Below are 57,671 nucleotides of genomic sequence, written 5' to 3' on the forward strand. Positions count from 1 at the left end.
AGCACGCCCATGACCGCGGCGATGTAGATGATGCCGATGAGCCCGAGGACGAGGCCGAAGGTCGCGTTCATCTGGCTGGTCTCACCGAGCACGCGGGTGGCGTAGACCGTGCCGATGACCTGGAGCAGCTGCCACAGCACCGCGAGCGCCAGGGCGCCGGGCACGGCGGCGCGCAGACCGTGCTGGCGTGCGGAGGCGAGCCGGAAGACGAAGGTCAGCACGGCGCCGACGCCGAGCACGGTGGCCAGCCGGATCAACCACGTGATCGTGCCGTCGAGGCGCGGGCCGAAGACCTCGGTCTGGCTGCCGAGGGCCGAGACCACCGACACCGCGAGCACCGAGAGCCCGGCGGTGATGAGCAGCAGCAGGCTCTTGAGCCGCAGCAGCAGCGGGTTGGGGCGGGAGTTGCGCGGCACCGACCAGGCGATGTTCATGGCGTTCTGCAGCGCCTGGCCCAGGCCGAGCGAGCCGTAGAGCGCCGCGACGCCACCGACGACGACCGCGGTCGTCGAGCCCTGGAGCCCCTCGGGCCGGCCCAGCTGCTCCCCGATGATCGGGAACTGGCTCAGCGCCGAGTCGAGCACCTGGGTCTGCAGCTCGGGGTTGCCCTGGAGCAGGAAGCCAAGGATCGAGGAGGCCAGCAGCAGCAGCGGGAAGATCGCGATGAAGGCGTAGTAGGTGATGATCGCGGCCAGGTAGTTGCCCTGGTCGTCGAAGTGCTTGTAGACGATCGCCAGCGGGATCCCCACCGGCGGGAAGCGTCGCTGGAACCGGTCGGCTCCGTCCACGGCTCGTCCCACGGCGCTCACGCTATGCGATCGGGGCGCCGGCTAGGCGATCAGCGCGGTGATCAGGACGACCGCGGGCACGGAGGCCAGCGTGCTCACGAAGATCGCGTCGCGCGCCAGCAGCTCCGCGCGCCCGTAGCGGCTGGCGATGACGAAGACGTTCTGCGCCGTGGGCAGCGCGGAGAGCACCGTGACCGCGAGCAGCGCGTCGGCCTCCAGGCCCAGCGCCCAGCGGCCCACGGCGTAGGCCGCGAGCGGCTGCGCGACGAGCTTGAGCCCCACGGCCAGGCCCAGCTCGGAGGCCGGCACGCCCCGCCCCGGCAGCGGCCCGAGCCGCAGCGCCACGCCGTAGGCGATGAGCATCGCCGGCACCGCCATGCCCCCGACCAGGTCGAGCGGGTCGTGCACCGCGGCCGGCAGCCGTACGCCGCTCAGCGCCAGGGCGACCCCGGCGGCCGAGGCGATCGTGAGCGGGTTGGTGGCCGGGCGCGAGAGCACCTTGCGCAGGCTCAGCCGCGTCGGCGCGACCGCCACGTCGAGCAGGGTGAGGGCCAGCGGCTGGAGCACCAGCAGCTGCATGAGCAGGATCGGGGCGACCAGGGCGACGTCGCCCAGCACGTAGGCCGCGATCGGCACCCCGAGGTTGCCGGCGTTGACGTAGCCCGCCGTCATCGCCCCGATCGTCGCGCCGCCCAGGTCGAGCGGGCCGCGCAGCCGGCTGAGGCCGAGGTGCAGCAGCACCACGACCAGCACCGCCGCGGCGCTGGCGACCAGGGTCGTGGAGAAGACCTCGGCGGGGTCGCTGTCCTCGAGCACGGTGAGCAGCAGCGCCGGGCTGGCGACGTAGAAGGCCAGCGTCGACAGCGTGCGCTGGCCCGCCAGGTCGATGACCCGCAGGTGGGCCAGCAGGATCCCCAGCGCGATGAGCACGCCGATCGTCGCGAACCCCGAGAACACCCCTGCCACGCCGCGACCCTAGGCCCGTGACCACCGCCACCCGCGCGGCGGGGCGGACGCGGCGGGCCGACGCCCACCGGCTGGCGGCGGCCCGCTCAGTACGACTTCGGCAGCCCCAGGGAGTGCATCGAGACGAAGTTGAGGATCATCTCGCGGCTCACGGGGGCGATCCGGCCGACGCGGGTGGCGACGAGGAGGCCGGCCATGCCGTACTCCTGGCTGGCGCCGTTGCCGCCGTGGGTCTGCACGGCGCGGTCGACGACGTCGCAGGCGGCCTCGGCGGCGGCGTACTTGGCCATGTTGGCGGCCTCGCCCGCGGCCATCTCGTCGCCGGCGTCGAAGAGCGCGGCGGCCTTCTGGTTCATCAGCCGGGCCAGCTCGATCTCGATGTGGCTCTGCGCGAGCGGGTGCGCGATGGCCTGGTGGGCGCCGATCGGCACGTCGAAGACCACGCGCTCCTTGGCGTAGGCGGTGGCCTTCTCCAGGGCGAAGCGGGCCAGGCCGAGGGAGAAGGCGGCGGCCATGATCCGCTCGGGGTTGAGCCCGGCGAAGAGCTGCGCGAGACCGCCGTTCTCGTCGCCCACGAGCGCGTCGGCGGGCAGCTCGACGTCGTCGATGAACACCTGGAACTGGTTCTCCGGGGAGACGATCTCCATCGGGATCGCCCGGGCCTCGAAGCCCTCGGCGTCGGTCGGCACGACGAAGAGGCACGGCTTGAGCCGGCCGGTGCGGGCGTCCTCGGTGCGGGCCACGACCAGCACGTTCTGCGCCTCGTCGATGCCCGAGATCCAGATCTTGCGGCCGTTGAGCACCCAGCCGTCGCCGTCGCGGCGCGCGGTGGTGGTGATGTTGTGGGTGTTGGTGCCGGCGTCGGGCTCGGTGATGGCGAAGGCCATGGTGCCGGTGCCGTCGCACAGCCCGGGCAGCCAGCGCTGCTTCTGCTCCTCGGTGCCGTAGCGGCTGATGATCGTGCCGCAGATCGCAGGGCTGACCACCATGAGCAGCAGCGGGCAGCCCTGGGCGGCGAGCTCCTCGCAGACCGCGGCGATGTCGCCGATGCCGCCGCCCCCGCCGCCGTACTGCTCGGGGATGTTGATGCCGAGGTAGCCGTTCTTGCCGATCTCGAGCCACAGGTCGGTGGTCTTGCCGCCGGAGCGGGCCTTCTCGGTGAAGTACTCCCGCCCGTACTTCGCGGCGAGCCGGGCGACCTGGGTGCGCAGCTCGCGGCGCTCCTCGGTCTCGGTGAAAGCGGTGGTGGTGGGCTGGACCTGCGTGGTCATGCGACCTCTCCTTCGACGACGGCGAGAACCTCTCCGGCGGCGACCTGCGCGCCGGGCTGGACGGTGATCCGGGCGAGCGTGCCGTCGGCGGGCGCGCTCACGGTGTGCTGCATCTTCATGGCCTCGAGCACCAGCACGGGCTGGCCCGCGACGACGGCCTGCCCCTCCTCGACGGCGACGCTGACGACCGTGCCGGGCATGGGGGCCAGCAGGGAGCCGGCCGCGACCTGCTCGGCGGGGTCGACGAACCGCGGCACCCGCACCAGCCGGCCGTGACCTCCCGGCCCGTCGACGTCGACGACCTCGCGACCGCTCGGCCCCGACACCGCCACGGCGTACGACGAGCGCAGCCCGTCGCGCTCCAGGACCACCTCGGTCGGCCCGGCCGCGACGACGGTGCAGCCCTCGACGGTGTAGCCGTCGCGCCCGCCCCACCACTCCACGACGACCGGCTCGCCGGCGTGGTCGAGCTCGGTGCGCTGCGGCTGGCTCACGACGCTGCGCCAGGCCACCGGGATGCGGCCCTGCACCCGCCGGGCGGCGCGGGCGTGCTCGGCCAGCGCCAGCGCGGCGGCGACGGGCGCCCCCGGGTCGGCGGCGGGGGCGAGCACCGGGTGAACGGCGAGGAAGGCCGTGCTGAGGTCGCCCGCCACGAAGTCGGGCGAGCGCAGCACCTGCACGAGCAGGTCGCGGTTGGTCACCACGCCGTGCACCCGGGTGCGGGCCAGGGTGTCGGCCAGCCGGCGCACGGCCTGCTCGCGGGTGGGCGCCCAGGCGATCACCTTGGCCAGCATCGCGTCGTAGTGGGTGGAGACCTCGCTGCCGCCGGCGAAGCCGGCGTCGAGGCGCACGCCGGGGCGGTTGAGCAGGTCGAAGCGGGCGTCGACGCCGGGCACCTCGAGCACGCTCAGCGGTCCGCTCTGCGGCTGGTAGTCGGCGGCGGGGTCCTCGGCGTAGAGGCGCACCTCGACGGCGTGGCCGTAGGTCTCGCCGATGGCGCGGGGGTCGGGCACGCCGCCCTCGGCCACGGTGAGCTGGAGGTCGACCAGGTCGACGCCGTGGACCAGCTCGGTGACCGGGTGCTCGACCTGGAGGCGGGTGTTCATCTCCAGGAAGAAGAAGCGCTCCGTGGCGGGGTCGTAGAGGAACTCCACGGTGCCGGCGCCGCGGTAGTCGATCGCGGCGGCGGCCGCCCGGGCGGCCTCGTGCAGGGCGGCGCGCACGGCGTCGGGCAGGCCCGGCGCCGGCGACTCCTCGACCACCTTCTGGTGGCGCCGCTGCACCGAGCAGTCGCGCTCGCCGAGCACGAGGACGCCGTCGCGGTGGCCCACGACCTGCACCTCGACGTGGCGGCCGCGCTCGACGTAGGGCTCCACGAAGACCGTGCCGTCGCCGAAGGCCGACTGCGCCTCGGCCCGGGCCCGCTCGACCTCGCCGGGCAGGTCGGCCAGGTCGCGCACGACCCGCATGCCGCGCCCGCCGCCGCCCGCGGAGGCCTTGACCAGCAGCGGCAGGTCGGCCTCGGAGGCGTCGTCGACGGAGTGGTTGCGCAGCACCGGCACCCCGGCGGCCTCCATCAGCCGCTTCGACTCGATCTTGGAGCCCATCTGCTCGATGGAGGAGGGGTCGGGGCCGACCCAGGTGAGGCCGGCGTCGAGGACGGCGCGGGCGAAGTCGGCGCTCTCGGAGAGGAAGCCGTAGCCGGGGTGCACGGCGTCGGCGCCGCTGGCGCGCGCGGCCTCCAGCAGCAGGTCGACGCGCAGGTACGTCTCCGCGGGCGCGGCGCCCGGCAGCCGCACGGCGACGTCGGCCTCCCCGACGTAGGGCAGCGCCGCGTCGGCGTCGGAGTGCACCGCGACCGTCGAGACGCCCAGGCGGCGGCAGGTGGCGAAGACGCGGCTGGCGATCTCGGCGCGGTTGGCGACGAGGAGACGGGAGATCACGGGAGGCCTCTCGGGGACGGTGCTGCGGGCACGGCGGTCGGCACGGGGCGGGTCACGGGCGCCTCACATCCGGAAGACGCCGAAGCGGTCGGTGCCGCGGAAGGCGCTGCTGTCGATGACCGAGAGGCAGATGCCCAGCACCGTGCGGGTGTCGCGGGGGTCGATGACGCCGTCGTCGTAGAGCATCCCGGAGAGGAAGTAGGGCAGCGACTGCTCCTCGATCTGGGCCTCCACCACCTGCTTGACGCCGGCGAAGCCCTCGGCGTCGAAGGTCTGCCCGCGCGACTCCGCCGACTGGCGGGCCACGATCTCCATGACGCCGGCGAGCTGGGCGGGGCCCATCACCGCCGACTTGGCCGAGGGCCAGGTGAAGAGGAAGCGGGGGTCGTAGGCGCGACCGTTCATGCCGTAGTTGCCGGCGCCGTAGGAGGCGCCCATGATCACCGTCAGGTGCGGCACGGTGGAGTTGGAGATGGCGTTGATCATCATCGCGCCGTGCTTGATGATGCCGCCCTGCTCGTACTCCTTGCCGACCATGTAGCCGGTGGTGTTGTGCAGGAAGAGCAGCGGGGTGTCGGTCTGGTTGGCCAGCTGCACGAACTGCGTGGCCTTCTGGGCCTCCTCGCTGAAGAGCACGCCCTGGGCGTTGGCGAGGATGCCGACCGGGTGGCCGTGGATGCTGGCCCAGCCGGTGACCAACGACGTGCCGTAGAGCGGCTTGAACTCGTCGAAGGCCACGCCGTTGGTCGCGCCGACGCCGTCGACGACGCGCGCGATCACCTCGCGGGGGTCGAAGGGCTCCTTGAGGTCGCTGGGGACCAGGTCGAGCAGACCGTCGGGGTCGTGGTCGGGCTCGGCGTACGCCGGGTCCGCGGCGGCCCCGGCGCCGCCGGCCTTGCGCCAGTTCAGCCGGGCCACGATGCGCCGGCCGATGCGGATCGCGTCGCGCTCGTCCTCGGCGAGGTAGTCGGCCAGGCCGGAGGTGCGCGCGTGCATCTCCGCGCCGCCCAGCGACTCGTCGTCGGACTCCTCGCCGGTGGCCATCTTCACCAGTGGCGGGCCGCCCAGGAAGACCTTGGCCTGCTCGCGCACCATCACGGTGTAGTCGCTCATGCCGGGCACGTAGGCGCCGCCGGCGGTGGAGTTGCCGAAGACCAGCGCCACTGTGGGCAGCTTCATCGCCGAGCTGCGGGTGATGTCGCGGAAGGTCTTGCCGCCCGGGATGAAGATCTCCTTCTGGGTCGGCAGGTCGGCGCCGCCGGACTCCACGAGGGCGATCGTGGGCAGGCCGTTCTCCTCGGCGATCTGGTGGGCCCGGAAGGCCTTCTTGACCGTCCAGGGGTTGCTGGCGCCGCCCTTCACCGTGGGGTCGTTGGCGGTGATCATGCACTCGACGCCCTCGACCACCCCGATGCCGGTGACCATGCTGGCGCCGACGGCGAAGTCGGAGCCCCAGCCCGCCAGCGGGCTGAGCTCGAGGAAGGCCGAGCCCTCGTCGACCAGCAGCTCGATGCGCTCGCGGGGCAGCAGCTTGCCGCGGGCGTGGTGGCGTGCGACGTACTTCTCCCCGCCGCCGGCGACGGCCTTCGCGTGCTCGGCGGCCAGGGCGTCGAGCTTGGCCAGCATGGCCTCGCGGTGGGTGGGCCGGGCGTCGGACGGCGTGGCGGCGGTGTCGGTGCTCGCACCGGTGCTCGCGTCGGTGCCCACCCCGGGGGCCGCGCTCATCGGGCGTAGCCCAGCAGCTTGGCGGCCAGGTCGGTGAGCACCTCGGTGGCACCACCGCCGATGGGCAGGATGCGGGCGTCGCGGTAGTGGCGCTCGACCTCGCTGCCGTGCATGTAGCCCGCGCCGCCGTGGAGCTGGACGGCCTCGTGGCACACCGCGGTGGCGGCGTCGCAGGCGGTCTGCTTGGCCAGGCAGGCCTCGGCGATGACGCTCTCGCCGGCGACGTGGCGGCGCACGACCTCGTGGGTGTAGGCGCGGGCCACCTCGACCTGGCGGTGCATCTCGACGAGCTTGTGGCGCACGACCTGGTTGGCCACCAGCGGCTTGCCGAAGGTCTCGCGCTCGCGGCACCACGCGGCGGTGAGGGCCAGCGAGCGGGCGGCGATGCCGTAGGCGTGCACGGCCAGGGCGATCCGCTCGACCACGAACTGCTCGGCGATGAGGTAGAAGCCGGCGTTCTCCTCCCCCACCAGGTGCGAGACCGGCACGCGCACGTCGACGTAGGACAGCTCGGCGGTGTCGGAGCAGTGCCAGCCCATCTTGGCCAGCGAGCGGTCGACGGTGAGGCCGGGCGTGCCCTTCTCGACCACGAGCAGGCTGAGGCCGGCGTGGCCCTCGCCGCCGGTGCGCACCGCGGTGGTGACGAAGTCGCCGCGCACCGCGGAGGTGATGAAGGTCTTGGCGCCGTTGACGACATAGTGGTCGCCGTCGCGGCGCGCGGTGGTGCGGATGCCGGCGACGTCGGAGCCGCCGCCGGGCTCGGTGACGCCGAGGGAGCCGATGAGCTCGCCGGCCAGGGTGGGCCGCACGAAGCGGTCGACCAGGTCGGGCGAGCCGTGGGCGGCGATGTGGGGCAGCGCGATGCCGCCGGTGAACAGCGCCGACATCAGCCCGCTGGAGGCGCCGGCGGCGAACATCGCCTCCTGCAGCGCCACCGAGTGCTCCAGGTCGCCGCCCTGACCGCCGACCTCCTCGGCGAAGGAGACGCCGAGCAGGCCCTGCCGGGCCGCGGCGCGGTGCAGCGCGCGCGGCACCTCGCCGGCGTCCTCCCAGGCCTGCAGGTGGGGCGCCACCTCGCGGCGCACGAACTCCGCCGCGGTCTCGCGCAGCGCCTGCAGCTCCTCGGCGCGCGTCGCGCCCCGGTCGGTCGCGGGGTCGGTCGCGGGCTCGGTGGCGGGGTCGGTGGCGGGGTCGGTCAGCGTGGTCACAGCAGTCCCTCCTGGACGTGGACGGAGCGGGAGCGGACCCACTCCCCGAGGCCCTTGGCCTGCGGGTCGAAGCGGGTGGAGGCGGCGACGCCGCGGCCGAGCAGGCCGTGGATGACGACGTTGACGGCGCCGAGGTGGGGCAGCAGGTGGATCTCGACGGCGTCGGGCGGCAGGTCGGCGGCCTCCGGCACCAGCTCGCGGACCTTGCGCGGGCTCATCACCTTGGCCAGCCAGGTCACGCGGGCGTCGTAGCGCGGGGAGCCGTCGCGGGCGACCCACAGCCCGATGTTGGCGTCGCCGCCCTTGTCGCCCGAGCGGGCGTGCACGAAGCTGCCCAGCGGCATCCGACGGTTGAGGGTGTCGGCCGGGGCGGGGTAGGGCGAGGGGCGCCGGCCCGCGTCGTGGTCGGCCTCGGAGAAGTCGACCGGGTCGGGCACGACCTCGCGGCGGCCGTCGGCGTGCACGACCGTGTGGGCGACCGCGGCGCGCTCGACGTACGCCGGTCGGTAGACGCCGTAGGGGGTGGGCTGCGGCGGGGGGCCGGTCAGGGTGAAGCCGGCGTACGACGCGAGCGCCAGCTCGACCGCGGGGCCGGTGAACGCCTTGGCGCACGGGCCTGCCTCGGGGTCCATGACGGTGCAGCGCAGCAGCACCGAGGCGGCCTCCTCGGTCGGGGCGTCGGGCTGCGGCTGGGCGAGCTGCGACCAGGTCACGCTCTGCGCGCTCAGCCGCGGCTCGAGCTGCGCGCGCACCCAGGCGGCCTTGGCCTCGGTGTCGAGGCCGGTGAGCACCAGCTCGATGCTGTTGCGCCAGCCGCCGAGCTCGTTGACGCAGACCTTGAGCCGCTCGGGCGGGGCCTGGCCGGTGACCCCGGAGACCGCGACCCGGTCGGGGCCGACCTGCTCGAGACGCACGGAGTCGAGGTGGGTGGTGACGTCGGGTCCGAGGTAGCGGGTCGACTGGATCTCGTAGACCAGCTGGGCGGTGACGGTGTCGCAGGTGACCGCGCCGCCGGTGCCGTCGGGCTTGGTGATCACCGAGCCGCCGTCGGCGGCGAGCTCGGCGACGGGGAAGCCGAGCGGCACCGCGGGGTCCATGCCCGCCTCGAGCAGGGCGCGGAAGCCGCTGAAGTTGCCGCCGGTGGCCTGCGTGCCGCACTCGAGCACGTGACCGGCGACCACGGCACCGGCGAGCGCGTCGTGGTCGGTCGGGGCCCAGCCGAAGTGGGCGACCGCGGGGCCGACCACGAGGGAGGCGTCGGTGACACGGCCGGTGACCACGACGTCGGCGCCCTCGCGCAGGGCGGCGGCGATGCCGAAGCCGCCGAGGTAGGCGTTGGCGGTGAGCGCGTCGTGCCAGCCGTGCTCGCGGGCCACCGCCCGCAGGTCGTCGCCCTCGACGTGGGCGACCGCGGGGTCCAGGCCCAGGCCGCGCGCGACCTCGCGGACCTTCTCGGCCAGGCCGGCGGGGTTGAGGCCGCCGGCGTTGGCGACGATCCGCACCCCGCGCTCCAGGGCGAGGCCCAGGCTCTCCTCGAGCTGGCGCACGAAGGTGCGCGCGTAGCCCAGCGCCGGGTCCTTCATCGTGTCCTTGCCGAGGATGAGCATGGTCAGCTCGGCGAGGTAGTCGCCGGTGAGCACGTCGAGGTGGCGGCCCCGGGTGGTGCCCTCGACCATCTCGCGCATCGCGCTGAGGCGGTCGCCGTAGAAGCCGGAGCAGTTGCCGACCAGCAGGGTGCCGGGCGTGCCGGGGGCCGCAGTGGTGGCGGGGGTGGCGCCGGGGGCCGAGTCGGAGGTCATCGCTTCTCGCGTCCCTCGCCCGCGGGGCCGGCGAAGGCCTGGGCGATGTCGAGCCAGTGGTCGGCCTCGGCGCCCTCGGCGACCAGGGCGGTGTCGCCGCGGTGCACCCGCTGGGTGACGAGCAGGCAGAAGTCGAGGGCCGGCCCGGTGACCCGCTGCGCGGCGTCGTCGGGGCCCCAGGCCCAGGTCTCGCCCGAGGGCGAGGTCAGCTCGACGCGCACCTCCTCGGTGGGAGCGGGCTCTCCGTGCACGGAGTGGGCGAAGCCGCGGGTGCGCACGCCGAGGTGGGCGACGTGGCGGATCCGGTCGCTGGGCGGCGGGGTGGTGCCGAGCGCCTCGTGGACGTCCTGGGCGTGGGCCCAGGTCTCCATGAAGCGCGCCGTGCCCATCGAGGTCGGCGACATCGGCGGGCCGAACCACGGCATCCGCTGCCCTGCCGGCACCGCGCGCAGCGCCTCGGCCAGCGCGGCGCGGGCGGCGTCCCACCGCGCGAGCAGCTCGGCCGGCGGGAGGGCGGCCAGGGCGAGGGCGGCCTCGTCGACGAAGCGGTCGGGGTCGCCGAGCGCGCCGGTGACGACCTCGTCCCACGCCGCCTTCCCCTCGGGGGTGCCGGCACGGGCCGAGAGGGCGGCGACCTCGTCGGTCCACAGCAGGTGGCCGACCTGGGTCGCCACGCTCCAGCCGGGCGCCGGGGTGGGCGTGGCCCAGCCGGCGGCGTCGAGGTCGGCCACCGTCGCGCGCAGCAGGTCGCCCTCGACGCGCAGGTCCGCGAGGAGCGCGTCGAGGAGGCCGCCGGCGGGCTGGGCGGGCGGCGGAGCCACCGCACCGGCCGACGAGGCGGGCGGGCTGTCCGGGGTGCTGGTCATCGGGGCTCCTGCGGGTCGGCTGGCGGGCCGGGCGGGCCGGGCGTGGGGTCGGCGGAGCGCCCGGCGGCGGCCCCGCGGGGCGGCGTACGGGCCAGGGTGGCGTCGAGGGTCAGCGACCACTGGTCGAGGATGCGGGCGCGGCGGCGGGTGTCGTCGGTGATGGTGTCGGCGAGGCCGAGCCCGCGCACGAGGTCGAGGGTGGCCTGCACGAGCTCGCGGGTGCCGGGCTGCTCCTCGTCGGCGTCGAGCAGCTCGACGGTGAGGCGGTGGGCGTCGCGGCCCACCCGCTGCTCCAGCGGTGCGACGGCGGCGAGGAGGGTGGCGTCGGTGCGGGCCGCCACCCACAGCTCGAGGGCCGCGGTGAAGACCGGCGAGGTGAAGTGGTCGCCGAGCATGGCCAGCACGGCGCGGGTGCGGCGGCGCCCCGTGGGCAGCGCGGCCGCGGCCGCCGCGAGCTCGGCGCCGCGCACCTCGGTGAGGTGCTCGACGGCGGCGACCACGAGCGCGTTCTTGGAGGGGAAGTGGTGCAGCTGGGCGCCTCGGCTGACCCCGGCCCGCTCGGAGACCAGCGTGGTCGTGGTGCCGGCGAAGCCGCGCTCGACGAGCAGCTCGACCGTGGCCTCGAGCAGCCGCGCCCGCATGGCGCGGGTGCGCTCCTCCTGCGGCACGCGCGTCGAGGTGGTCTGGGTCACGCCACCACCCTGCCTGCGGACCCAACAAACAGTCAAGCCTGACTTTTTCTGCGGTCCGCCCGTCTTACTGACCGTTGCGACCACTACCCGACAGTCAGGACGGTCGGGTGGTGGTCGCAACGGTCGGTAACACGAGGGCGTGCGGCCTCAGTCGAGCCGCGCCACCAGGGGCAGCCGCGAGCGGGCGGTGAGGCCGACCACCGCGGCGGTGAGCAGCGGCAGGCCGAGCACGACGCCGGTGACCAAGAGCCACGGCACGTCGAGGTAGGTCGCCGGACCGCCGGTGGTCCCGCTGCTCCCGGGCCCGGTGAGCGGGTAGGTGATGGCGACGCCGGGGATCGCCCCCACCAGCGCTCCCAGCACCGCGCCCACGAGCCCCACCACGAGGGCGTACGCCGCGGCGATCGCGCGGCGGGTGCGCGGGCTGGCCCCCACCGCCGACAGCGTGGCCAGGTCGGGCCGGGCGTCGGAGAGGGCCAGGAACGTCGCCGTCAGGGTGCCGCCGAGCATGAGCACCGCTCCCAGCGCGGCCAGGATGAGCTGCACGACCACCGTCTCCTCGTCGGCGACGTAGCCGCGCTCGACGTCGAGGGAGGCCTGTCCGGGCAGGGCGGTCAGCGCCTCGCCGACGCTGCGCTCGGCGGCCTCGGTGATCGGGGCGTCGACGACGAGGCCCGTGACCCGGGTGCGACCACCGAGGCGGTCGGCCACGGCGGGTGCGACGACCGCGTCGACCGGGGAGTAGTCGCCGTCGACCTGGACGTAGGTGCCGGCCACCTCGAGCCGCTGGCGGTCCACGACCCGCCCGCGCCCGGAGTACTCGGCGGTCCTGAGGACCACCCGGGCGCCGTCGACGGCCTCCGAGGCGAAGGCCACGACCCCGCCGGAGGCGAGCACCCGCGAGGCGCGGTCGGCCTCGGTGGCGTCGATGCCCGGGAGGCCGGGCGGGAGGCGGTCGGCGACCAGGGTGGCACTGGCGAAGGGGCCGCCGACCGAGACGAGGAGCGGGTCGCTGTCACCCGGCTGCGCGACCTCGAGCTGGCGGAAGCCGCGCCCCTCCACCGGCAGGACCAGCGCCTGCACCGTCGAGACGTCCTCCTCCGGGACGGTCCGGGCGACCGCGTCGCGGTAGGCCGGCCAGTCGACGCCGCCCCCGTAGGCGGTGACGAGCCCGTAGCCGTCGGCGAGGCTCGGCTGGTAGGTCTCCTGGTTCTGGTGCTCGTCGCTGCTCACCGCGATCCCGAGCGCGACCACGCCGGCGACGGTCGCGGCCACGGCCGCGACGGCCGGCACCGTGCGGGTGCGGTGACGTGCGGCGTCGCGCGCCGCGAAGCGCAGCGGCAGGGGCAGCCGGCCCGCCAGGCGCGACACGGCGAGCACGACCACCGGCACGAGCAGGATCATGGCCAGCACCGAGACGATCGCCGAGGCGGCGATGGCGATCTCGCCGCCGCCGGAGGCGCCGTACGCCGCTCCCGCGACGCCGACCCCGAGCAGCACCAGGCCCAGCAGCGGGGAGCGCCGCGAGGCGCGCGTGTCGCCGCGACGCCCGGCCAGCACGGCCACGACGTCCTGGCGCGAGGCGATCCAGGCCGGCACCGCGGCGGCGAGCAGTGCGCTGAGGGTGCCGAAGGCCGCGATGCCCGCCAGGTGCAGCCAGGTGACGTCGAAGGGGCCGAAGCGGGTGGTGGAGAAGCCCTGGAGCACCGGGGTGAGCGCCACCGCCGCCAGCAGCCCGAGGGCGAGGCCGAGCACCGCGCCCAGCGATCCGAGCACCACGCCGGTGGCCAGCACGACCCGGCGCGCCTGCCCGGGCACGCCGCCGGCGGCGGCGATGAGGGCGAGGGTGCGCGACTGCCGGCGGGCGCCGACGGCGAAGGCCGGTCCGGCGAGCAGCACCACCTCGATGAGCACCATCACCACGACCAGCGCGAGCACGGTGACGGTGGCCTCGTCGACGCCCTCGTCGAAGCCCTGGATCTCGGGGGGCAGGGCCGACTCCGGCGGAGGGTCGGTGACGACGGCGCGCGACAGGACGGTGGCGCCGAGGGCGTTGAGGGCGCGCACCTGCTCCCAGGTGACCGCGGCTCCGCCGATGAGCAGCGTGCTGCCGGCGCCCTGCCCCTCGACGGCGGCCGGTCGCGCCCACGCCATGGGGAAGCCTCGGCCCTGGGCCGACTCCACGATCCCCACGACCTCCAGGCGGGTGCCCCCGGCGAGCTCGAGCTCCTCGCCCACACCGGGGCCACGCTCGGCGAGGTCGGCGTTGACGACGGCCTCGCCGTCGGTGCGGGGCAGCCGGCCCGAGACGGGCTCCACGAGCCCGCGGGTGAGCGGGTCGAGCAGGTCGGTGCCGGTGAGCTCGACGTAGGTCTGCCCGTCGTCGGTCGCGGCCCGCGTGGACTCGGTCTCCAGCTCCACCGCCGGCAGGTCGCTCACCCCGAGCACCCGCTCGACGTCGGTGAGCGTCGCCCGGCCGGGCTCGCGCCTCGGCCCCACGGCGCTCACGCCGGTGTCGGGGTCGGCGTCCTGCACCGCCTCGCGGGACCCCGGCGCCAGCGAGACCCGTGCCTCGGCGGTGCCGAGGCGCCGCTCGAGGCCCTCGACCCCGGAGACGCTCTGGGTGGAGTAGAGCGTGTCGGCCGCGGCCACCCCCATCACGGGCAGCGCGATCATGACGAGCACGAGCAGGCTGCGCCCCTTGGCCCGGCGGGCGTCACGCCAGGCCAGGCGCAGCGGCAGCCGCCAGCCCGCGAGGGGCCCCCTCACCGGTGCGCGCCCTGGTCGAGCAGGGCGTCGACGGGCGTGGCGCCGGAGTCGTCGACGACGACGCCGTCGCGCAGGAAGACCACCCGGTCGGCCCAGGCCGCGTGGCGGGCCTCGTGGGTGACCATCACACCGGCGGCGCCGGCGTCGCAGCGGGCGCGCAGCAGGCGCAGCACGTCCTCGCCCGACTCGGTGTCGAGGGCGCCGGTCGGCTCGTCGGCCAGGATCAGCCGCCGCTCGCCGACCACGGCGCGGGCGATGGCCACGCGCTGCTGCTGGCCTCCCGACATCAGGTCGGGGAAGCGGTCGGCGAGCTCGCCGATGCCGACCTCCTCCAGCGCGGTGCGCGCGGCCGCGCGGGCGGCGCGGGTGCGCACGCCGTCGAGCTCGAGCGGCAGGGCGACGTTCTCGACGGCGGTGAGAGCCGGGACGAGGTTGAAGTCCTGGAAGACGTAGCCGATCGAGGTGCGGCGCATGCGGGCGCGCTCCTTGGCCCCCATCGCCCCGAGGTCGGAGCCCTCGACGCGCACGGCGCCGTCGGTGGGGGTGTCGAGACCGCCGGAGAGGGTCAGCAGGGTCGACTTGCCGGAGCCCGAGGGCCCCATCACCGCGACCAGCTCGCCGGCGTGGGCCGCGAAGGACACCGCCCGCAGCGCGTGGACCTGCAGGTCGCCCTCGCCGTGCACGCGTGAGACGCGGTCGAGCTCGAGCACGGCGCTCATCGCACGGCCACCCGTCCACGGGCTCCGCGCGTGGCGCGCGGGCAGGCCGCCAGCCGGCGGGCGCTCTGCGCCAGCCACCGGTCCTCGGCACGGCGCAGCACCACGGCCTGCTCGGCCAGGAGCACGCCGGGCCGGGGCACCGCGGGCGCGGCGGCGGTGGGGGCACCCGGTCGGGTCGACCGGGACGACGAGGCGCTCATCGCAGGGCCTCGCCCTCGACGCGGGCGTCGGCCGACCGGTCGGCGGCCGACGGCTCGGGGCGCTCGAGCGCGGCGCGGCGCAGCCGGGCCTCGCAGTGGTCGAGCCAGCGGATCTCGGCCTCGGAGGCGAAGACCAGGGAGTCGAGCACGAGGCTCCAGGCGAGGTCGGCGCGCGGCGCCTCGCCCTGACGACCACCGGGGCCGGCCTGACCGGCCTGGCGCTTGAGTCGGGTGTAGTCCTGCAGCGCGCGCATCGTGGCGCTGCGCTGCTGCTGGATCACCGCGCCGACGTCGACGCCGGGCACGGTGACCGCGAGGGCGAGCTTGATGGCCAGCTCGTCGCGCGGGGGCTGGGTGCGCGCCACGGGGGTGGTGAACCACGCCGCCACCTCCTCGCGCCCCGCCGGGGTCAGGCGCCACCGCTCGTGGCCCTCCGCGTCGGCGCCGGCGGCCTCGACCAGTCCGTCGCGCTCCAGGCGCGTCAGCGTGGTGTAGACCTGCCCGACGTTGAGCGGCCAGGTCGACCCGGTGCGCTGCTCGAACTCCGTGCGGAGCTGGTTGCCGTACATCGGCTCCTGCTCCAGCAGCGCCAGCAGCGCCTGCTTGACCGACATGGGGACCTCCTCGTGGTGGGCGCACCCGCGCCCTACTCGGTATGTATACCACGTATGCATACCGGGTATCCAGCACCGCGGCGCAGGCCCGGAAACACCCGACGGCCGCCCCGCAGGTGCGGGACGGCCGTCGGGTGGTGCTGGGTGCTGCTCAGCGGTGCGGGTGGGTCACGGCGTGGCCGTGGTGACCTCCAGCAGCGTGGTGATCCCGGTGTCGCCGTAGAGCACGCGACCGAGGTAGCGGGCGTCGGCGTCGAGACCGGTCCAGGCCAGGGAGTACGTCGACTCCTCGCCCGCGGTGACCTCGAGCGGGTCCGGGGTCGCGGTGAGCGAGCCCTGGGCCGCGGTGCCGAGGTCGTAGACGTCCATCCGGAAGTCCATCGGCGAGCCCTGCGGGCCGGAGGCGAAGCCGTCCACGAAGACCGCGACGGCCGGGGAGTCCGGAGCCTCGATGGTCACCGACTCGTCGGCCGAGCCGGTCGCCGAGACGACCTGGGCGCCGACGGCGGCCGAGCACTCGGCGTTGGTCGGGATGACGGTCAGGTCGAGGTCGGCGAGGTCGTCGGCGGCGTCGACGTCGATGCGCAGCAGGGGGCTGCCCTCGGTGACGGGCACGCAGTAGGCCGCCGAGTCGTTGACGGCCACGGAGTCCTCGACCGAGTCGGCCTGGGCCAGACCCTGGGTGGTGAGGTCGATCGTGCCCGTCGTGCCGCTGGTCACGGTGACGTCGACGTCACTGTCGGCGCCCTCGCCGGTGACGACGGCCGGGGCGTCGAGCGCGACCGGCTTGAGAGCGACCGGCATGCGGGCCGAGGTGGTGCCGGTGAGCTTGACGAAGCCCTTGGCCCAGCGGTCGAGCTCCACGCCGTCCTTGGCGGTGAAGGTGATGACCAGCTTGCGCTTGACGCCGGCCTTGCCCGCGCTGAAGGACTTCTTGCTGACCTTCGTGGTGAAGCCCGGCACGCTGGCCGAGACCTTCCAGGTGCCCTTGCCCTGCGTGGTGACGGTGCGGGTGAAGGTCGTGCTCTGGACCACCGCGTGGTCGGCCATCGAGGGGATGTTGACGGCCTTGGCCTCGACCGGCTTCACGCCGGTGTCGAAGCCCTGGTCGGCGATGAGGCCGTACCACTGCCGCGAGGTCGAGGTGACGAAGAGACCCGGGCGGAACATCGAGGCCGGGGTGACCTGGCCGGCGCCCTGGGCGAAGGCGTCGCGCGAGGCCTTGTCGCCCGCGGTGCGGGTGCTGGTGGCGGTGGTCATCATCGCCGACTGGACCATCTGGGGGGTCCAGGTCGGGTTCTCGGCCATCAGCAGCGCGCCGAGACCGGCGATGTGCGGCGCGGCCATCGACGTGCCGGAGTAGAGGTCGAAGTCGCGGTCGCTGTTCGACGGCGGGGCGACCGCGGCGAGCACGCTCTGGCCGGGGGCGGAGATGTCGGGCTTGAGGATGTCGCTCTCGTTGGCGTTGGCCGGGCCCCGCGAGGAGAAGCCGGAGACCTGGGGCAGCGCCGCCGAGGGCAGGTCGGTCTGGTTGCCGGGCAGCAGGGCCGCGGTCGGCGCGTCGGTGTCGAGGTAGGCCTCGATCGCCGGCAGGTCGGCGCTCTGCAGGTGCACGGTCGGCACGGGGTGCAGGTCGGCGTCGAGGCTGCTCTCGGCCGGGTTGACCAGGATCATGCCGACGCCGCCGGCGCGGGCGACCTCCGTCGACTTCTCGACGCGGCCGTAGGTGCCGCGCAGGCAGACCACGACGGCGCCGTCGACGGCGGCCTCGTCGAGGCTGTCGGGGGCGCACAGCCCGGCCTCGGCGGCGTCGCCGCCGGCGACCCCGGCCTCGGCCGCGTCGACCAGCGGGGTCTGCTCCGGGACGCCGGTGCCGTCGATCATGGCGCCGAGGTAGCGGGTGCCGTCACCGAGCTCGACGGTGCCGTCGAAGTTGCGGTACGTCGACGCCGCCACGGTGGTCAGCCAGGGGCTGTTGTGGGCGACGGTCGACTCGGTCGGGCCGCTGTTGCCGGCCGAGGCGGCGACGAAGACGCCCGCGTCGGCCGCACCGGCGAAGGCGATCTCGACCGGGTCGACGACGGTGTCGGTCGCGCCGGAGATCGAGAAGTTGATGACGTCGACGCCGTCGCGCACGGCGTCGTCGATCGCGGAGAGGATCGCGTCGGTGTAGCAGCCGCCGGTGTCGGGGTCGGTGTCCTCCCAGCAGACCTTGTAGGAGGCGATCGAGGCGCCGGGCACCATGCCGGTGACCTCGCCGAACTCGATGCCGTCGACGCTCACGTCGTCGACGACGTTGCCGGCCGCGGTGCTCGCGGTGTGGCTGCCGTGGCCGCCGCCGTCGCGCGGGGAGATGAACTCGCCCTCGGCGACCTCCTCGGGGGGCACGGTGTCGACGAAGGTGTCGGGGTAGTAGCGCGCGCCGATGATCTTGGTCGAGCAGTCGCTGAGGTCCCAGTCGTCGCCGGTGCCGGTCTCGCAGGCGCCGCGGAAGGTGCCGCCGTCGGCCTTCTTCATGGTGGTGTTGCCCAGCGGGTCCATCCGCGCGGCCCAGGGGCCGGTCGGGGCGCTGCTGAGCTCCTCGCCGGAGAAGGAGGGGTTCTCGGGCCAGATGCCGGTGTCGAGGTCGCCGACGACGATGCCGGAGCCGGCGTTCGCCTGGGTGCCGTGCTTGGCCCAGACGCCGCTCTTGCCGTACATGCCGAGGGTCTGCGCGGTGTTCTGCGGGACCGCGTCGGGGGTGCGGGCCTCGACCGGCACCAGGGCGTAGACGTCCTTGGCCGCGGCCAGGGCGGTGGCCTGCTCGCCGGTGAGCTGGGCGGCGAAGCCGTTGGTGGCGGTGGTGTAGCTGCGCGTCACGGTGGCGTCGACCGCGGCCGCGACCTGGCGCTGCTGCTTCTCCAGGAAGGTGCGGTAGGCCGTCGCCGCGCCGGAGCGCGGGTCGAAGCTGCGGCCGGCGGCCGGCTTCGTGGGCGCGAGGCCCTGGATGCCACCGGTGTAGGCCGCGGCGCTGGGCTGCTGCATGAGGACGATGTAGCGACCGGCCTCGTAGGCGTCCACGGCGGCCCGGTCGAGCTTCTTGATGCCGCCGGCGCTGTCGGCGGCCTGGGCGGGTGCGACGGTCGAGACCGTCGCCACCAGCCCTACCGCGATCGCGCTCGCGGACACGACGCCCAGTGCACGCTGGCGCGCACTGCGACGGGCGTGAAGATTCGTCACGAAAACTCCCTCACTCCGAGACGACCACGTGCCGACACCCGATGTTCCGGCAAATGACGCGGCCAGAAGACACCTGAATCCATCCGACCGGGTGATGTCAACGGCCCCGGCGCCATGGATTCGAACCGTGTCTCATCCGAGACCTTGCGTGGCCCGGGTCACTCCGGTGCCTGTGCGGGGCTGGTGGGGCGGTGCCGCGGGCCGCGGGTTTCGCCAGCCGGCCGGTGAAACCCGCACCTGTCGGCCCACGCGTCGGCCGACAGGTGCGGGTCCGGGCCGACCGGTGGGGCTGCCGTGGCTGGTGGGGATGCAGGCCCGGGCCGACCCCACGCGACGGCGTGGCTGCCCGGCCCGGGCCGACGGGGTCCGGGGCGTCCGCGGGTTTCGCCAGCCGGCCGGTGAAACCCGCACCTGTCGGCCCACGCCTCGGCCGGTAGGCGCGGGTCCGGGCCGACCGGTGGGGCGGAGGTGGCGGGTGGGACGACGGGGGTACGCCGGAGCCGGTGGCGGTCGGTGGGGGGTGCTGCGCCAGACTCGGGGCCATGCCGACCACCCTGATCACCGGCGCCTCCTCCGGGCTCGGCGCGGAGATGGCCCGCCAGCTCGCCGCCCGCGGGCACGACCTCGCCCTGTGCGCCCGGCGCACCGACCGCCTGGAGCAGCTGCGCGAGGAGGTGCTGGCCGCCCACCCCGGGCGGCGGGTCGAGCTGCGCGCCCTCGACGTCACCGACCACGAGGCCGTGCCGGCCGTCGTGGAGGACTTCCGCGCCACCTTCGGTCACCTCGACCGGGTGGTGGTCAACGCGGGGCTCGGCAAGGGCGCCGCGCTCGGCACCGGTCGCGCCGACGTCAACCGCGAGACCGCGATGACCAACTTCGTCGGCGCGCTGAGCCAGGTGGAGGCGGCCATGGCCGTCTTCCGCGCCCAGGAGGCCGGCCACCTGGTCGTGGTCTCCTCGATGTCGGCCATGCGGGCGCTGCCGAGGTCGATGACCACCTACGCCGCCACCAAGGTCGGCGCGGCGTACCTCGCCGAGGGCGTGCGCCACGAGCTGCACGGCACACCGCTGGCCCGCACGGTCAAGGTCACCGTGCTCTACCCCGGCTACATCGCCTCGGAGATGAACGACCAGGTCGCCTCGTCGACCCCGCTCATGGCCTCGACCGAGAAGGGCGTGCGGGCGATGGTGGCCGCCATCGAGAAGCAGGTCGACTCCGCGTGCGTGCCGCCGCTGCCGTGGGCCCCGCTGTCGCTGGTGATGAAGCACGCGCCGCTCGGCGTGCTCAAGCGCCTGGTCTGACCGGGCCCTCCCCGGCACCCCGTCGGCGTCCGAGGAGCTCGACCAGCAGCCCCCAGCCGCCGGTGCACCACAGCGCCCAGGCGACCAGCGGCGGCTGGAAGAACAGCCGGGCCAGCCGCGCACCGTCGGTCTCGAGGCCGAAGGCGTCGGCACCGGTCAGCCACTGGCTCACGTTGCCCGGGAAGACCGCGACGAGGAAGGCCGCGACGACCAGGCCGACCTGCGCCCGTCGCCGCCCGCGCGCCAGCAGCAGCGCCGCGCCCAGGGCCAGCTCGACCACCCCGGAGACCAGCACCACCGCCTCGCGGGCCGGCAGCCACGGCGGCACCTGGGCGAGGAACGCCTCGACGTCGACGAGGTGGGCCACGCCGGCGACCAGGAGGAAGCCACCGAGCACGACCCGGGCCACGTGACGCACCCACGCGCCCGTCACGGGACGCTCACCGGGCGCTCACCGGGCGCTCACCGGGCGTCACCGGGCGTCACCGGTAGGTGAGCGTGTCGCCGGAGACGTGCGGGTGCTCGTTGAAGGTGAGCAGGCGCGGCCCGGTCGAGCCGACCACCACGCGGGTCACCCCCGTGTTGACGCACACGGTGTTGAAGCGGCTCCAGGCCCGGGCCAGCCGCGCCTCGTCGGTCTCCTCGGGGTCGACCAGCGCGGCGCAGGCCGCGGCGATCGCGCCGCCGGAGGTCACGACCAGCGTCGTGCCGCCGCTCCCGGTCGCCGCGGCGGCGGCGGTCAGCGCGCCGCGCACCCGGCCCAGGAACTCCCCCCACGACTCCGGGTACGCCGCCCCGTCGGCGCCCGGCTCGCCCGCGGTCCAGCGCCGCGTCGCCTCCACGAAGGCGGTCTGGAAGGCGCGCCGGTCGCTCCACGCGTCGTCGCCCAGCAGGTCGGGGTGGGCGCCCACGACGCCGAGGTGGTCGAACTCGTCCCAGCCGGCGTCGACCGTGACCCCGGGGGTCTCGGGTGTCCCGGTGTCACCGCTCCCCCGGCCGGCGCCGTCGACGAGCGCCTCGAGGGTCTCGCGGTGCCGGCGCATCGACCCGCGCACCAGCGCCGTGGGGCGCGCGCCGGCGGCGGCCAGCGAGGCCCCCAGCAGGCGGCCCTGCTCCCACCCCGTGGGCGAGAGGACGTCGTAGTCGTCGGCGCCGAAGCTGGCCTGGCCGTGCCGCACCAGCAGCAGCAGACCCATCAGGCCCCGGCCCCGGAGTCGGACCCGGCCCCGGAGTCGGCCTCGCCGACCAGCCGGCGGCAGCGGGCCTCCAGGTAGGGGACGACCTGGCCCAGCACGGCGTACGACTCGTTGGTGGTCTGGCCGGTGGCGTAGCGGTACCAGATCTGCTGGGCGATCACCGCGAGGCGGAAGAGGCCGAAGACCTCGTAGAAGGTCCAGTCGCGCCCGCTGAGGGTGCGGCCGGTGCGCTCGCAGTAGCGGCGGGCCAGCTCCTCGCGGGTCCACATGCCCGGCGTGGTGGTGGGCTGGCGGCGGAAGAGCTGGAAGAGCTCGTCGTCGTCGGCCTGCACCCAGTAGGCCGAGGTGCAGCTGAGGTCCATCATCGGGCAGCCGACGGTGGCCAGCTCCCAGTCGAGCACGCCGGCGACCTCGAGGTCGGGGCCGAGCACGAGGTTGTCGAAGCGGTAGTCGTTGTGGATGAGCACCCGCCCGGCGTCGGGGGGCTGGTGGGCGTCGAGCCAGCCGGTGACGTCGGACCAGTCGCCGGTCTCCTCGGTGCGCGCGTCGGCCAGGCGGCGGGTCCAGCCGGAGACCTGGCGGGCGACGTAGCCCTCGCCACGGCTGAGCGCGGCCAGCTCGGGCACGGCGTCGACGTCGACGGAGTGCAGGTCGACGAGTACGTCGAGCGCGCGGCGGCACAGCGCGTCGGCGGTCTCGGGGGCCACCGGGCGGAGCTGCTCGGGGAAGTCCTGGCGCAGGATCGTGCCCTCGAGGCGCTCCATGACGTAGAACTCCGAGCCGATGACCGACTCGTCGTCGCAGTGGCCGACCTGGGGCGCGATGTAGGGGAAGACCGGCGCGAGAGCGGCCTGGATGCAGTGCTCGCGACCCATGTCGTGGGCGCCCTTGGCCTTGCGGCCCACCGGGGGCCGCCGCAGGATCAGGTCGGGTCCCTCGGCCATGGCCAGCAGGTAGGTCAGGTTGGAGGCGCCGCCGCGGAACTGGCGCACCTCCGTGATCGGCCCGCGCCCCAGCCAGCGCTCGACGGCCGCGGTGTCGAAGGCGTCCTCCTCGCGCAGGGCCTTGGCGGGGTTGCCGTCCGGGGCGGGCCCGTCGGTGGGGGTGCTCACGGTGCGTTCCTCTCGAGCTTGGCCGCCTGGGCGCGCATGACCTGGTCGTAGGCGGCGCGGTCGTGCTGCTTGAGCGCCCACGCGTCGCGGGCGGGCTGGTCGGGCACGATCAGCTCGGCGCCGGCGTCGAGGCCCTCGAGCACGGCCGCGGCGATGTCGGCGGCGGTGATCGGGGAGCGCTCCACCAGCCGCGCCATCGTGGCGCCCAGCGCGGCGTCGGCACCCTGCAGGGAGTCCATCAGGTTGGTGCGGAAGTACGACGGGCAGACCGCGTGGGCGCTGACCCCGTGGCCGGCCAGCTCGTGGCCGGTGGTCTCGGTGAGCGCCACGACCGCGGCCTTCACCGCGTTGTAGGACGCCATCCCGGCCGGGTGGACCAGGCCCGCCAGCGAGGCGACGTTGACGATCGCCCCCGACCCCTGCCGCTTGAGCAGCGGCACGAAGGCGCGGGTGCCGCGCACGGCGCCGAAGAGGTTGATCTCGAAGATCCAGTGCCACTCCTCAAGGGTGGCCACGTCGAGCCGGCCGCCACCGGCCACGCCGGCGTTGTTGACCAGCACGTCGAGCCCGCCCCAGCGCCGCTCGACCTCGGCCACCGCGGCGGCCCAGTCGTCGTCGGAGGTGATGTCAAGGGCGAGGCCGCCGTCGGGGGCGCGCAGGTCGGTGCGCAGCACCTCGTCGCCGCGGGCCTCGAAGGCCTCGCTGAGCGCCTCGCCGAGCCCCGAGGCGGCGCCGGTGACGAGCACGCGCAGCGGGGCGCCGGCCCGCTCGGCCGCAGGGGCGCTCACCGGCGCGCGCCGTACTGGCCGAGCTCGAGGCGGGCGACCACGCCGCGGTGCACCTCGTCGGGGCCGTCGGCCAGGCGCAGGGCGCGGGCCGAGGTCCAGGCCGCGGCGAGCGGGTGGTCGTCGGAGAGACCGCCGCCGCCGTGCAGCTGCATGGCCATGTCGATGACCTGCTGGGCCATGGTGGGCACGGCGACCTTGATCTGGGAGACCTCGGAGAGGGCGTTGAGCGGGCCGCCGACGTCGAGCTTCCAGGCCGCGTCGAGCACCAGCAAGCGGGCGCTGTTGATGGCGATGCGGGCGTCGGCGATGCGCTCGCGGTTGCCGCCGAGGTTGGCCAGCGGCTTGCCGAAGGCCTCGCGCTCGAGGCCGCGGCGGCACGCCAGCTCCAGCGCCAGCTCGGCCAGGCCGATGAGGCGCATGCAGTGGTGCACGCGGCCGGGGCCCAGGCGGCCCTGGGCGATGCCGAAGGCCTCGCCGGGGCCGCTGAGGATGTTGGAGACCGGGACCCGCACGTCGGTGAAGGAGACCTCGCCGTGGCCGAGCGGCTCGTCCTGGATGCCCATCGTGGAGAGCAGCCGCTCGATCCTGACGCCGGGGGTGTCGCGCGGCACCAGCACCATGGAGTGACGGTGGTGGCGGTCGGCGTCGGGGTCGGTGAGACCCATGAAGACGAAGATCCGGCAGTCGGGGTGGCCGACGCCGGTCGACCACCACTTGCGCCCGTTGATGACGACCTCGTCGCCGTCGACGACCGCTGTGGCGGCCATGTTGGTGGCGTCGGAGGAGGCCACGCCGGGCTCGGTCATGGTGAAGGCCGACCGGATCCGGCCGTCGAGCAGCGGGTCGAGCCACTCGTCGCGCTGGGCCTGGGTGCCGTAGCGCAGCAGCACCTCCATGTTGCCGGTGTCGGGGGCGTTGCAGTTGAGCACCAGCGGCGCGATGGCGCTGCGGCCGGTGAGCTCGGCGATCGGGGCGTAGTCGACGTTGGTGAGGCCCTCGCCGCCGTCGGTGCCGAAGCGCGCGGCGTACTCCCCCGCGTGCTCCTTGGGCAGGAAGAGGTTCCACAGGCCCTGCGCGCGAGCCTTGGCCTTGAGCTCCTCGAGCACCGGCTGCGGCTCCCACGGGCTCGGCCCGCTGCGGTCGGCGCGGCGGCGGGCGAGCTCGGCGTGGTACTCCGCCTCGACCGGCGCCACCTCCTCGGCGATGAAGGCCGCCACCCGGGCGGTCAGGTCGGCCGCGCGCGGCGAGGGGGAGAAGTCCATGCCTCGCACCCTAGAGGCAGCCGGGTGACGGGCGTCTCACGGGCGCGCGGGCGGCTGCGGGTCGCCGGCGCGGTGGCGCCCCCCGGGGGCGGGGCCGGCTCGTGGGGCTGCGAGGCGGGACGTCATGCGGGACGTCATGCGGGACGTGGAGGCGCATCCACACAGCGCATGACGTCCCCCGGCGAGAGCGGCGCGCGGCGTCAGGCGGTGACGGTCAGCACGACGCGGGCGCGCTCGACGGGGTCGAGCCAGCGGCGGCGGGTGCGCAGCAGGCGCCACGACGACCACGCCAGGAACGGTACGGCGCACAGCACCGGCAGCGCCCACCCCTCGGCGCGGCTGAGCCCGGAGAAGACCAGGCCGGTCACGGTGGTGCTCACCGCGAGGCGGGTGGAGTAGCCGACCATGCCCAGCGGCGGGGCGGGGGTCGCGCGGGCCGAGCGCAGGTCGACCGCGTGGGGGTGGGCCAGCGACCAGCGCATCGCGGCCGCGACCACCTGCACGGTGACCACCGCCAGCGTGGCCGTGATCGCGGCGAGCTCGGCCGCGCTCGGCACCCCGGCGCGCACCGCGGCGATCGCGGTGGTCAGCAGCGAAGCCGCGAGCAGGAACTCCGCCAGCACCCACGCGCGCGCGTCGAAGACCGTGGCCGGGTCGACCGGCAGGCTCTCGCGCCAGCGACCGCCGCGGCCGTCGAGGCACCACGCGTTGACCCCGAAGAGCAGCGCTCCGCCGGAGGCGACCAGGCCGGGGAGCACCGTCATGGTGTCCCAGCGCAGCCCGCCCAGCAGGGCGACCAGGCCGGGGCCCACGGCGAGCACCAGCAGACCGCGTCGCATCGGTACCGCGCGCCACACCGAGGCCCGGTCGGTGCGCACGAGCGCGGTGAGCGGCCAGCGGGCCAGCGGGCGGGCCTCGTGGTGCGCGGTCTCGCTGCCCTGCTCGTCGCGCGGGTGGCGGCGCGCCGCCAGGTGGGCCGGCACGGCGCCGAGGGCGACCGCGAGCAGGGTCGCCACGAGCAGGCCGGCCACGGTGAGGCCCCACCGCGAGCCGGGGCCGCCCACGAGGCCGCCCAGCACCGGCACGGTCGGGCCGCGGTCGAGGGCCGGCACCAGCCGGCCGGTGGCCTGCAGGGCCAGCCCCGCGGCGAGCACCCCGAGGCCGAGCAGGCGCACGGCCAGCACACCGCCGCGCAGGCGGCGCAGGCCCTCCAGGCTCCACGCGACGACCTGCGCGAGCGCCGTGGCCAGGGCCAGCCACAGCAGCATGCCGACCTGCGCGGCGGCGAGGTCGGCGCCGCCGCGGCCCGGGCCCACGGCGTAGGCGGTGCTGCCCAGCAGCGTCCAGGCCTGCAGCAGCCAGGCGATGTTGAGGGGTGCGAGGACCAGCGCCCCGAGGTGGTCGGTCGTGGGGCTGACCGGGTGCACCGCGGCCGGGTCGCGCGCCAGCAGCTCGCGCCCGCCCCCGGAGACGACCGCCGAGACCAGCGCCAGCAGCAGGAAGCCCGCCATCGCGGTGGGCAGCAGCAGGAGCACGTCGAGGCTGCGGCCCTCCCCCGAGCCCGCGCCGGGGGTCCACGCCGGCACGACCGCGGCCGCCGCGGTGAGCGCGACGAAGGCGGCGGCGAGCGCGACGAGGACCCTGCGGCTGCGCACGGTGCCGGCGCGGAAGGCGACCAGGTGGCCGGTGTCGACCACGGCGTGCCACGCGTCGGCGGGTGCGGCGCGCCAGCGGGCGGCGGCCCCGGGACGACGCGGCGGGCCGGAGCCGGGCCAGCGCTCAGTCGAGGAGGCCGCGGTAGGCACGGGCGCCGTCCTCCCCCACCATGTCGGCGGCCGGGAGGGTGGCGACCTGGGCACCGCCCCGCAGCACGGTCACGGTCGAGCAGGCCTCGATGGCCAGCTCGCGCAGGTGGGTGGAGACCAGGACGCAGGCGCCACGGGCGCGGGCGTCGGCGACGACCTCGAGGGTCGCCTCCACGCCGATCGGGTCGACGCCGTCGAAGGGCTCGTCGAGCAGCAGCACGTCGGGCTCGTGCAGCGCGGCCAGCACCACCGAGAGCCGGCGGCCCATGCCGTGGGAGAAGCCGGCCGTCACCCGGTGGGCGACGTCGCCGAGCTCGAAGCGCTCGAGCAGGTCGCGGGCGCGCTGCTCCCAGCCCACCGGGCGGGTGCGCCACGCGCGGTCGAGGCGGCGCAGCCGCGCGGAGAGCTGCACGTGCTCCCACGGCGTCGCGCGGGGCACGAGCCCGCCCACGTCGGGGCAGTAGCCCACCGACTGCTTGACCCGCAGCGGCTCGCGCCGCACGTCGTGGCCCGCGACGCGGGCGGTGCCCGACGTGGGCGGCACGACGCCGGCGAGCACGCGCATCGTCGTCGACTTGCCCGCGCCGTTGCGGCCCAGGAGGGCGGTGGCCTGGCCGGCGTACGCCACCAGGTCGACGCCCGCGACCGCCTCCACCTCGCCGAAGCGCACGTGGAGGGCGCGCACGTCGACGGCGGGCCGGGGGGAGGTCACGCCACCATCCTGGCCGCGCGGGCGCTGCCCCAGGAGGCCTCCGCGGGCAAATGACCCGGACCGACCAGGGGGTCGGCCGTTCGGAGGACCCGCGGTCTCCGCCGATCGGTCAGGACGCACCGCGGCGGCGGACCCGTCGAGGGCCCGCCGCCGCGGTGTCGTGCTGGTCCGGTGGGCCCGGTAGCCCTCGCGGGCCCGGTGTCAGGCCGGGAAGGACTCGCCCTTCTCCGCCATGGAGCGGAGGTGGGCGGTGGGGGCGAAGCGGTCGCCGTAGCGCTCGGCCAGCTGGTCGGCGCGCTTGACGAAGGCGGCCAGGCCGATCTCTCCGTCGGCGGCCTGGTAGCCGGTCATGTACTGCGCGGCGCCACCGGTCATGGGCGGGAAGCCGATGCCCATGATGGAGCCGATGTTGGCGGCCGCGGCGGAGGTGATGACGCCCTCCTCGAAGCACTTGGCCGTCTCGAGGGCCTCGGCGAAGAGCATCCGCTCCTTCATGTCCTCGAAGGGGATCTGCTCCTCCGCCACCGGGAACTCCTCGGCGAGGCCGGCCCAGAGGCCCTGGCGCTTGCCGTCGGCGTACTCGTAGAAGCCCTTGCCCTTGAGGCGCGAGGGGCGCTCGAGCTCGAGCATGCGCTGCACCACGGCGGTGCCGGGGTGGATGGCGTACGGCGTGCCGTCGCGCTCGGCGGCCTCGCGGGTGGCCTTCTCGATCTTGGCCATGAGCTCCATGTTGAGCTCGTCGGTCAGCTGCAGCGTGCCCACGGGGTAGCCCGCCTGCGTCGCGGCGCGCTCCAGGGAGATCGGGTGGGCGCCCTCGGCGAGCATGGCCAGGCCCTCGTTGACGAAGAAGCCGATGACGCGCGAGGTGTAGAACCCGCGGCTGTCGTTGACCACGATCGGGGTCTTGCGGATCTGCTGCACGACGTCGTAGGCCTTGGCCAGCGCCTCGTCGGAGGTCTCGGCGCCGCGGATGATCTCCACCAGCGGCATCTTGTCGACGGGGCTGAAGAAGTGCAGGCCGATGAAGTCCTTCGGGCGGTCGACGCCCTCGGCGAGCTCGGTGATCGGCAGGGTCGAGGTGTTGGAGCACAGCAGCGCGTCGTCGTTGACGTAGGGCGCCACCTCGGCGAAGACCTTGGCCTTGAGCGAGGGGTCCTCGAAGACGGCCTCGATGACCAGGTCGCAGCCGGCCAGGGCGGCGGCGTCGCCGGTGGCGGTGATGCGGCCGAGCAGCTCGGCCTTCTTCTCCTCGGTGGACTTGCCGCGCGAGATGGCCTTGTCGAGCAGGCCCTCGGAGTAGGCCTTGCCCTTGGCGGCGTTCTCGTCGGAGACGTCCTTGAGCACGACCTCCATGCCGGCGCGGGCGCAGGAGTAGGCGATGCCGGCGCCCATCATGCCGGCGCCGAGCACGCCGACCTTGGTGGCCTTGAAGGGCTCGATGCCCTGCGGGCGCATGGAGCCGGACTTGATGGCCTGCAGGTCGAAGAAGAACGCCTGGATCATGTTCTTCGAGCCCTGCTCGGTGATGAGCTTGACCAGGTAGCGCGACTCGATGCGCGAGGCGGTGTCGAAGTCGCGCATGGCGCCCTCGACGGCGGCCGAGAGGATCGCGCGGGCGGCGGGGTAGACCGCGCCCTTGGTCTGCTTGCGCAGCAGTGCCGGGAAGGCGGGCAGGAAGCCGGCCAGGGCCGGGCCCTTGGGGTTGCCGCCGGGCATCTTGTAGCCGGGGGCGTCCCACGGGTTGGTGGTCGCCTCGGGGTGGGCCTTGATCCACGCCTTGGCCGCGGGCAGGAGCTCCTCGCGGGTGGCGACCAGCTCGTCGACCAGGCCCTTCTCCTTGGCCTGGGCCGGCTTGAACTGCGTGCCGGTGAGCAGCACCTCCATCAGCCCCGCCTGGAGGCCGAGCAGCCGCACGATGCGGGTCACGCCGCCGCCGCCGGGCAGCAGGCCCAGCGACGACTCGGGCAGGCCGAGGGCGATCTTGTCGTCGTCGACGACGATGCGGTGGTTGGTGGCCAGGCAGATCTCGAAGCCGCCGCCGAGCGCGGCGCCGTTGATGGCCGAGACGACCGGCACGGGCAGCTTCTCCAGGCGGCGCAGCGGCTCCTTGACGCCCTCGGCCATCGCGAAGACGCTCGCGGCGTCGTCGGGGGTCGCGGTGACCATGCCCTTGAGGTCGCCGCCGGCGAAGAACGTCTTCTTCGCGCTGGCGATCACGACGCCGGTGACGCTCGAGGCGTCGGCGGCCAGCTCGTCCTCGATGCGGTCCACGACGGCCTTCATCGAGGAGGTGTAGAGGGCGTTCATGGTGTTGGCCGACTGGTGCGGGTCGTCGAGGGTGAGGGTGACGATGCCGTCGGCGTCCTTGTCGTAGCGGACGGCGGTCTGCTCGGTGGTGGTGGTGCTCATGCGTGTGTGGGTCCTGTCTGGGTCTGTGACGGGCGTCGGCGCGTACGCCGGGAGGGGGCTGGTAGGTCCGCGCGGGTGCGCGGGGCTCAGACCAGCTCGACGATCGTGGCGATGCCCATGCCGCCGCCGACGCAGAGCGTGGCGAGGCCGCGGCGCTGGTCGCGGCGGGCGAGCTCGTCGATGAGGGTGCCGAGGATCATCGCGCCGGTGGCCCCGAGCGGGTGGCCCATGGCGATGGCGCCGCCGTTGACGTTGGTGATCTCGTCGGTGATGCCCATGTCGCGCATGAAGCGCATCGCGACGGCCGCGAAGGCCTCGTTGATCTCGAAGAGGTCGATGTCGCCGACCTCGAGGCCGGCCTTGGCCAGCGCCTTGCGGGCGGCCGGGGCGGGGCCGGTGAGCATGATCGTCGGGTCGGCGCCCGAGACGGCCATCGACACGATCCGGGCGCGCGGGGTCAGACCGAGGTCGACGCCGACCTGCTCGGTGCCGATGGCCATGAGCGCGGCGCCGTCGACGATGCCCGAGGAGTTGCCGGCGTGGTGGACGTGGTCGATCTTCTCGACCCAGTGGTACTTCTCCAGCGCGACGTCGTCGAAGCCCGCGTCGCGACCCATCTGGGCGAAGCTGGGCCGGAGGCCGGCCAGGCCCTCGACCGAGGTGTCGGGGCGGATCAGCTCGTCGTGGTCGAGCACCGTGAGGCCGTTGATGTCCTTGACCGGCACGACCGAGTCGGTGAAATAGCCGTTGGCCCACGCCTTGGCGGCGCGGTGGTTGGACTCGGCGGCGAAGGCGTCGACGTCCTCGCGGCTCCAGCCCTCGATGGTGGCGATGAGGTCGGCGCCGATGCCCTGGGGCACGAAGCCGGTGGCGAGCGCGGTGGCGGGGTCCTGGGCCCAGGCGCCGCCGTCGGAGCCCATCGGCGCGTTGCTCATCGACTCCACGCCACCGGCGAGGATGAGGTCCTCCATGCCGCCGCGGATGCGACCGGCGGCCTGGTTGACGGCCTCGAGGCCCGAGGCGCAGAAGCGGTTGAGCTGCACGCCGGCGACCGTGTCGGGGTAGCCCGCCTTCAGCGCGGCGGTCTTGGCGATGTCGCCGCCCTGCTCGCCGACGGGGGTGACCACGCCGAGCACCACGTCGTCGACGCGGTGGGGGTCGAGGCCGGGGTTGCGCACCTTCAGCTCGTCGAGCAGCCCGACCACGAGGTCGACCGGCTTCACCTCGTGCAGCGATCCGGCGGCCTTGCCCTTGCCGCGCGGTGTGCGGATGTGGTCGTACACGAATGCTTCTGCCATGACCGTCCTCGGTGCTCGATGTCTGTGCGTCGATTGTGACACTATTGCTGTCACTGTCGTCAAGGGATCGCGGCACCGCCCGCGCCCCCGTGCGTGTGTCGGCCACCACACCGGCAGGATGTCCTGCCTGACCGGCAGGTCGCCGCCCCCCGCGTCAGCGGCGGGCGGGCGCCACGGCAGCATCACGACAGGCATCACGACGGGCATCACGACACGCAGCACGGCAAGCAGCAGCAGGAGGGAGGACGAGGATGGACGAGAACGGCGCCGGGGCCACCAAGGACCTGATGACCCTCGACGAGCTGACCCAGCGCGCCGGGATCAGCGTGCGCAACGTGCGCTTCTACACCACCAAGGGCCTCGTGCCGCCCCCGATCCGTCGCGGCCGCTCCGGCTACTACACCCCCGACCACGTCGCGCGCCTCGAGCTGGTCGCCGAGCTGCAGAGCCACGGCTTCACGCTCTCGGCCATCGAGCGCTACGTCGCCGCGATCCCCGCCGACGCCACCCCCGAGGACATCGCGCTGCACCGCACGATGCTGGCGCCGTGGCAGGCCGACGTGCCCGAGGAGATGAGCGTCGCCGAGCTCGCCACCCGCGCAGGGCGCGAGCTGGGCGAGGACGACCTCTCCACGCTGGCCGCCCTCGGCATCGCCGTGCCGACGCGCCGCGGGCGCTACGCCGTGGCGCTCACCCAGCTGCCGGTGGGGCTGAGCCTGCTCGACCTCGGCTTCCCCACCGAGGCCGCGGTCGCCTCGGCCCAGGTCTACGCCGCCCACGGCCGCCAGCTGGCCGAGGAGCTCAACCAGGTCTTCCGCACGATGGTGTGGCCCGCCTACAAGGAGGCCGGCGCCTCTCCCGAGACCATCCGCGAGGTCGTCGAGCGGCTCAAGCCGCTCTCGATCGCCGGGCTGGTCTCGGCCTACGAGTCGGCCATGGACCAGGCCAAGCGCGACCGGATCGCCGAGCGCGCCCGGCGCGGCACCGACTGACCCTGCCCCCGGCCGGCCAGGCGTCCCGGCGGTTTCTCACCCCTCGGGCCCGAGCCCCCCGCTCCTGGACGGCGGGCCAGGTCGCACCCCCTACGCTGGCCCCATGAGTCTCACCGTCCTCGTCACCGGCGCCACCGGCTTCATCGGGAAGCGGCTGGTGCCTGCGATGGTCGAGGCCGGTCACCACGTCAAGGCGATGACCCGCCACCCCGACACCTACGAGGGGCAGGGCGAGGCCGTCTACGGCGACGTCTTCGACCCCGGCACGCTGGCCGAGCCGCTGACCGACGTCGACGTCGCCATCTACCTGGTGCACTCCCTCGACGACAACGACTTCGAGCGCAAGGACGCCGAGGCCGCCACCGCCTTCGGGCTGGCCGCGGCCGCCAACGGCGTCACCCAGATCGTCTACATGGGCGGCCTCGGCAAGGACGACGACGACCTCTCCCCCCACCTGCGCTCGCGCCGCGAGGTCGAGCAGCTGCTCGGCACCTCCGGGGTGCCCGTCACGGTGCTGCGTGCGGCGATCGTCGTCGGCGCCGGCGGCGTGTCGTGGGAGATGACGCGTGGGCTGGTGAAGAACCTGCCCGCGATGGTCGTGCCGCGCTGGGCCGCCACCCGCACCCAGCCGATCGCGATCGACGACGTCATCCGCTACATCGTGGGCGTCACCGGCAAGGAGGAGGCCTACGACCGGGTCTTCGAGGTTGGCGGCGCCGACCAGCTGAGCTACGTCGGCATGATGCGCGGCGCGGCCAAGGAGATCCTGGGCCGCGACATCCCGATCATCCAGCTCCCCGTGGGCACGCCGGTGCTCTCGTCGTGGTGGATCCGCCTGGTCACGGGCGTCGACACCACCACCGCGGCCAACCTCATCGACTCGATGGGCAACGAGGTCCTGCAGACCGACTACTCCATCCGCGACGTCGTGCCCGGCGAGCCGCTGAGCTACGCCGAGGCCGTGCGCCGCGCCGTGGCCGAGGACGACCAGACCTGAGCCGGGTCCGATGCGGGCGCCCGGCCGTGCGCCGTGCGGATCGTGGATCCGCCGCCACGCGACGCATGAGGTCAGCGCCCGCCACCGCGGGAGGGCCCGAGGACGGGTCCGCGGCGCGGAGGACGATCAGAGGAAGATCAGCGGCAAGAGGAAGAGCATCGAGATCGACCACGTCAGGTGGGTCAGGATCGGGGCGAGGATGCCGCCCGAGGCGCGACGCTGCAGGCCGACCACCACGCCGAGGAGCACGGCGGCGAAGGTGAGCATGACGTTGCCGGTGGCCAGCGTGGCCACGGTGTAGGCCACCGTGGTGACCGGCACGGGGTAGCGCGGGGTGGCGGCGTAGGCGCCACCGCGGAAGAACAGCTCCTCGGCGACACCGTTGACGGCCGTCACGAAGAGCAGCAGCGGCCAGGGCCCCTCGACGGTGTAGTCGAGCACCGACTGGATCTGGCGCACCAGGGGGTCGAAGAGCGGGATCTCGCGGATCAGCAGCGCGCCGAACACGAAGACCCCGACCATCGCCGCGCCCAGCAGGATCGGCGAGAGCACCGGGCGGCGCAGCCGCTCGGCGTGCCCGATGCGCCCGAGGTGGAGCGGGCCGGAGGTGAAGGCGCCGAGGATCCACACCGAGGCCAGGACGAGCGTCGAGACGTAGAACCAGCCCGAGCCCGGCTCGATGCGCAGCGAGAAGCCGAGCACGGCGGCGCCGATCACCACGAAGACACCCGTGACGATCTGGCGCCGCCTCAGCACGGCGGGGTCGTCCCGGTGGTCGCGAGGCACGACGTCCCACAGGGACCGTCTGACGAACTCACGCACCGGGCTCACTCCTCCGACCTTACGTCGCCTGCGGTCAGCCCCGGCGTCCGCTGAAGGACGCGGCGCTGTGGCTCGAGCCGCCCTGCCCCGACCCACCGGTACGCCGGGCAGCGCCCGACCGCCCGCCGGGCCCGCCGGCGGGCTTGGCCGCACCGGAGCCCTGGCCGCGCCCGCGACCCTGGCCGCCCTGACCGCCGCCCTGCGAGGACGAGCCGGAGCCGCCCGAGGAGGTGCCGCCGCCGCTGCGACGACGGCGGGTGCCGCCGCCCGCGCCGCCGGCGCCGCGGCCGCCGGAGCGACCCGAGCCGCCACCGCTGCCGCCGGAGCCGCGCGGGGCGGGCTCGGGGGTGCTGACGCCGAGGCCGCCGGGCACGAGGACCCGCTCACCGGGGGCCAGCGTGGTGAGGATCGGGTGGGAGATCGTGTCGACCTTGGTGATGGTCGGCTTGATGCCGGCCGCGCGGGTCAGGTCACGCACGTCGCGCACCTGCTCGGCAGTCATCAGGGTGATGACGGTGCCGGCCGCGCCCGCGCGCGCCGTACGGCCCGAGCGGTGCAGGTAGGCCTTGTGCTCGGCCGGCGGGTCGGCGTGGACCACGAGGGCCACGTCGTCGACGTGGATGCCGCGGGCCGCGATGTCGGTGGCGACCAGCGTGCTGGCCTGGCCGGCGTGGAAGGCGTCCATGTTGCGCACGCGCGCGTTCTGCGACAGGTTGCCGTGCAGCTCGACGGCGGGCACGCCGTTCTTGTTGAGCTGGCGGGCCAGGGCCTTGGCGCCGTGCTTGGTGCGGGTGAAGACCACGGTGCGACCGGGCGCGCTGGCCAGGTCGACCAGCACCGGCACGCGCTGCTCGCGCGAGAGGTGCAGCACGTGGTGGTCCATCTTCGCCACCGGCGACTGCGCGGAGTCGGCGGAGTGGGTGACGGGGTTGCGCAGGAAGCGCTTGACCAGCACGTCGATGGCGTTGTCGAGGGTGGCCGAGAACAGCAGGCGCTGGCTCTCGACGGGGGTCTTCTCCAGGATCCGGCGCACGCCGGGCAGGAAGCCGAGGTCGGCCATGTGGTCGGCCTCGTCGAGCACGGTCACCTCGATGGAGCCGAGCTGGCAGTGGCCCTGGGAGATGAGGTCCTCGAGTCGGCCGGGGCAGGCCAGCACGATGTCGGTGCCGCGGCGCAGCCCGGCGACCTGGGGGTTCTGACCCACGCCGCCGAAGACGGTCTGGGTGGTGAGGCCGGCGGCCTTGGCCAGCGGCTTGAGGGCCTCGTGGATCTGGTTGACCAGCTCGCGGGTCGGGGCCAGCACGAGCGCGCGGGGGCGCTTGGCCGTCGCGGGCAGCGACGACTCGACGAGGCGGGCCACCAGCGGCAGCAGGAACGCGAAGGTCTTGCCGGAGCCGGTGCGGCCGCGGCCGAGCACGTCGCGCCCGGCCAGCGAGTCGGGCAGCGTCGCGGCCTGGATCGGGGTGGGGGAGGTGATGCCGTCGCGGGCGAGGATCGCCACGAGGTCGGCGGGCACGCCGAGGGCGGCGAAGCTCGGGGAGCCCGCGCCGGCGGTGCCGGAGGAACGGGTGGAGGAAGCGTTGGACGAAGCGTTGGACGATGCGTTGGACACGAAGAAGTCACTCACTGTGGGCGTGTCTCGCCAATGATTGGCTGCACGACTGGCCCGTGACGGGCGAGAGGAGCGGGTGCCTCCGACGGAGGCGGCGCGCGGACCGGGTGGTGCGGGTCCGGCGAAGCCCGAGGCAAGACGGAACGGGCTGCTCCCCAGTCTAGGGGTGCAGCCCGTCGATCGAGATTCGACGCGGTGTGCGTCTGGTCTCAGCCGTCCCTCCCGGCCGCGGTGCGCGGCGGGAGGGCAGGTCTCACTTGGTGAGGCCGTCCTTGATGTCCTTGGCGGCGTCCTTGAGCTTCTCGACGCCCTGCTTGACGCCGGCCGAGGCCTGGTCGCCCTTGCCCTCCGCCTCGAGCTGCTCGTCGCCGGTCGCGCGGCCGGTGGTCTCCTTGGCCTTGCCGCCGAGCTCCTCGGACTTGTTGCTGATCTTGTCGCCGATGCCCATCACGTGCTCCGTTCGGTCGGGGTGTCCCCCTCGGTCGAGGGGTGCGTTCTGCGTTCCAGTGCACCACCGTGCACCGAGCCCGGCCTCACCCCTCGGGTGAGCGCGGGGTGCGCCCCGCGTCACACCGGGGCGCCCGTGGCGTACGCCGGACCGGTGCGCTCGGGCGGTCAGGAGAAGGCGAGGGCCTCGTCGTCGATGCGGTCGCGGCGGATGGTGCGCACGTCTTGGAGGTAGTTCTGCCGCAGCATCCACGGCGCGCGGTCGCCCTGCTTGGGCAGGTCGTCGAGGGCGCGCTGGATGTAGCCGGAGGCGAGGTCCATGAAGGGCCGCTCCCCCACCGACTCGTCGCGCACGGGCACCACGGCGCGCAGGCCGTGCTCGTCGAGGTGGGAGAGCAGGCGCACGACGTACTCCCCCACCAGGTCGGCCTTGAGGGTCCACGAGGCGTTGGTGTAGCCGATCGTGTAGGCGAAGTTGGGCACGCCGCTGAGCATGAGGCCCTTGTAGGACATCGCCTGGGAGACGTCGATCCGCTCCCCGTCGAGGCTGAGCTCGAGGCCGCCGAAGGCGAGCAGCTTCAGGCCCGTGGCGGTGACGATGATGTCGGCGTCGAGGTGCTCCCCGGAGGTGAGCGCGATGCCGGTCTCGTCGAAGGTCTCGATGGTGTCGGTGACCACCGAGGCCTGACCGGCGCGCAGGGCCTTGAAGAGGTCGCCGTCGGGCACGACGCACAGGCGCTGGTCCCACGGGTCGTAGGACGGCTGGAAGTGCTCGTCGAAGGAGACGCCCTCGGGCAGCTGGGGCTCGGTGAAGCGGCGGATGACGGCCTTGGCCTGCCGCGGGAAGCGGCGGGCCAGCTGGTAGCTGGCCACCAGGCGCAGCACGTTCTTCCACCGCACGACCGGGTAGGTCACCGCGGCCGGCAGCGGCAGCTTGTCGAACAGCCTCGACCAGGGGTCCTCGCCGGGCTGCGGGAGGATGTAGGTGGGGGTGCGCTGGAGCATGGTGATGTGCTCGGTCGTGCCGGCCATCGAGGGCAGCAGCGTGATCGCGGTGGCGCCCGAGCCGATGACGACGACCCTCTTGCCGGCGTAGTCGAGGTCCTCGGGCCAGTGCTGGGGGTGCACGACCTGGCCCTGGAAGCGCTCGCGGCCGGGGAAGACCGGGGTGTGGCCTTCCTCGTAGTCGTAGTAGCCCGTGGCGCCCCACAGGAAGCCGCAGGTCATGGTGAGCGGCTCGCCGTCGCGCTCGATGCGCACCGTCCAGCGCGCGGCCGCGGAGTCCCAGTCGGCGCCGAGGACCTTGTGGTGGTAGCGGACGAGGCGGTCGACGCCCTGCTCGCGGGCGACCGTGCGCACGTAGTCGAGGATCAGGCCGCCGTCGGCCAGCGCGGTGTGGCTGGGCCAGGGGCGCCAGCGGTAGCCGAAGGTGAACATGTCGGAGTCCGAGCGCACGCCGGGGTAGCGGAAGAGGTCCCACGTGCCGCCGCTGGCCCCGCGGCTCTCCAGCACCGCCACGCTGCGACCGGGGTGGCCCGCGCGCAGCTGGCAGGCCGCGCCGATGCCCGAGAGGCCGGCGCCGACGATGAGGACGTCGACGTGCTCGACCCCGCCGGGGGGCGTGGCGGAGGTGGACTCGCGGGTGCCGGTCGCAGGGGCGCTGGTCTCGCTGCTCATGGGCCGACGGTAGCCCGGTCCGGGCCTTGTTGACAGATGTTCAGCAAGAGGTCTGCCTCACTGCCCGTACGCCGGGGACGCTGCGGCTGGGCGGGGGCGGGCCGGGGCGGGCCGGGGTCGCGGGCCGGGGCGGGCCGGGGTCGCGGGCCGGCCGGGGCGGGGTCAGTCGCGGGCGAAGAGCTCGACGAAGCGGGTGAGCAGCCGCTGCGGCTCGGTGACAACGGCGGCGCGGGCGCGGGCCTGGAGGGTGGCGGCGCCGCCGGGCTCGAAGTAGCCGTGCTCGGCGTAGACCTCGATGCGGGTGCAGATGCCCTCGACGTCGAGCTCGGGGTGGAACTGCGTGGCCCAGACCCGCTCGCCCAGCCGGAAGGCCTGCACCGGGCAGGTCGCCGACGACGCCAGCAGCACCGCCCCCTCGGGCAGGCGGGCCACCGCCTCCTTGTGGCCCAGGAAGGCCTGGAAACGGTCGGGCAGGCCCCCGAAGAGCGCGTCGGCGCGTCCGGCCTCGGTGAGGGTGATGGTCTGCGCCCCGATCGGCTCGGGGTGGGAGCGGTCGACCAGTCCGCCGCGCAGCACGCCGAGGGTGCCGATGCCGTAGCAGGCGCCGAGGAAGGGGTGGTCGGCCGCGACGACCCGCTCGGCGAGGTCGGCCAGCTCGGCCTCGGCCCGGCGCTGCGCGGTGCCCTTGGCCTCGACGGGGTCGCTGACGTTGTAGGGCCCGCCGCCGAGCACGATGCCCGACCAGGCGTCGAGGTCGACGGGGCCGCCGAGCGCGTCGAGGAGCGACTCGCGCTCCAGGCGCACGCGGCGCAGCTCGCGCTCGGCCAGGCCGGTGCAGCGCAGGACCGCGTCGTACTCACCGTCGGCGGCGAGGTCCTCCGCGCGGGTGCCGAGGAAGAGGAACGGCTTCACGGGGCCAGTGTGCCGGGCGCCGGGCGGGCGGCTCGCACCGGCGGGCGTGCGAGCCGGGTCAGTCGGCCTGCACCGCGACGCCGCGCTCGAGCAGGCCGTCGACGTCGGCGACGCCCCACGCGGCGAGGGCGTCGCGGGTGTGGCGGCCGGCCTTGTCGGGCGGGGGCGTGGAGAGCGTGGCCTCGGTGCGGGAGAAGCGGGGCGCGGGGGCCGGCTGGAGGCGGCCCTCGTGCTCGACGAGGGTGCCGCGGGCGGCGAGGTGGGGGTGGTCCTTGGCCTCGGTGACCGGGATGATCCCGGCGACGCAGGCGTCGGTGCCCTCGAAGAGCGCGACCCAGTCGGCCTGGGTGCGGCTGCGGAAGGTGTCGGCGAAGAGGGCGCGCATCTCGTCGTAGCGCTCCAGCTCGTGCTGGCCGGGGCAGGTCTCCTTGACGCCGAGCAGGGTGACGAGGGCGTCGAAGAACTGCGGCTCGAGGGCGCCGACGCTCATGTGGCGGCCGTCGGAGGTCTCGTAGACGTCGTAGTAGGGGGCGCCGCCGTCGAGGAGGTTGGCCGCGCGCTCCTCGCGGAAGATGCCCGCGCCGACGAAGGCGGTGGTCATGGCGTTGACGTGGGCGGTGCCGTCGACGATCGCGCCGTCGACGACCTGACCCCGCCCGCTCCCCCTCGCCTCGAGGAGGGCGGCGAGGATCCCGATGACGAGGTACGTCGAGCCGCCGCCGAAGTCGCCGACGAGGTTGGTCGGGAAGTGCGGTCGCGACGGGTCCTGGCCGAGGCCGAAGAGGGCGCCGGTGATGGCGATGTAGTTCATGTCGTGCCCGGCGGCGTGGGCCAGCGGGCCGGTCTGGCCCCAGCCGGTCATGCGCGCGTAGACCAGGCGCGGGTTGCGGGCGTGGCAGTCGTCGGGGCCGAGGCCGAGGCGCTCGGTGACGCCGGGGCGCATGCCCTCGACCAGCACGTCGGCGCTCGCCACGAGGTCGAGCACGGTCTGCACCGCCTCGGGGCTCTTCAGGTCGAGCGCGACGCTGGGCCGGCCGCGGTTGAGCAGGTCGTGGCTGCCGCCGCTGAGCACCTGGCCCCCCGGGCGCTCGACCCGGATCACGTCGGCGCCCAGGTCGGCCAGGATCATGCAGGCGTGCGGGCCCGGCCCGATGCCCGCGATCTCCACGACCTTGACGCCCCGCAGCGGTCCCGTGCCCTGACCCAGCTCGTAGCTCATGGGCGCATCATGCCCCAGATGCTGACAGAAGTGGTGTCACGGTCGGGTGGTGGGCGGGGCGCGGTCGGGATCGGGTCGGGGACCGGGCCGCGGGTGGGGCCGTCCAGCGCGATCGCGCCGGTTGCGCAGGCCGGGGCCGCCGAGGACTGCGGCAGCCGCGCACACCGCACGACGCGCCCAGCCCGGCTGAGCGTGGGGTCGTCCAGCGCGATTGCGCGGTTCGCGCAGGCCGGGGCCGCCCGCGAACGCACCAGCCACGCACACCGCGCCGTCCCCAGCCCGCCGACGGCGCGAGTGCGCGATCGGTGCGCTCCAGCCACGCAACTGCGCGATCCGGGCCGCGCCAGTGGGCGATCCGGCCTGCGGCGGCGGAGCGGGGAGCCCCCGGGTCAGCCGGGCAGGACGCGCCGCAGGAACTGGCGGGTGCGCTCCTCGCGGGGGTCGGCGAAGATCTCGGCGGGCGGGCCCTGCTCGAGGATGCGGCCCTCGTGGAGGAAGCAGACCGAGGTGGCGACCTCGCGGGCGAAGGCCATCTCGTGGGTGGCCAGCACCATGGTGGTGCCGGCCTCGGCCAGGTCGCGCACGATGGCGAGCACGTCGCCCACCAGCTCGGGGTCGAGCGCCGCGGTGATCTCGTCGAGCAGCAGCAGCGTCGGCTTCGTGCACAGCGCGCGCACGAGCGCGGCGCGCTGCTGCTGGCCACCGGAGAGCTTGTCGGGGTGCTTGCCGGCGTGCTCGGAGAGCCCGAACTGCGCGAGCAGGTCGCGCGCGCGGGCCTCCGCCTCGGCCTGGCCCAGGCCGTGCACGCGGCGCGGGGCGAGGGTGCAGTTGTCGAGCACGGTGAGGTGGGGGAAGAGGTTGTAGGCCTGGAAGACCATGCCCATGCGCCGGCGCACCTCGCGCGGGTCGACGCGGGGGTCGGAGACCTCGCGGCCCTCGAAGACGATCGAGCCGTCGTCGACGTCCTCGAGCAGGTTGAGGCAGCGCAGCAGCGTCGACTTGCCCGACCCCGAGGAGCCGATCAGGCAGATGACGTCGTGGGGCTGCACGCGCAGCGACACGTCGGCCAGCACGACGCGCTCGCCGTAGGACTTGCGCAGGCCGGTCGCCTCGAGCAGCGGCTCGACGCCGCCGCGCACGGTCCCGCCCACAGGGCCGGTCACAGGGCCGGTCACAGGACCGGTCACAGGGCCGGTCACAGGGCCGGTCACAGGGCACCGGTCCGCTCGCGACGGGCGTAGCGGCGACCGAGGGCGTCGGTGAGCCGGGCCAGCGGGATGGTGAGGGCGACGAAGAAGAGGGCCACGACGACGTAGGGGGTGTAGTTGAAGTTGTAGTTGGTGTAGTCGCGGGCCACGAAAACCGCCTCGAAGACACCGATCGTGGAGGCCAGGGCGGTGTCCTTCTGCAGCGAGACGAAGTCGTTGAGCAGCGGCGGCACGACGCGGCGCACGGCCTGCGGCACGACGACGAAGCGCATGGTCTGGGTGCGCGAGAGCGCCAGCGCCTCGGCCGAGGCGATCTGGCTGGGGTGGATCGACTCGATGCCGGAGCGGAAGACCTCGGCGACGTAGGCGCTGTAGGAGATCACCAGGGCCGTGGTGGCCCAGAAGAACGGGCTGGTCGGCAGGCCCTGCAGCTGCAGGCCCGGCATGCCGAAGCCCATCAGCAGCACGAGCAGCAGCGTGGGGATCCCGCGCACCACGTCGGTGTAGGCCACCGCGAGCAGCCGCAGCGGCGCCAGCACCGGTGCGCGGGCGCCGCGCGCCAGCGCGATGAGCAGCCCGAGCACCAGGATGATCGGCTCGGCGATCATGAACATCGCGACGTTGATGAGGAAGGCGTCGGCGATGTCGGGCAGCGAGGCGCGGGCGTGGAAGCCGTTGAAGAACGACTCGCGCACCCGCTCCCAGCCCGGCGAGGTCACCAGCAGCAGGCCCAGGCCGGCGAAGAAGACGACCAGCGCCGTGGTCGCGACGCCGATCGAGCGGCGCCGCAGGGCACGGCGTACGGCGCGCCGCTCGAGCTCACGCTCGCTCGGGGTCCAGGTGGCGCCGCCCGCGGGAGCGCCGGTCGGGGACGTCACTGGAGCTGGGGGACGTCCACGACGTCGGAGAGCCAGCGCTGCTCGAGGTCGGCCAGGGTGCCGTCGTCGTCCATCTGGGCCAGCGCGGCGTCGACGCAGGGCACGAGGTCGCTGCCCTTCTCGAAGAGCATCCCGAACTCCTCCTGCTCGCCGGTCTCGGGCTGGAACTGCCCCACGAGCACGCTGTCGGGGATCTCGACGGCGGAGATGTAGAAGGCGGTGGGCAGGTCGGCGAGCACGGCGTCGACCTGGTCGTTCTGCAGGGCCTGCTTGGCGGCGTTGGTGTCCTCGAAGACCACGGCGTCGGCCTCCGGCTGGATGACGTCGCGGATCGCGGTGAGCGAGGTGGTGCCGGTCTGCGCGCCGAGCCGCAGACCCTGCAGGTCCTCCAGGCTGGTGGCCTCGGCGCCGGCGGTGCCCTCGAGGGCGATGACGGCCTGGGCGGCGGAGTAGTAGCCGGAGGAGAAGTCGACGACCTCGGCGCGGGCCGGGGTGATCGAGATCTGGTTGATGTCGAGGTCGAAGTCCTTGGGGCCCGGCTTGTAGCTGGAGTTGAAGGGCACCGTCTGCCAGGTGACCTCGTCGGCGCCGAAGCCCAGGCGGTCGGCGACCTCGTAGGCCACCGCCGACTCGAACCCCTCGCCGTTGGTGGGGTCGTTGTCGGTGAACCACGGGTCGTAGGCCGGGGAGTCGGTGCCGACGGTCAGCGTGCCGTCGGAGACCAGGGTCGCGCCCGCGGCGCACTCGGCCGGGTCGAGGTCGGCGGCCGGCGTGGCCTGCGCCGAGGAGGTGTCGTCGCCGGACCCGCCCGCGCTGCCGGACTCCTCGACCGGGGCGCAGGAGACGGCGAGCAGCACGAGGGGCAGGGACACGAGGGAGGCCGTCCGGCGCAGCAGCATGGACGAATCGTAGGTCGCGCCGGGCCGGTCGCGGTCACGACGGGTCCGCGCCGGGACGCCGGTCACGTCCCAGGAACACGTCGGGGGTCCTTCGGAGGGTGACGAACCCCCCCTCTTGCAACTCGTTGCATAGGTACGTCACCATGGCCGCATGGCCCTCGAGCACGCCCTCCTCGTCGCGCTGCGCGAGCAGCCCGCGGCCGGACTCGAGCTCGCCGGGCGCTTCAGCCGCTCGATCGGCTTCTTCTGGTCGGCCACCCACCAGCAGATCTACCGCGTGCTGGCCCGCATGGAGGCCGACGGCTGGGTCGAGGCCACCCCCGTGCCACAGGCCGGGCGCCCCGACAAGAAGGAGTACGCCGTCACCGCGGCCGGGCGCGAGGCACTCGCCGCGTGGCTGGCCACCCCCGTCGGGCCCGAGCCGATGCGCTCGGAGCTGGCCGTCAAGCTGCGCGGCGCCTCCTTCGGCGAGCGCGAGGCCGTGCTCGACGTCGTGCGCGCCGACCTGGCCGACCACCACCTGCGCCTGGACCACTACCGCCAGCTGATGAAGCGCGACTACCCCGAGCCCGGCCGCCTCGCCGGCCTGGCCCTCGACCAGTACCTCGTGCTGCGCGGCGGCGTGCGGCTCGAGGAGTTCTGGACCCAGTGGCTCGAGGAGTACCTCGACGCCCACACCCGCCCCACCACGGAGGACGACCGATGACCGCCCAGACCCCGCAGCCCGAGCAGCCCGAGCAGCCCCGGCACCCGTTGCTGCTCTCCCCGCTCACCCTCGGCGCGGGCGCCGACGCGCTGACGCTGCGCAACCGGATCGTCATGGGCTCCATGCACACCGGCCTGGAGGACAGCGCGCGGGACCTGCCGGCGCTCGCGGCGTACTTCCGGGAGCGTGCGCGCGGCGGCACCGGCCTCATCGTCACCGGCGGCTACGCCCCCAACCGGCGCGGCTGGCTCAAGCCCTTCGCCTCCGAGCTGACCTCGCGGCGCCAGGCCCGCAGCCACCACCAGGTCACCGGCGCGGTGCACGAGGAGGGCGGGGCGATCGCGCTGCAGGTGCTGCACGCGGGCCGCTACGGCTACCACCCCTTCAGTGTCTCCGCCTCGAGGCGCAGGTCGCCGATCACGCCCTTCACGCCCTCGGCGATGTCGACGCGCACCGTCGACCGCACCGCCTCCGACTTCGCCGACGCCGTCGGCCTGGCGCGTGAGGCGGGCTACGACGCCGTCGAGATCATGGGCTCCGAGGGCTACCTCATCAACCAGTTCCTCGCCGCGCGCACCAACGACCGCACCGACGCGTGGGGCGGCTCGGCCAGCAAGCGGATGCGCTTCCCGGTCGAGGTGGTGCGCCGCGCCCGCGAGGTCGTCGGCGACGACTTCCCGATCGTCTACCGCATCTCGCTGCTCGACCTGGTCGAGGACGGCCAGACCTGGGAGGAGACCGTCGAGCTGGCCCACCTGCTCGAGCAGGCCGGCGTCACCGTGCTCAACACCGGCATCGGCTGGCACGAGGCCCGCGTGCCCACGATCATCACGCAGGTGCCGCGCGGGGCGTGGCGCTCGATGACCGCCCGGCTCAAGGCGGCCGTGTCGGTGCCGGTCTGCGCCTCCAACCGCATCAACACCCCCGACCTGGCCGAGGCCGTGCTGGCCGCCGGCGAGGCCGACCTGGTCTCGATGGCCCGCCCGCTGCTGGCCGACCCCGAGTTCGCGCTCAAGACCGCCCAGGGCCGCTCGGACGAGATCAACACCTGCATCGCCTGCAACCAGGCCTGCCTCGACCACGCCTTCAAGAACCAGAAGGCCTCCTGCCTGGTCAACCCCCGCGCCGGTCGCGAGACCACCCTGCTGCTCACCCCCACCCGCCGCCGCGCCAGCGTCGCCGTCGTCGGCGCCGGGCCCGCCGGGCTCGCCACCGCCGTCTCCGCCGCCGAGCGCGGGCTGGCCGTCACCCTCTTCGAGGCCGGCCCCGAGCTGGGCGGGCAGTTCCGCCTGGCCATGGCCGTGCCCGGCAAGGAGGACTTCGCCGAGACGCTGCGCTACTACCGCCGCCGCCTCGACGTGCTCGGCGTCGACGTGCGCCTCTCCACCCGCGCCGGCGTGGCCGACCTCGCCGGCTTCGACGAGGTCGTCGTAGCCACCGGCGTCACCCCGCGCGTGCCCGACCTCGAGGGCGTCGAGCACCCCAGCGTCGTGTCGTACGCCGACGTGCTCGCCGGTCGCGTCGTGCCCGGGCGCCGCGTCGCCGTCGTCGGCGCCGGCGGGATCGGTGTCGACGTGAGCGTCTGGCTGACCCACGACCCCAGCGAGGACCTCGACGACTGGCTGGCCCACTGGGGCGTCGGCGACCCCTCCCTGCACCGCGGCGGACTCACCGAGCGCAAGCCCCGCGAGCCGCAGCGCGAGGTCACCCTGCTGCAGCGCAAGACCACGATGATCGGCAAGGACCTCGGCAAGACCTCCGGCTGGGCCCACCGCGCCGTGCTCAAGCAGTCGGGCGTCACCCAGGTCGCCGGCGCCACCTACCACCGCGTCGACGACGCCGGCCTGCACTACTCCGTCGACGGCGTCGAGACCGTGCTCCCCGTCGACCACGTCGTGCTCTGCGCCGGGCAAAAGTCGGTGCGCGACCTCTACGACGACCTCGTCGCCGCCGGCGTCACCGCCCACCTCGTCGGCGGCGCCGACGTCGCCGCCGAGCTCGACGCCAAGCGCGCCATCGAGCAGGGGACCCGGGTGGCGGCGGGGCTCTGAGCCTGCTGCGGGTTTCACCAGTCGGCTGGCGACACCCGCACTGGTCGGCCCGTGCGTGGGCCGACCAGTGCGGGTCCGGGCCGACAGGTGGGACGCAGGTGGCTGGTGGGACTCCGGCTCTCGCCCGCGCGCGGTCTCGCGCGGCGGGGGCCGGCGTGCGGGAAGTGGCGGCGAACGACAGGTCCACCGGCCTCGGGCTCGTCGTATGCCGCCACTCCGGGCCTCGGCACCGGTACGGCGCTGCGGGTTTCGCCGGTCGGCTGGCGAAACCCGCACCTGTCGGCCCAGACCCGCACGGGGCGGGCCCGCGGGGGGCACCTGCACAGCGTCGGGGCCGGGGTGCGGGAAGTGGCGGCGAACGGCAGGTCCACCCGTCCTGAGCTCGTCGTGTGCCGCCACTCCGCTGCGGCACCGGTACGGCGCGGCGGGTTTCACCGGTCGGCTGGCGAAACCCGCACCTGTCGGCCCAGCCCCGCACAGGCCGACGGGGTCGCGGGGTCAGCCGAGCAGGGCCGCGCGGGCGTGGGTGGACCAGAGGCCCACGTGGGGGTCGGTGGCGGCGGGCCGCTGGTCGAAGGCGTAGGTGAGCGCGACGCCGCGCATGCTGGTGTTGAGCAGTTCTCGCGTCGCGGCGTACGCCGGGAGCGCCACGAGGTCGGCGCCGAGCATGCGGTCGGTCGCGGCGCGCACCTGCTCGCCGACCGCGCGCTCGGCGGGGCGCAGCGCCTGCGCGAGGGCGGGGGTGTGACGCGCGGCGAGCCAGAGCTCGGTCGCGGCCCAGAAGTAGTCCTCACGGTAGGTCGACCACAGCACCGCGACGGCGGCGTCGATGCGCTCCCCGGGGTCGGCCGGCCACGTCGTCCGGGCGCCGAGGGCGGCGATCCGGGCCGTGGCGAGGTGGGCGACGGCGGCGACGAGCAGGTCGTCGCGGGAGGGGTACTGGTGCAGCAGCCGCCCCCGCGACACCCCGGCCAGCTGCTGGATGCGCAGCGTCGAGGCGCCGGCGTAGCCGTGCTCGACCAGCGCCTGCACGGCCGCGTCGAGCACCTGCTGACGGGTGACCAGGCTCGGACGGCGGGTGGCACGCCCGGCCGCCGATCCGCCCGCGCCCCCAGCTCCGGCCACGCCCCCAGCTCGGCCAGCGGCGCCCGCAGCGCGCGCAGCGCCCACATCGCCCACACCGCCCGCACCGCCCGCAGCGTCCGCGCGGCCACGGCTGTCAGCCCAGCCGGGACGGTCGACCCGACCAGCCCGGACCGCGCCCCCGTCGCAATTGCCGAGGGCGCCCTCGCCACCACCGCCGACGCCGTCACCACCCCCGCGGACGCCGCCGCTCCCGCGGGGACCCCCGCCGCCGTCGCCGGCCACGCTCAGTCCAGCGGGTCGAGGAACAGGTCGGCCTCGAGGGGGCCGTCGCCGGGGCCGGCGCGGTAGCCCGAGAGGTCGGTGACGCCCTCCTCGGCGAGCACCTCGTCGTCGATGTAGAAGTGGCCGGTGCAGGCGCGCGGGTCGCGGGCGAGGATCGCGTGGGCGGCGTCGGCGACGATCTCGGGGGTGCGCGAGCGGGCGACGGCCTCGTCGCCGCCGAGCAGGTTGCGCACGGCGGCGGTGGCGATCATGGTGCGCGGCCACAACGAGTTGGCGGCGATGCCGCGGTCCTTGAGCTCCTCGGCGAGGCCGAGGGTGACCAGGCTCATCGAGTACTTCGCCATCGTGTAGGCGAGGTACTTCCCCGCCCACCGCGGGTCGAGGTCGAGCGGCGGCGAGAGCGTCAGCACGTGGGCGTGGTCGGAGCGCTCGAGCCACGGCAGCGCGGTCTTCGACAGCAGGAACGTGCCGCGGGCGTTGATGGCCATCATCAGGTCGTACTTCTTCATCGCGATGTCGCTGGTCGACGACAGGTCGAGCGCGGAGGCGTTGTTGACCACGACGTCGATGCCGCCGAAGCGCTCGACGGCCTGGTCGACGGCCGACCGCACGTCCTCCTCGTTGCGCACGTCGCCGACCACCGCGAGGGCCTGTCCGCCGGCGGCCTCGATCTCGGCCGCGGCGGTGTGCACCGTGCCCTCCAGGCGCGGGTCGGGCTCCGCGGTCTTGGCCAGCATCACCACGTTGGCGCCGTCGCGGGCCGCGCGCAGCGCGATGGCCAGGCCGATGCCGCGGCTGCCGCCCGACATCAGCAGGGTGCGGTCGGCGAGCGGGGCGGCTCCTGCGGCGGCGGGGGACGCGGGGGTGGGGTCTGCGGGCACGGGGAGTCTCCTCGGGTCGGTGTCCGGCCACGGTAGGAGTCGCGGGCGATGACGGTCAACGCTGACTGTTATGAGTTGGTAGCGTCCGCGGCATGACGTGCGTCACGCCCGTCGCCGGCCACCGTGCCGCCACCCCGGTCGTCCACCCCAGTCGTCCGCCCCAGTCGTCCGCCCCGGACGTCCACCCCAGTCGTCCGCCCCAGGAGGCCCCGTGAGCCCCGACGTCCGCTCCAGCACCGTCGACGACGTGCTGCGCCGCTCCGCCCTGCGCTGGCCCGCGCGCACCGCGCTGGTCTTCGACGAGCGCCGCTGGACCTACGCCGACCTCGACGCCGCGGTGACCCGGGCCGCGGCGCACCTGCTGGCCCTGGGCCTGGAGCGCGGCGACCGCGTGGCCACCGTGGGCGCCAACTCCGACGCCTACCTGCTGGCCTTCCTCGGCTGCGCCCGCGCCGGGCTCGTGCACGTGCCGGTCAACTACGCCCTCGCCGGCGACGAGCTGGCCTACCTGCTCACCGACGCCGGCGCCCGGGTCGCCCTGGTCGACCCCGCCCTCCGGGCGGGGGTCGAGGCCGTGCGCGCGACCACCTCGGTGGAGCAGGTGCACGCGCTGCACGGCGAGGACGGGGCGGTGCTGGAGCGGTGGGCGAGCGGGGAGGTGCCGAGGCTCGACCTGCCGCAGCCCGTCGCCGACACCGACCTGGTGCAGCTGCTCTACACCTCCGGCACGACCTCGGCGCCCAAGGGCGCGATGATGACCCACCGCGCGCTGGTGCACGAGTACGTCTCCACCGTCGTCGCGCTGGCCTGCCACGAGGGCGACGACCCGCTGCACTGCATGCCGCTCTACCACTCCGCCGGCATGCACGTGTTCCTGCTGCCCTACCTCGCCGTCGGCGCCACCAACCACCTGATGCCGCGCCCCGACGTGCCCGACGTGCTGCGCCGCGTCGAGGAGCACGGCCACGGCGCGCTCTTCCTCGCCCCCACCGTCTGGGTGCCGCTGGCCAACCACCCCGACCTCGCCACCCGCGACCTGTCCTCGCTGCGCAAGGCCTTCTACGGCGCCTCGATCATGCCCGGGCCCGTGCTGGCCCGCCTCCAGGAGCGACTGCCCGGGCTGGCGTTCTACAACTGCTTCGGGCAGAGCGAGATCGGGCCGCTGGCCTCCGTGCTCGGCCCCGAGGAGCACGCCGAGCGCCCCGACTCGTGCGGTCGCACCGTGCTCTTCGTCGAGGCCCGGGTGGTCGACGAGACCGGCGCCGACGTCGAGCCCGGCACCGCCGGCGAGCTGCTCTACCGCTCCCCGCAGCTGTGCACGGGCTACTGGGGCAAGCCCGAGGCCACCGCGGAGGCCTTCGTCGACGGGTGGTTCCACTCCGGCGACATGGTCACCCGCGACGCCGAGGGCTACCTCACCGTCGTCGACCGGATCAAGGACGTCATCAACACCGGCGGGGTGCTGGTGGCCTCCCGCGAGGTCGAGGACGCCCTCTACACCCATCCGGCCGTGGCCGAGGTCGCCGTCGTCGCCATGCCCGACGACCGCTGGATCGAGGCCGTCACCGCCGTCGTCGTGGTCCGCGAGGGCCACTCCGTCGAGCCCGACGAGCTCGTCGCCCACGCCCGGACCCGGCTGGCCGCCTTCAAGGTGCCCAAGCGGGTGCACCTGGTCGGGGAGCTGCCGCGCAACCAGAGCGGCAAGCTGCTCAAGCGCGTCCTGCGCGACGACCTGCGCGACGCGTGAGCGACGGCAGCGGACCGCCGGGCCCCGGACGCTAGCGTCGGGGCATGATCCGCGACCTCACCGACGCCGAGGCGCGCGCCGCGCTGGTCAACAAGTGGGCCGTGCCCGACGACGTGCTGCCGGCCTGGGTGGCCGAGATGGACTACGCGGTGGCGCCGGCCATCACCCGCGCCCTGCACGAGGCGGTGGAGCGCGGCGTGACCGGCTACCCCGCGCTCGAGCACGACGGCGGCGCGCTCGGCGCGGCGTACGCCGGGTTCGCGCGGCGCCGCCACGGGTGGGAGGTCGACCCCGGGCTGGTGCTGCCGACCGTCGACGTCAGCGCCGGGGTGCGGCTGGTGCTCGACGCGCTGAGCGACCCCGGCCCCGTGGTGCTGCCGCTGCCGGCCTACGCACCCCAGCTGGACCTGCCCGGGGTGACCGGACGCGAGCGGTGGGACCTGCCGGTGACCCCCGACGGCGACGCCTACGCGCTCGACCTCGACCACCTCGAGCGGCTGCTGGAGCGCGGGGCGCGCACCCTGCTGCTGACCCAGCCGCACAACCCCTGCGGCCACGTGCACACCCGCGCGGAGCTGGAGGCCGTGCGCGACCTGGTGGTGCGCCACGGGGCGCGGGTGGTCAGCGACGAGATCCACGCGCCGCTGGTGCTGCCCGGCGCCGAGCACGTGCCGTACCTCTCGCTGGAGGGCACCGCCGACCACGCCGTGGCCCTGGTGGCGGCGAGCAAGGCCTTCAACACCGCGGGGCTGAAGTGCGCGCAGGTGGTGAGCGGCGACGCCGCCACCCACGCCCGGCTCACGGCCGTGCCGATGGTGCGCAACGACTCCTGGTCCTCCCTCGGCGTGGTGGCCTCGGTGGCGGCCTACACCGAGGGCGACGCGTGGCTCGACGCGCTGCTGGTGCGCCTCGACGAGCAGCGCAGCCTGCTGGCCGACCTGCTGGCCGAGCACCTGCCGGCCGCGCGGATGCGGCCCCTGGAGGCGACCTACCTCGCCTGGCTCGACCTGCGGTCCTCCGGCCACGACGACCCGGCCGCGGTGGCCCTGGAGCACGGGCGGGTGCGGCTGGCGCCCGGCCACGACTACCACCCCGGGCTGGTCGGTCACGCCCGGCTCAACGTCGCGACCAGCGCCACCCGGCTGTCGGAGATCGTTCGTCGCCTGGCCGTGGCGCTGTCACCTCGTTGATCCGCGGGGGCGTCTGACTGGGGCCATGACCCTCCCGGCGACGCCCGCGACCGACCGGCCGACGGGCCGGCCCTCCCCCGCCACCGGCACCGTCGAGCTGCCGCCGGAGTCGCGCCGGCGCCTCGTGGTGATCGGCTGCGGCTACCTCGGTGCCACCCACGCGGCCTGCATGGCCGAGCTGGGCCACGAGGTGCTCGGCGTCGAGGTCGACCCCGCGCGGCTGGCGGCGCTGCAGGCCGGCCGGGTGCCCTTCCACGAGCCGGGCCTGGCCGAGCTGCTGGCGCGCCACGTGGCCTCGGGGCGGCTGCGCTTCACCGACTCCTACGCCGAGGCCGGGGCCTTCGGCGACGTGCACTTCGTCTGCGTCGGCACCCCGCAGCGCGGCGACAGCCTCGGCGCCGACACCTCCCACGTGGAGGCCGCGGTGGCGTCGCTGGCCCCCCACCTCGACCGGCCCGCCCTGGTCGTCGGCAAGTCCACGGTGCCGGTCGGCACGGCCGCCTCGCTGGCCGCGACCCTGGACGCGCTCTCGCCGGCCCCCGACGACGTCGACCTGGCCTGGAGCCCGGAGTTCCTGCGCGAGGGCTTCGCGATCGCCGACACCCTGCGCCCCGACCGGGTGGTGGTCGGCGTGGCCTCCGAGCGCGCCGAGAAGCTGCTGCGCGAGCTCTACGCCCCGCAGGTCGACGCCGGCTGCCCGCTGGTGGTCACCGACCTCGCGACCGCCGAGCTGGTCAAGGTCGCCGCCAACGCGTTCCTGGCCACCAAGATCTCCTTCGTCAACGCCGTCAGCGAGGTCTGCGAGGCCGCCGGCGCCGACGTCGTCGACCTCGCCGAGGCGCTGGGCCACGACGCCCGCATCGGCCACCGCTTCCTGCGCGCCGGGATCGGCTTCGGGGGCGGCTGCCTGCCCAAGGACATCCGCGCCTTCGTCCACCGCGCCGGCGAGCTCGGGGTCGAGGACACCATGTCCTTCCTGCGCCAGGTCGACGCCATCAACCAGCGCCAGCGCCAGCGCGTCGTGCAGCTGTCGACCGCCCTGCTCGGCGGCAGCGTCACCCGCACCCGGATCGCGGTGTGGGGCGCGGCCTTCAAGCCCGACAGCGACGACGTGCGCGACTCACCGGCGCTCTCGATCGCCGGCAGGCTGCACCTGCGCGGCGCGACCGTCACCGTGCACGACCCCGCCGCGGGCGGCACGGCGCGCGCGGCGTACCCGACGCTGACCTACGCCGACTCCCCGCTCGAGGCCTGCCGCGACGCCGACCTGCTGCTGCACCTCACCGAGTGGAGCGACTACCGCGAGGTCGACGTGGCCGAGGTGGGCCGGGTCGTGCGGCGCAAGCAGCTGCTCGACGGGCGCAACGCTCTCGACGCCGCGCTGTGGCGCGAGCACGGGTTCACCGTGCGGGGGATGGGCCGCCGGCCCTGAGCGGCGGCGGCCGGACCCCTCGGCTCAGACGTTGAAGCGGCCGCGGCGCCGCACGAGCGGGCGGGGGGCCTGGGGCAGCCAGGTGCGGGTCACGTGGTCGATCACGTGCACGCCGGGGGGCGCCTCGATGCGGTGCAGGCCGAGCAGCTCCTCGCCGCGGCCCTCGCTCAGGGCGGTGAAGACCTCCCACTCGCGCCGCTTGCGGGGGGCGCGGGAGGAGTCGAAGTCGGTGGTCGAGGTCCAGTGGGTGAACTCGTCGCGGTCGAGCCACTTCAACTCCACGACCATCCCCTCGGGGGCGATGATGCGGTCGGAGTCGTCGGGGAACTCGCGCACCTCCCACTCGAAGGCCTTGACGAACGTGAACTCCGGGCCCATCGGGTAGACCCATGGCTCCAAGAAGCGGTAGCCGAGGTCGAGCCAGGCCACCGAGTCGCTCTCGACGGTGAGCGGGTGGCGCGGCAGGGCGACCACGGCCCCCGACTCCTCCAGCTGCCACGACAGGTCGGCCAGCAGGGCGACGCCCTCGCGGGTGAGCACCATGTCGCCGTCCCACTTCATCGAGTAGGACGTGCGGACCTGGGAGAGCGACCAGTTGTAGAAGTGGGTCAGCGAGTGCACCGAGTCGGGCGGGGTGGCCAGGTGCTCGGTGCCGGCCCGGGCGACCTGGAAGGGGTAGTCGAGCACGGTGAGCCGCTCGCCGGCGCCGAGCTCGTCGGCGATGCGGCGGGCCTCCTCGGCGGTGCCGTCGTCGGAGAGGTTGTCGACGACGATGACGTGCTGCACCGCCTCGAGCATCCCGGGCAGCACCCACGGCAGGTTGTGGGCCTCGTTGCGCATCCGGAAGACGCAGGTCAGCCCGGGGGTGAGCCGGCCCTGGCGCCACGGCCAGCGCACGTCGTAGGTCGGGTCGCCCTCCAGGCAGGGGATGTCGGCGCCGCGCACCGGGCTCATCGCGACCTGCCCGCGGCCTTGCGCAGGCCCCGGCGCACCGAGGGCGGCACCAGGGCGCGGACCTTGTGGGGCACCTTGTCGGCGCGCCCGCCGTCGCTCGCGGTCTGCGGAGGCGCGACCTTGGCCAGGGCCTCGCGGCGGGCGGCGAGCGCGGCCGACTCGGCGATGGCGGCCGACTCGTCGTAGAGCTCGGCGTAGGCGGCGCGCAGCTCGTCGAGGCGCTCGTGGGTCGCGGCGACGTCGCCGTCGTCGTCGGCGAGCCGGTCGAGGGCCACCCACGACTCCTGGGCGATCTCGCGCAGGCGGCGCGGCACCTGGACGTCGTCCCAGGTCAGCTGCACGCGGCGCAGGTTGGGGTCGATGAACTGGTGCACGGCGCGGATGTCGTTGGCCGAGGCCGACTTCACCGCGTCGAGGTCGAAGCGCTGCCCGACGCCGAAGACCGGCACCGTCCAGTCCTGGAGCAGGTCGCCGTAGCGCACGAAGGCGCGCACCGAGCCGCGGGTGGAGCGCTCGGTGTGGAGCATCATGTTGACCCAGGCGGCGGTGCGGCTGATCTCGCCGAACTTCGAGGAGTAGTACTTCTGCTTGCTCCCCACGACCTCGGTCGGCGGGCGCAGCATGGTGACGTACGCCGGCGTCGCGTCGCAGCGCAGCGCGGCCGCGCGCCACAGGCCGAGGAACCACGCCATGCGCGGGTCCTTGACGACCAGCTCGGGCCCGCCCTCGACGAACTGCTCCTCCAGCCAGGTGTGCAGCCGGGTGCGCAGCGGGCCGAAGGTGGCCAGCTTGCCCGACTCGAACCACGCCGAGGGCCGGCCGTCGGAGACCTGCACGTTGCAGCGCTTGAGCAGCTCGTCGTGGAAGTCGACGACCCACTGCGGCTCGCCGAAGCCCTTGGGGTTGGTCTCGTCGGCCACGACCTCGGGCTGGGGCACGTGCATGCCGAGCGCCTGGAGGGTGCCGGCCATGGTGCTCGTGCCGCTGCGGCCCGAGCCGACCACGAAGACGATCCGGCGGGGCACGGGCGGCGCGTCGGCCAGCGGGTCGGCCGCGTCGACGGGCGCCGCGGGGTCGGAGCCGGGCTCGGGGGTGGGGGTGGACCCCGGGGTCTCGGACGACATGCGCGACAGCCTAACGACGCGTGGCCCCCGGCGGGGTCGTCGCGGGTCGTCGTCGCGGGTGGTGCGCCGCGCGGGGCCGCCAGGGCGCGGCGGCCGCTCAGCCCAGGGAGCGGGTCTGGGCACCGACGACGGCGGCCAGCCAGTGGTAGGCCGGGCGCGGCGTGCGCGCGCCGTCGACCGGGTCGACCGCCAGCAGGCCGACCGGGGCGAGCGCGCCGGCGGGCCCGGCGTCGGTCGCGGACGCCGCTGCCTGGTCGAGCAGCGGTCCGACGTGGAGGGCGCGGACGTCGACGCCGCGCTGCACCGCGGTGGCCACGGCCCGCAGGTGGCCCTCGAGGCGGCTGGTACGGGGGTCGACGGGCAGGTCGGAGCCGTCAGAGCCGTCAGAGCCGTCAGAGCCGTCAGAGCCGTCAGAGCCGTCAGAGCCGTCAGGGCCGTCAGGGCCGTCGGGGGCGAGCGTGGTGGTCCCGGGGGTGCCGGCGTCGGCGGGGGTCGCGGGCTCGACGTACGGGGCGGGCGCGAGCGTGACCTGGAGCGGGGGGAGGGCGGCGCGGTAGCGGGCGCGGAACATGATCAGCCACTCGCGCAGCGCGTCGGGCACGACGGGGGTGCCGGCGTCGGTCTCGGGGTAGCCGAGCAGCTCGCAGCGCTCGAAGGGCACCTCCGACTCCTCCCCCGCGATGCCGATCTTGAGCGGGCTGTCGTAGGTGACGCCGTAGAAGTCGAGGGGCTGGCGGATGGTGGCCAGGTCGCCGTCGCGCACGACGCCCTCGAGGAGGGGCTGGAGGTCGACGGGGTAGCGGCCGAGCAGCATCGGCTCGAGGAAGAGCGCGTTCCACAGGGCGTCGTGGAGCTTGGTGGCGGCGACGTCGGCGACGTCCTCGCTGGCGGGCCACATGGGTGCGTGGTGGTTGGCGCAGCCGATGCTCGGGCCGGTGACCGCCCCGTCGACCAGGGGGTCGGCCAGGGGGTCGGCCAGGGGGTCGACCAGAGGGTCGGCCAGGGGGTCGGCAGCGGTGGCGGGGTCGGCGAGTGGGTCGGCGGCGCCCCTGCCCGGTGGCGCGACCGGGGACCGACCGCGGGCGGTGGCGCGCAGGGCGAGGACGGCCCGCCCGTGGGCGAGCAGCAGGTGGTGGGCCACGGGGAGCGCGTCGAAGGCGAGGCTGAGGCCGGGCGCCGCGCGACCGGTCATGTGGCCCTCGACGAGCAGCCGCGCGGGCTGGTCCACCGGCACCCAGTGCTCGACGCGGTCGCCCCAGCGCTCGCCGGCCAGGGCGGCGAGGTCGGCGAGGCGGTCGGCGGTGGCGCGGTTGAGCCAGCCGCCGTCGGCCTGCAGCGGCTCGGGCAGCACGCCGTCGTGGAGGGTCACCGACGGTCGGATCCCGGCGGCGGCCAGGGCGTCGAGGAGGAGGTCGACGTGGCGGGCCTCGGTCTCCTCCAGGGGCCCCGCGCCGCTGGGCTGGAGCCGCGGCCACGAGAGCGCGACGCGGGCCGAGGTCACGCCGAGCCCGGCGAGCCGGCCAACGTCGGCGGCCGCGGTGGCGCAGTCGCGCGCCCCCGGGGCCCGGGTCAGCCCGAGCCCGTCGGCGTCCACGCCGACGGCGAAACCGGGGGGCAGCACGGGCAGGGACCCGTCGCCGGGCCGGTGGGGGGACGGCACGGGCACAATGATGCCCGTGAGCGTCGAGATCCGTCGGGGAACTGTCCGCTTCGTCAGCCGGGCCGCGAGGCGGGAGACGAAGCACTCCTTCGCCTTCGGCGAGCACTACGACCCCGAGCGGCTCTCGTTCGGCCCGGTCGTGTGCCACGACGACCACCACCTGCGCGGCGGCACCGGCTTCGAGGCCCACCGCCACACCGACCTGGAGATCGTCACCTACGTCGTCAGCGGCGCGCTGGAGCACTCCCACACGGTCGACGACACCGCCGCCGAGCCGGTCCGCGTCGAGGCCGGGTCGCTGGCGCTGCTGAGCGCCGGCGCCGGCGTGAGCCACAGCGAGGTCGCCGTCAGCGGCGCGGGCCCGGTGCGCTTCGTGCAGGTGTGGCTGCGCCCCGACGAGCCCGGCGCGACGCCGTCGTACGCCGTGCACCCCGACGCCACCTCGCTCGAGGTGCCGGGCGTGGCCGGGGCGCGGCTCGACGTCGTGCGGCTCGGCACGGGCGAGGCCACGACCCTGCCCGAGGCCGCGCGGGTGCACGCCTTCGTGTCCCGGGGCGCGCTGGTGCGCTCCTCGCTGGCCGAGCCGGTGCAGGCCGGCGACGCCTTCCTCTTCGTCGACGAGCCGGCCCACGAGGTCACCGCCGCGGTGCCCACCGAGCTTCTGGTCTGGTCCTTCCGGTCCTGACCGGACCAGGTATCGCGGGTCGACTCCCGAAGAGCGCTCGATCGGACGCCGGGGCCACGGGTCGATCGGAGACCTGCCCGATCTCCTGCGCAGCGTCCTGCCCCGAGCCCAGAGGCGGGCCCCCGCCGCCGCCCCCCACCGACGGCCCGCGGCCCCCTGGCACGAACGCGTCCTGGGGTTGATCGAACGTTCGTTCAACCGCAGACACGTCGCCGTCCGAGGGGCTTCTGAGCCCGCGCCGCGCCCGCCACCAGCGCCGGCGACTGCCGGGCGCGGACCGCCCGGACAGAAGGGGCGACCGGTGTGGCGGGGCCCCGGGGGCGACCGGGCAGGCAGGTGAGGGCGAGCGGGGTGAGGCGGAGCGGGGCAAGGCGGAGCGGGGCAAGGCGGAGCGGGGCAAGGCGGAGCGGGGTGAGCCGGGGTGAGGCGACGCGCGCGGCCGTCGTCTCAGCCGACGACGCGGAGCGCCCCGGGCCGCAGCTCGACGACGGCGGCCGGGCCGCCGAGCCCGGGCAGCGATCCGAGGGCCTCGCCGTCGGCGCCCACCGGCACCGGCGCACGGGCGTCGGCGGCGATCTCGACGCGTCGCCCGGTGAGCACCGTGACCTCGGGCAGCTCGACGTGGGAGCCGCCGTAGATCCGCGGGAAGCGCCGGATCAGCTCCAGGCGCGAGGCCGCCTCGACCACGACGACGTCGAGCAGCCCGTCGTCGACGCGGGCGGACGGGGCGATGCGCATGCCCTGGCCGTAGTAGCCGGAGTTGGCGACGACGACGGTGGCTGCGGCGTACTCCGCGACCACGCCGTCGACGACGACGTGGAAGCGGCCGGGCTGGTAGGTCGCCAGGGCGCGGACGGCGCCGAGGGGGTACTGCAGCGGCTTCGGCGTCCAGCGCATCCGGTCCACCAGCGCGGCGGCGCGGGCGTCGACCCCGCTGTAGACCGAGCCGGCGACCAGGCGCTCGGGCGCGCCGGGGGCCTGCCAGGAGAGCAGGTCGACGCGGCGCTCCGCCCCGTGGAGCAGCAGCTCGGCGACCTCCTCGGGCTCCGTGGGCAGCCCCAGCATGCGGGCGAAGTCGTTGCCCCGACCCGCGGGCAGCACGCCGACGACCCCGCCCCCCGCGCAGACCGCACCGACCAGGTGCGACAGCGTGCCGTCGCCACCGACGGCGACGACGACGTCACCGCGCTCGACGGCCCGGGCCACGAGCGCCGCCACCGCCTGCGGGCCCGAGGAGGACGCGACGTCGACCCGGGCACCGGCGCCACGCAGCAGCCGCGCGACCGGCAGGACCGCCTGGGGTGCGGCGCCGTCGCCCGAGGCGGGATTGACGAGGAACGTGAAGGATCGGGTCACGGGGGAAGCACTCCGGGGTCGAGGATGCCGGTCGGGTCTGCGGTGCGGGTGGGTGATCGTGCCACCCGCGGCCATGATGGCGCCGCTCGCGCCGCTCCTGACGGCGCCCCACCGTGGCGGTGGTGCGGGCCGGGTCGGCGTACGCCTCCCCCTCAGCCTCCGGGCCGGGTCGGCGCTCCCCGCCCGGGCCGC

At 74.8% G+C, this 57,671-nt stretch carries 47 protein-coding genes (1 of these 47 cut by a window edge); 9 read left to right on the forward strand and 38 right to left on the reverse strand.

Going from position 1 to position 57,671, the window contains the following annotated elements; translation table 11 throughout:
• The 14 genes from M3673_RS13790 to M3673_RS13855 form a co-directional block, all read right to left on the reverse strand.
• Window positions 1-800, reverse strand: partial view of a YihY/virulence factor BrkB family protein gene (locus M3673_RS13790; protein ID WP_251534390.1) — the 5' portion only. 301 nt of this gene lie to the left of the window's left edge; the window shows 800 of its 1,101 coding nt (coding positions 1-800); the start codon lies at window positions 798-800; its stop codon lies beyond the left edge, outside the window.
• A 30-nt stretch (window positions 801-830) separates the two neighbouring features.
• Window positions 831-1,754: an AEC family transporter gene (locus M3673_RS19695; protein ID WP_251534391.1), complete on the reverse strand. Its 924-nt coding sequence runs from the start codon at window positions 1,752-1,754 to the stop codon at window positions 831-833.
• A gap of 86 nt (window positions 1,755-1,840) precedes the next feature.
• Entirely contained in the window at window positions 1,841-3,025 is a 1,185-nt protein-coding gene (locus M3673_RS13800; protein WP_193661811.1) for an acyl-CoA dehydrogenase family protein, read from the reverse strand.
• Window positions 3,022-4,968, reverse strand: coding sequence for a biotin carboxylase N-terminal domain-containing protein (locus M3673_RS13805; protein ID WP_251534392.1), 1,947 nt, complete (start codon window positions 4,966-4,968; stop codon window positions 3,022-3,024). The genes M3673_RS13800 and M3673_RS13805 overlap by 4 nt, the downstream gene beginning before the upstream one ends.
• 63 nt (window positions 4,969-5,031) lie before the next feature.
• Window positions 5,032-6,594 carry an acyl-CoA carboxylase subunit beta gene (locus M3673_RS13810; protein ID WP_251535259.1) on the reverse strand — a complete coding sequence of 521 codons (1,563 nt, stop codon included), beginning with the start codon at window positions 6,592-6,594 and terminating at the stop codon, window positions 5,032-5,034.
• 95 nt (window positions 6,595-6,689) lie between these two features.
• Window positions 6,690-7,901, reverse strand: a complete 1,212-nt coding sequence (locus M3673_RS13815) for an acyl-CoA dehydrogenase family protein (RefSeq protein ID WP_308196145.1) — start codon at window positions 7,899-7,901, stop codon at window positions 6,690-6,692.
• Window positions 7,898-9,700 (reverse strand): acyclic terpene utilization AtuA family protein, encoded by a 1,803-nt coding sequence (locus M3673_RS13820; RefSeq protein WP_251534393.1) that lies wholly within the window; start codon window positions 9,698-9,700, stop codon window positions 7,898-7,900. Before M3673_RS13820 ends, M3673_RS13815 begins: the two co-directional genes overlap by 4 nt.
• The gene (locus M3673_RS13825) at window positions 9,697-10,566 is read right to left on the reverse strand and encodes a TIGR03084 family metal-binding protein (protein WP_251534394.1); all 870 of its coding nucleotides are present in this window, start codon (window positions 10,564-10,566) and stop codon (window positions 9,697-9,699) included. Before M3673_RS13825 ends, M3673_RS13820 begins: the two co-directional genes overlap by 4 nt.
• Complete coding sequence (locus tag M3673_RS13830; RefSeq protein ID WP_308196146.1) at window positions 10,563-11,258, reverse strand: TetR/AcrR family transcriptional regulator; 696 nt, start codon at window positions 11,256-11,258, stop codon at window positions 10,563-10,565. Before M3673_RS13830 ends, M3673_RS13825 begins: the two co-directional genes overlap by 4 nt.
• 147 nt (window positions 11,259-11,405) lie before the next feature.
• Window positions 11,406-14,027, reverse strand: coding sequence for an ABC transporter permease (locus tag M3673_RS13835; RefSeq protein WP_251534395.1), 2,622 nt, complete (start codon window positions 14,025-14,027; stop codon window positions 11,406-11,408).
• Window positions 14,024-14,746, reverse strand: coding sequence for an ABC transporter ATP-binding protein (locus M3673_RS13840; protein WP_193661805.1), 723 nt, complete (start codon window positions 14,744-14,746; stop codon window positions 14,024-14,026). Before M3673_RS13840 ends, M3673_RS13835 begins: the two co-directional genes overlap by 4 nt.
• Window positions 14,743-14,946: a hypothetical protein gene (locus M3673_RS13845; RefSeq protein ID WP_251534396.1), complete on the reverse strand. Its 204-nt coding sequence runs from the start codon at window positions 14,944-14,946 to the stop codon at window positions 14,743-14,745. Before M3673_RS13845 ends, M3673_RS13840 begins: the two co-directional genes overlap by 4 nt.
• On the reverse strand, window positions 14,943-15,560 hold the full coding sequence (locus tag M3673_RS13850) for a PadR family transcriptional regulator (RefSeq protein ID WP_056865012.1): 618 nt from the start codon (window positions 15,558-15,560) through the stop codon (window positions 14,943-14,945). The genes M3673_RS13845 and M3673_RS13850 overlap by 4 nt, the downstream gene beginning before the upstream one ends.
• A 168-nt stretch (window positions 15,561-15,728) precedes the next feature.
• A complete protein-coding gene (locus tag M3673_RS13855; RefSeq protein WP_251534397.1) occupies window positions 15,729-18,728 on the reverse strand; it encodes a S8 family serine peptidase in 3,000 nt (999 codons plus the stop codon).
• A gap of 593 nt (window positions 18,729-19,321) precedes the next feature.
• On the opposite strand from M3673_RS13855, the gene M3673_RS13860 reads away from it, so the two are divergent.
• The gene (locus tag M3673_RS13860; RefSeq protein WP_251534398.1) at window positions 19,322-20,080 is read left to right on the forward strand and encodes an SDR family oxidoreductase; all 759 of its coding nucleotides are present in this window, start codon (window positions 19,322-19,324) and stop codon (window positions 20,078-20,080) included.
• On the opposite strand, the gene M3673_RS13865 is transcribed toward M3673_RS13860, so the two are convergent.
• The 9 genes from M3673_RS13865 to M3673_RS13905 all read right to left on the reverse strand — a co-directional run bounded on the left by M3673_RS13865 (window position 20,064) and on the right by M3673_RS13905 (window position 30,662).
• A complete protein-coding gene (locus M3673_RS13865) occupies window positions 20,064-20,513 on the reverse strand; it encodes a MauE/DoxX family redox-associated membrane protein (RefSeq protein WP_251534399.1) in 450 nt (149 codons plus the stop codon). The genes M3673_RS13860 and M3673_RS13865 overlap by 17 nt on opposite strands.
• Before the next feature lie 49 nt (window positions 20,514-20,562).
• Window positions 20,563-21,276, reverse strand: a complete 714-nt coding sequence (locus M3673_RS13870; protein WP_251534400.1) for a histidine phosphatase family protein — start codon at window positions 21,274-21,276, stop codon at window positions 20,563-20,565.
• A complete protein-coding gene (locus tag M3673_RS13875) occupies window positions 21,276-22,388 on the reverse strand; it encodes a phosphotransferase family protein (protein ID WP_251534401.1) in 1,113 nt (370 codons plus the stop codon). The genes M3673_RS13870 and M3673_RS13875 overlap by 1 nt, the downstream gene beginning before the upstream one ends.
• A complete protein-coding gene (locus tag M3673_RS13880) occupies window positions 22,385-23,176 on the reverse strand; it encodes an SDR family NAD(P)-dependent oxidoreductase (RefSeq protein ID WP_251534402.1) in 792 nt (263 codons plus the stop codon). The genes M3673_RS13875 and M3673_RS13880 overlap by 4 nt, the downstream gene beginning before the upstream one ends.
• The gene (locus M3673_RS13885; protein WP_251534403.1) at window positions 23,173-24,438 is read right to left on the reverse strand and encodes an acyl-CoA dehydrogenase family protein; all 1,266 of its coding nucleotides are present in this window, start codon (window positions 24,436-24,438) and stop codon (window positions 23,173-23,175) included. The genes M3673_RS13880 and M3673_RS13885 overlap by 4 nt, the downstream gene beginning before the upstream one ends.
• A gap of 200 nt (window positions 24,439-24,638) precedes the next feature.
• Complete coding sequence (locus M3673_RS13890; RefSeq protein WP_251534404.1) at window positions 24,639-26,243, reverse strand: hypothetical protein; 1,605 nt, start codon at window positions 26,241-26,243, stop codon at window positions 24,639-24,641.
• Window positions 26,218-26,955 (reverse strand): ABC transporter ATP-binding protein, encoded by a 738-nt coding sequence (locus tag M3673_RS13895; protein WP_056865021.1) that lies wholly within the window; start codon window positions 26,953-26,955, stop codon window positions 26,218-26,220. Before M3673_RS13895 ends, M3673_RS13890 begins: the two co-directional genes overlap by 26 nt.
• A gap of 201 nt (window positions 26,956-27,156) precedes the next feature.
• A complete protein-coding gene (locus M3673_RS13900; RefSeq protein WP_251534405.1) occupies window positions 27,157-29,364 on the reverse strand; it encodes a 3-hydroxyacyl-CoA dehydrogenase NAD-binding domain-containing protein in 2,208 nt (735 codons plus the stop codon).
• Window positions 29,365-29,450: 86 nt separating this feature from the next.
• A complete protein-coding gene (locus M3673_RS13905) occupies window positions 29,451-30,662 on the reverse strand; it encodes an acetyl-CoA C-acetyltransferase (protein ID WP_056865023.1) in 1,212 nt (403 codons plus the stop codon).
• A gap of 251 nt (window positions 30,663-30,913) precedes the next feature.
• Here M3673_RS13905 and M3673_RS13910 point away from each other — a divergent pair, with 251 nt between their 5' ends.
• The gene (locus M3673_RS13910) at window positions 30,914-31,654 is read left to right on the forward strand and encodes a MerR family transcriptional regulator (protein WP_056905175.1); all 741 of its coding nucleotides are present in this window, start codon (window positions 30,914-30,916) and stop codon (window positions 31,652-31,654) included.
• Window positions 31,655-31,757: 103 nt separating this feature from the next.
• Window positions 31,758-32,651 carry an NAD(P)H-binding protein gene (locus M3673_RS13915; protein ID WP_056865025.1) on the forward strand — a complete coding sequence of 298 codons (894 nt, stop codon included), beginning with the start codon at window positions 31,758-31,760 and terminating at the stop codon, window positions 32,649-32,651.
• Window positions 32,652-32,777: 126 nt separating this feature from the next.
• On the opposite strand, the gene M3673_RS13920 is transcribed toward M3673_RS13915, so the two are convergent.
• The 9 genes from M3673_RS13920 to M3673_RS13960 form a co-directional block, all read right to left on the reverse strand.
• Window positions 32,778-33,407, reverse strand: a complete 630-nt coding sequence (locus M3673_RS13920) for a CPBP family intramembrane glutamic endopeptidase (RefSeq protein ID WP_251534406.1) — start codon at window positions 33,405-33,407, stop codon at window positions 32,778-32,780.
• A gap of 100 nt (window positions 33,408-33,507) precedes the next feature.
• Complete coding sequence (locus tag M3673_RS13925; RefSeq protein ID WP_251534407.1) at window positions 33,508-35,100, reverse strand: DEAD/DEAH box helicase; 1,593 nt, start codon at window positions 35,098-35,100, stop codon at window positions 33,508-33,510.
• A 238-nt stretch (window positions 35,101-35,338) separates the two neighbouring features.
• Complete coding sequence (locus M3673_RS13930; protein WP_056865028.1) at window positions 35,339-35,533, reverse strand: CsbD family protein; 195 nt, start codon at window positions 35,531-35,533, stop codon at window positions 35,339-35,341.
• A 167-nt stretch (window positions 35,534-35,700) separates the two neighbouring features.
• Window positions 35,701-37,209, reverse strand: a complete 1,509-nt coding sequence (locus M3673_RS13935) for an NAD(P)/FAD-dependent oxidoreductase (protein WP_251534408.1) — start codon at window positions 37,207-37,209, stop codon at window positions 35,701-35,703.
• 162 nt (window positions 37,210-37,371) lie between these two features.
• Window positions 37,372-38,121 (reverse strand): glutamine amidotransferase, encoded by a 750-nt coding sequence (locus M3673_RS13940; RefSeq protein WP_251534409.1) that lies wholly within the window; start codon window positions 38,119-38,121, stop codon window positions 37,372-37,374.
• Window positions 38,122-38,179: 58 nt separating this feature from the next.
• The gene (locus M3673_RS13945; protein ID WP_285839557.1) at window positions 38,180-39,340 is read right to left on the reverse strand and encodes a CaiB/BaiF CoA-transferase family protein; all 1,161 of its coding nucleotides are present in this window, start codon (window positions 39,338-39,340) and stop codon (window positions 38,180-38,182) included.
• Between the two features lie 389 nt (window positions 39,341-39,729).
• Window positions 39,730-40,503, reverse strand: a complete 774-nt coding sequence (locus tag M3673_RS13950; RefSeq protein WP_251534410.1) for an amino acid ABC transporter ATP-binding protein — start codon at window positions 40,501-40,503, stop codon at window positions 39,730-39,732.
• A 44-nt stretch (window positions 40,504-40,547) separates the two neighbouring features.
• The gene (locus M3673_RS13955) at window positions 40,548-41,426 is read right to left on the reverse strand and encodes an amino acid ABC transporter permease (RefSeq protein ID WP_056865031.1); all 879 of its coding nucleotides are present in this window, start codon (window positions 41,424-41,426) and stop codon (window positions 40,548-40,550) included.
• A complete protein-coding gene (locus M3673_RS13960) occupies window positions 41,423-42,325 on the reverse strand; it encodes a transporter substrate-binding domain-containing protein (protein ID WP_193661793.1) in 903 nt (300 codons plus the stop codon). The genes M3673_RS13955 and M3673_RS13960 overlap by 4 nt, the downstream gene beginning before the upstream one ends.
• Before the next feature lie 151 nt (window positions 42,326-42,476).
• Here M3673_RS13960 and M3673_RS13965 point away from each other — a divergent pair, with 151 nt between their 5' ends.
• The gene (locus tag M3673_RS13965) at window positions 42,477-43,031 is read left to right on the forward strand and encodes a PadR family transcriptional regulator (RefSeq protein WP_251534411.1); all 555 of its coding nucleotides are present in this window, start codon (window positions 42,477-42,479) and stop codon (window positions 43,029-43,031) included.
• Window positions 43,028-45,082, forward strand: coding sequence for an FAD-dependent oxidoreductase (locus M3673_RS13970; protein WP_251534412.1), 2,055 nt, complete (start codon window positions 43,028-43,030; stop codon window positions 45,080-45,082). The genes M3673_RS13965 and M3673_RS13970 overlap by 4 nt, the downstream gene beginning before the upstream one ends.
• Before the next feature lie 498 nt (window positions 45,083-45,580).
• Here M3673_RS13970 and M3673_RS13975 read toward each other — a convergent pair whose 3' ends face one another.
• Together M3673_RS13975 and M3673_RS13980 are read right to left on the reverse strand one after the other, a co-directional pair.
• Window positions 45,581-46,207 (reverse strand): TetR family transcriptional regulator, encoded by a 627-nt coding sequence (locus M3673_RS13975; RefSeq protein ID WP_251534413.1) that lies wholly within the window; start codon window positions 46,205-46,207, stop codon window positions 45,581-45,583.
• 245 nt (window positions 46,208-46,452) lie between these two features.
• A complete protein-coding gene (locus M3673_RS13980) occupies window positions 46,453-47,331 on the reverse strand; it encodes an NAD(P)-dependent oxidoreductase (protein ID WP_251534414.1) in 879 nt (292 codons plus the stop codon).
• Between the two features lie 211 nt (window positions 47,332-47,542).
• Between M3673_RS13980 and M3673_RS13985 the strand changes: the two genes are divergently transcribed.
• From M3673_RS13985 to M3673_RS13995, 3 genes are read left to right on the forward strand one after another with little or no spacing between them, the layout of a single operon-like run.
• Window positions 47,543-49,078: a fatty acyl-CoA synthetase gene (locus M3673_RS13985; protein WP_251534415.1), complete on the forward strand. Its 1,536-nt coding sequence runs from the start codon at window positions 47,543-47,545 to the stop codon at window positions 49,076-49,078.
• A gap of 44 nt (window positions 49,079-49,122) precedes the next feature.
• On the forward strand, window positions 49,123-50,268 hold the full coding sequence (locus M3673_RS13990) for a MalY/PatB family protein (RefSeq protein WP_251534416.1): 1,146 nt from the start codon (window positions 49,123-49,125) through the stop codon (window positions 50,266-50,268).
• A 25-nt stretch (window positions 50,269-50,293) separates the two neighbouring features.
• The gene (locus M3673_RS13995) at window positions 50,294-51,700 is read left to right on the forward strand and encodes a UDP-glucose/GDP-mannose dehydrogenase family protein (RefSeq protein ID WP_285839558.1); all 1,407 of its coding nucleotides are present in this window, start codon (window positions 50,294-50,296) and stop codon (window positions 51,698-51,700) included.
• Window positions 51,701-51,724: 24 nt separating this feature from the next.
• Here M3673_RS13995 and M3673_RS14000 read toward each other — a convergent pair whose 3' ends face one another.
• The 3 genes from M3673_RS14000 to M3673_RS14010 form a co-directional block, all read right to left on the reverse strand.
• A complete protein-coding gene (locus M3673_RS14000) occupies window positions 51,725-52,654 on the reverse strand; it encodes a hypothetical protein (RefSeq protein WP_056865036.1) in 930 nt (309 codons plus the stop codon).
• Window positions 52,651-53,778, reverse strand: coding sequence for a sulfotransferase family protein (locus tag M3673_RS14005; RefSeq protein WP_227488778.1), 1,128 nt, complete (start codon window positions 53,776-53,778; stop codon window positions 52,651-52,653). Before M3673_RS14005 ends, M3673_RS14000 begins: the two co-directional genes overlap by 4 nt.
• Before the next feature lie 97 nt (window positions 53,779-53,875).
• On the reverse strand, window positions 53,876-55,438 hold the full coding sequence (locus M3673_RS14010; RefSeq protein ID WP_251534417.1) for a family 1 glycosylhydrolase: 1,563 nt from the start codon (window positions 55,436-55,438) through the stop codon (window positions 53,876-53,878).
• A gap of 16 nt (window positions 55,439-55,454) precedes the next feature.
• On the opposite strand from M3673_RS14010, the gene M3673_RS14015 reads away from it, so the two are divergent.
• A complete protein-coding gene (locus M3673_RS14015) occupies window positions 55,455-56,123 on the forward strand; it encodes a pirin family protein (RefSeq protein WP_251534418.1) in 669 nt (222 codons plus the stop codon).
• A 447-nt stretch (window positions 56,124-56,570) separates the two neighbouring features.
• On the opposite strand, the gene M3673_RS14020 is transcribed toward M3673_RS14015, so the two are convergent.
• Window positions 56,571-57,479 carry a diacylglycerol kinase family protein gene (locus M3673_RS14020; RefSeq protein WP_251534419.1) on the reverse strand — a complete coding sequence of 303 codons (909 nt, stop codon included), beginning with the start codon at window positions 57,477-57,479 and terminating at the stop codon, window positions 56,571-56,573.
• Window positions 57,480-57,671 lie beyond the last annotated feature (192 nt).

The sequence above is a fragment of the Nocardioides sp. P86 genome (genome assembly GCF_023712465.1).
GTDB lineage: Bacteria > Actinomycetota > Actinomycetes > Propionibacteriales > Nocardioidaceae > Nocardioides > Nocardioides kribbensis.

Excerpts from the sequence above, each read along its gene's own strand:
- M3673_RS13885 (WP_251534403.1), bottom strand. The coding sequence starts at position 24,438 with ATGGACTTCTCCCCCTCGCCGCGCGCGGCCGACCTGACCGCCCGGGTG.
- M3673_RS13900 (WP_251534405.1), bottom strand. The coding sequence starts at position 29,364 with ATGAGCACCACCACCACCGAGCAGACCGCCGTCCGCTACGACAAGGAC.
- M3673_RS13870 (WP_251534400.1), bottom strand. The coding sequence starts at position 21,276 with ATGGGTCTGCTGCTGCTGGTGCGGCACGGCCAGGCCAGCTTCGGCGCC.
- M3673_RS13860 (WP_251534398.1), top strand. The coding sequence starts at position 19,322 with ATGCCGACCACCCTGATCACCGGCGCCTCCTCCGGGCTCGGCGCGGAG.
- M3673_RS13960 (WP_193661793.1), bottom strand. The coding sequence starts at position 42,325 with ATGCTGCTGCGCCGGACGGCCTCCCTCGTGTCCCTGCCCCTCGTGCTG.
- M3673_RS13910 (WP_056905175.1), top strand. The coding sequence starts at position 30,914 with ATGGACGAGAACGGCGCCGGGGCCACCAAGGACCTGATGACCCTCGAC.
- M3673_RS13990 (WP_251534416.1), top strand. The coding sequence starts at position 49,123 with ATGATCCGCGACCTCACCGACGCCGAGGCGCGCGCCGCGCTGGTCAAC.
- M3673_RS13800 (WP_193661811.1), bottom strand. The coding sequence starts at position 3,025 with ATGACCACGCAGGTCCAGCCCACCACCACCGCTTTCACCGAGACCGAG.
- M3673_RS13825 (WP_251534394.1), bottom strand. The coding sequence starts at position 10,566 with ATGACCAGCACCCCGGACAGCCCGCCCGCCTCGTCGGCCGGTGCGGTG.
- M3673_RS13845 (WP_251534396.1), bottom strand. The coding sequence starts at position 14,946 with ATGAGCGCCTCGTCGTCCCGGTCGACCCGACCGGGTGCCCCCACCGCC.
- M3673_RS13850 (WP_056865012.1), bottom strand. The coding sequence starts at position 15,560 with ATGTCGGTCAAGCAGGCGCTGCTGGCGCTGCTGGAGCAGGAGCCGATG.
- M3673_RS14005 (WP_227488778.1), bottom strand. The coding sequence starts at position 53,778 with ATGTCGTCCGAGACCCCGGGGTCCACCCCCACCCCCGAGCCCGGCTCC.
- M3673_RS13995 (WP_285839558.1), top strand. The coding sequence starts at position 50,294 with ATGACCCTCCCGGCGACGCCCGCGACCGACCGGCCGACGGGCCGGCCC.
- M3673_RS13915 (WP_056865025.1), top strand. The coding sequence starts at position 31,758 with ATGAGTCTCACCGTCCTCGTCACCGGCGCCACCGGCTTCATCGGGAAG.
- M3673_RS13935 (WP_251534408.1), bottom strand. The coding sequence starts at position 37,209 with ATGAGCAGCGAGACCAGCGCCCCTGCGACCGGCACCCGCGAGTCCACC.
- M3673_RS13945 (WP_285839557.1), bottom strand. The coding sequence starts at position 39,340 with ATGAGCTACGAGCTGGGTCAGGGCACGGGACCGCTGCGGGGCGTCAAG.
- M3673_RS13810 (WP_251535259.1), bottom strand. The coding sequence starts at position 6,594 with ATGCTGGCCAAGCTCGACGCCCTGGCCGCCGAGCACGCGAAGGCCGTC.
- M3673_RS13820 (WP_251534393.1), bottom strand. The coding sequence starts at position 9,700 with ATGACCTCCGACTCGGCCCCCGGCGCCACCCCCGCCACCACTGCGGCC.
- M3673_RS13970 (WP_251534412.1), top strand. The coding sequence starts at position 43,028 with ATGACCGCCCAGACCCCGCAGCCCGAGCAGCCCGAGCAGCCCCGGCAC.
- M3673_RS13840 (WP_193661805.1), bottom strand. The coding sequence starts at position 14,746 with ATGAGCGCCGTGCTCGAGCTCGACCGCGTCTCACGCGTGCACGGCGAG.
- M3673_RS13965 (WP_251534411.1), top strand. The coding sequence starts at position 42,477 with ATGGCCCTCGAGCACGCCCTCCTCGTCGCGCTGCGCGAGCAGCCCGCG.
- M3673_RS13930 (WP_056865028.1), bottom strand. The coding sequence starts at position 35,533 with ATGGGCATCGGCGACAAGATCAGCAACAAGTCCGAGGAGCTCGGCGGC.
- M3673_RS13905 (WP_056865023.1), bottom strand. The coding sequence starts at position 30,662 with ATGGCAGAAGCATTCGTGTACGACCACATCCGCACACCGCGCGGCAAG.
- M3673_RS14000 (WP_056865036.1), bottom strand. The coding sequence starts at position 52,654 with ATGAGCCCGGTGCGCGGCGCCGACATCCCCTGCCTGGAGGGCGACCCG.